Consider the following 56,616-nt stretch of genomic DNA (forward strand, 5'->3'; position numbering starts at 1 on the left):
GCCAGTACGGCTTCACCGACAATGCCGTTGAGAATGCTGATCGACGTGATGCCGATCTGCACGGTCGAGAGGAAACGGGTCGGGTCTTCGCCGAGCTTGAGTGCAATCTGTGCTGCACTGTCTCCCTCTGAAGCCAGCTTCATCAACCGGGCTTTCCGTGCTGTGACCAAGGCGATTTCGGACATGGCAAAGACGCCATTCAGCACAATGAGCCCGAGTAGTATCAGATATTCCATGCGGTTATTTTGTGATTGGAGGAATGTTGTGGATCAATATGATCGACGTTTGGTTCCAAAAAACAGCGCTTGCGGCCATGCAGTGTGATTGTAATGAGCATCGGTGCTGGGCAGCGTGCCGCTGCCCAGAACAGGCTCCGGCCCGGTGAACGGGCTGATTTCAACAACACGGCTCCATTGTTCATCTTCACCACGACCTGATCAAGTGCCGCCTGCGGGTCGTTCGCGCACTGTCACCATGATTGGCTGTGCATAGCCTTCTCCTGGTTGCTTCTTGCGGGTCACCAAGGTCAGCTCGGAGGGCTCGAACACGTTCACATTATGCGTGGTCGGGCTGGTGATCAAATACTGTGCTTGGGTGGATTTCAGGAAGCTGGCCACTTTGTCGATGTTGAAGATATCCAAATGGGCAAACGGCTCGTCGATGAACACAAAGCCACCGGGCCGGGCATCATCCATCATCATGCCGATCAACAGGATCAACGACTTCATTACCTGCTGGCCGCCTGATGCCTCGCCATCGTTGAGGCCCATCATGCCTTTGCGGTCGAAGTTGAACTGAACGGTCAGCCCAGCCTGCGCCAGTACGATGTCGTCGTTTTCCAGGTGTGGCATGTCGGCATGCACCTCAATGCCAGCCAGCTCGCCCAGGGCGCGGATATTCTTCGCATAGCGCCGCACCGTGTTGCGCAACACATTGATGTAGGCACCGCGTGCGTCATCACACAATTGGCCAGCCCGGTCGAATTCACGCTGCCGGGCCGCCGTTTGGAATTCCAGGGCATTGAAATCTGCCTGCAATTTGTCCCGGCGCTCGATCACGCTGTCGTCGGTCTCCCAGGCTTCCTGCTCGAAACGCCGATCGATCTCATCCATCCGCCGCCGCACGGCGCCCAGTGTTTCCCAGGTGGCTTTCAGCTGCTTCAATCCGTGGCGAGCCACCCACTCGGCGGGCAGGCGTGTGCGCATGGCGCGGATGGCCTCGTAACGCGCAACCTGTTCACGACGGTGGGCGACGCCCGCGCCGCGCAGGCGCTCGACTTCGACCCGCATCTGTTGGGCACGGTCGATCTGTTGACTCTGTCGTACCTCCAGCTTGCCACGGTGTGCCTGCGCCTGCTCGAAAGCCTGGTTGGCGGCAATCAGCTGGTCGCTGGCTTGCAGCGCCTTTTCTTTGTGGATCTGCAAGCTGTCATGCGCCAGTTTGAATTCATCGGCCCGTGCGGCCAGCATATTGGCCGCATCCACGCCAGCCACCTTGGCCTGCAGGATGCCGATGCGGTTGGCCAGTGGCTCCATGCGGTGTTCCAGCTGCTCGATTTGTGCATCGAGCCGCGCCCGTTCCTCCTCCAGCGCTGCTCGCCGTGATTTGCGGGCTGCCTCGCCAAAATGATACTCGTGCGCAGCCACCCCGATGAAGCGGCCCCCTCGGCGCTCGCGATGAAAGCCCTCACGGGTGATCCATTCGGTATCGTTACCCAGTCTGGCGCCCGCCGCAGCGTCTTCCACCCGCTGCACGCGGTTGAGTTGGCGCATCAGCCAGTCGGGCGCGTCGCTGTTGAATCGAACCACTTCCAGCACAGAGCCCCGCTCGGCACGGGGCGGGTGCTGGCGCTCAGCCACGACGAAATGGCGGTACTGCAGCTTCTCGCCAAGCGCCCAGGCACGGGCTTTGTCTTCCGGTCGTTTCAGCAGGACGACATGCTTGAACGGTGCCATCATGGCCTCCACGGCGCCTTGCCAGGTGGGGTCAGCGACTTCCACGATGTCGGCCAGCATCTCGTGGCGGATGCCAGCCTCATCCAAGGCCGCACGGAAACGGTCAACAAAGGCAAAGCTGGGTTGCTGGCCGCCTCGCAGGGCATTGGCGAGGGCCTGGGTGTCGTCGCGTTCTTTTTTCAGGCGTTTCAGATCAGCGTGCAAGGAGGCAAATTCAGTCCTTTTCTGACCCAGCTCATCGATTTCGGCGGTCAGGTCACCACCTTGCGCACGGGCCATTTCCTGGAGCTTGGTCTGTTCGCTGAGTTTGGCTTCGAAGCCACGGATTTCTTCCCGCAGCTTCATGAAGGTGTTGTTGGCTTCCGTTTGCGCCAGCTTGGCCTTGGTAAGGGCCGGGCCTGCATCATGCAGCTGTTGTTCGATGTCGTGCAGCTTTTGCTGACAGTCTTCCAGCGCATAGTGCCTCTCGCGCAGATTGCGCCGAGCGCCCAGATTCTGTTGTCGGGCGTTGAGCATGGCGACGATCAACTCATGCAACTCAAGCCGGGGGAGGGTTTCGGTCTGCAGCGATTCGCGCTCGGTCTGCAGATGTTGCCATTCCAGATAGCGATTGGCCTTGCCAGTAAGGCTTTCCAGCGTGGCACTGAGCTTGGCGAGGCGGCCATCGAGTTCTTCCAGCTCTCGCTCGGCCTGTTTTTGTTCCTGCTTGGCTTGTTGATAGTTGTCGAGCACTTCCTTTTCGCCAAACACCTGGAACACCAGATCCAGCAAAGCGCGCGGGGAGTATTCGCAGAGCTTGTCGGTATCGCCTTGCTCCAGCGCCAGCACTTCAGCAATGGCAGGGGTCAGGCCTGCGGATTCCAGACGACGACGATAGTCATTCACCCCCAGCCATTGCCCACGCGCTTCGATCTCTTCGATCGATACGTCGCCTTCGCAGATGGCATATTGGCGTGACCAGTCGCCCCCTTGTTTTTTGATACGGCAGGCGAGGGTGATTTGCTGATCCAGAAACGGGAAAAACGGGTAGCGCCCAGAAGCAGAGCGCTCGTTGTCTACGATGCCACGCAGCCAGGCAACAGGCTCTTTGGCATTGCGCACATAGCGCTTGTAGTCACGCTTGCCGGAACATTTCAGAGCCAGCAGGGTCCGAAAGCCGTCCAGCAGGGTGGTTTTACCTGAGCCATTGGGGCCGATGATGGTGATGATCTGGGCATCGAGCGGCAGCGAGAATCGCTGCCAGAAATCCCAGTGCATGACTTCAAGTTTGCGAAAATGGAACATGATCTCTATGGGCGTGAAGGGTGCGCTGTCGCACCACCATGCATGATTGAATGATCGTTATAGCAAGGAGACTTGACTGTCGGGCCGTTCCCGCATCCGCTTGACGACATCGCCCAGTGCGCCCTCGATGATGCGGGGGGCGAGTTTGGCGTAATCGATCAACAGATCGAGCATCGGCCCTTCGTAAATGACCTTGTTGCGCCGCGAAATGAAGCCCAGCTTGGAGAGCACGCCGAGATTGGTGCTGAAGCGCATGCGGCCCCCCAGCTGTTCGCCAAAGTCGGCATAGAGTGCGCTTTCCGGAATGCCGGATGATACGTCTGCCGTGGCGGGCAATGGCTTGGCCTCCGCAAACATGTCGGACTGCGCCGCCTGCTCCTTTTCACGCCGCGCAATCTGCCGCTCGCGCTTGGGCAGGATGATCAATGCCCAGATGATGACCAGCAAGGCGATGCCATCGCGCGGCAAGCCGATGTTGTTGGATAGCCAGGCATCGTGCGCGCCGAATACGGCTTCCTCCACCTCGGGCTTGACGCCCACGGCGATATGTTCGGCGTAGGGGTTCTCCAGCAATACCAGACCACAGGCGTGCAGACGTTCATCCAAGGCCTGCCGGAACATGTCGTCGGTCAGCGCACGCCGGGCCAGTTTGTCATTGCGGTCGATGTACCGATGCGCCATCAGGCGTGCGATCAGGGTTTGCAGTTCATTGTCCATGGGGTGGGTACTCAGTCGTGTTGCGGGCCTGCATGTGGCGACGGTATTTCACAAAGGCATATTTGCTGGTCGGGTCGAGCCCAACGGCACGGAACAGGGCATGGGCTGCGGTGCGTTGCTGGCCGCTGCTCAGCAGCATCTTCGAGCAATCCCGCGCTACGCAATGCGCCTCGATGGTCTGCATGAGCTGCCTGCCAACCCCCTGGCTGCGGTGGGTGATATCGACCACCAGGTTCTCGATCACCGCGAAGGGCTGTTGGCCGAACATCGCATCCTGGCAGTAATGGATGTGCGCGGTGCCGATCACCTTGCCCGACAGCTCTGCGACCAGTAAGGTCTGCTGCGTATCTGCGGCCAATCGGGCCAAGTGTTGCGGGCAGACTTGTATCTGCGGGCTGGCAGCCAGTTGCTGATAGAGTCCGGCCAGGGCATCTGCATCCGCTGGTGTGGCACGACGAAACAACAGGGTCATCGCGGCCCTTTCGGTTTGACGACGCCGCCACTCATCTGCGCCACGCCGTTTTTGTTGACCATGGCCAGCTCGGCCTGGATGTCGAGCCTGAGTGGCAGGCGGGCGATGTCGGCCACTGGACCATTCAAAGCTTGTGATTCGGGGTCGTTCAATAGTGCCAGTAGCGACATACGGTAGGCGGTCTGGGCGTAATTGGCGCCCAGTGCGACATCTGCAATCGGCTGTGGCTGGTCGAGCGTAGTCAGGCTGTCGCGGAAATCCTCAGCGAACAGCAGTCGTTCGATCTCGATGTGATCCGTGGTGGGCGCGTCCAGCGCGGATGGAATGATGGCGTCGCGCACCTGCTCTCGCTCCCGTTCCAGCAGCTCATATTCCGCAATGTCCAGCATCTCGCTTTCTGTGACGAACACAGGTTGCGGGTGGGCCTGCAGGCATCCATTCAGCAGTGGGGTGGCGTGTACGCCCTGCCGGCGCAGCCAGTCGGCAATGTCGGTCGAGGTCATCCCTGATTCGCCCAAGTGGACACGTTGTGACTGGATGTTGTTCAAGGTGCGCTGAAACACCGCTGTCATCCGAAGCATGCGGCTCTGGGCCTGGCCAATGGCCTGGGCGACGCGGTGGGTGGGGCCGTCCAGCTCATCGTCAGCGGTGATGGCGCGGATGATCTCGGTGCCTTTTTCAACCCAGTGCCAGACTGAGTCGAGCTTCTTTTGCGCAGCGCGAATCACGAATTCGGACGCAGACAGTACGGCTTGTTCAAACTCAGCTTGCAGCTCATTCAGCCGGCCCAGCAAATGCTGCAGCGCCTCTACCGACACCTTGCCGACAGATTGGCCTGCGGCGACCTGGGCGGTGATGAAGCCCAGCTCGGCATCATCATCTTCCGAGAACCCCAGCAGTGTGGCGATGGCGGCCAGCGCCATGCGTGCAGATGAGCTCAGTTGGTAGACGGATTCATCGTTGTCCCAAACCAGCAATTCGTTTTCACGCAAGCGATTGAGCACGGTGTTGAGTTTGGTCGGATCAAGATAGGCGAAGGTGGCTTTTAGCTCTTGCGGGCTCCAGCGAGGGGCCTCAGCACGGCCACCGATTTCCCGCAGGATCATCAGTCGGATGAGCACCTCGTCATCCCCCCCTCGGAACAGCGTGATGAAGGCATTCAGCGCTTCACGTGCACGCAGCAGGGGGAAGAGGGCGGGAAGGTCTGCCAGCTCGACGCTGGGCTTGAAGAAATCGGCGAGGGGGTTATCTTGCATGGGGCAATTGTAGCAGGCCCGGTGCCCAGTTCGTATGCGAGATCGCCGCTTGGGCCGGGCTGGCGGGGTTTCATGGCCCGTCAGCACAGCCTGGAGAGGGGCAAGGCAACCCATGACATGCCCACAGGGCATGTCATGGACTACATCAGGCCTGGTCGCTGGCAGGACTTGGCGTGGTCGGCGGCACCATGTCGTTCAGCTCGATCACACGAGCCCGCGCCGCTGCTTCCTGTTGCTCCGCAGCCTCTCGCGCCTTCATCACACGCAGGTTCACCAGATATTCCATGATGGATTGGCAGAGCAACTGGCAGCCTTCGCCTGTCAGTCCTGCAATCACGAAATAGCGTGGTTGATACGGGTCGAAGTCGGCCATTGAATCACTCGCCTGCCAGCCATATCGCTTCAGGAAATCCTCGATCCGTTGCTGGCGTTCATCATCTGCCACCATGTCCAGCTTGTTCAAAACCAGCCAACGTGGTTTGCGATACAGCTCCTCGTCGTATTTGCGCAGCTCCTCAACAATCGCCTGCGCTTCCTGCACCGGATCGACACTTTCATCAAACGGAGCCAGATCAACGAGATGCAACAGCAGCCCGGTGCGTTGCAGGTGCTTCAGGAAACGATGCCCCAATCCTGCGCCTTCCGCTGCCCCTTCAATCAAGCCAGGGATGTCGGCAATCACGAAACTGTGATTGTGATCAACCCGCACGACACCCAAGTTCGGGTGCAGGGTGGTAAAAGGATAATCAGCCACTTTGGGGCGGGCCGCCGAAACCGCACGGATGAAGGTCGATTTGCCTGCATTGGGCATCCCCAAGAGGCCCACATCGGCCAACACCTTCAACTCCAGCTTCAGCTCGCGACGCTCGCCTTCTTCACCGTGGGTGAATTGGCGTGGGGCACGGTTGGTCGATGATTTGAAATGGATATTGCCCAGGCCACCCTTGCCGCCTTTTGCCAGAACAGCCTCCTGACCATCATGGGTCAGATCGGCCACCACTTCACCGGTAATGGCATCGGTGATCAACGTACCTACCGGCATGCGCAGAGCGATGTCTTCCGCACCTTTGCCGTAACAATCCGCTCCTCGACCATTTTCACCATTACGCGCCTGGTAACGCTTCACGAAGCGATAGTCCACGAGGGTGTTGATATTGATATCGGCAATGGCAATCACGCTACCACCGCGTCCCCCATCGCCGCCATCCGGGCCGCCACGTGGGACAAATTTTTCACGACGCATACTGGCGGAACCATTACCGCCTTTGCCGCCGACTACTTCAATCTTGGCTTCATCAATGAATTTCATGGCGTCTGAATCGCCTTTCTTTCAACGCTCGGGCTGGCGTGCCGAGATGGGGAGCCAGCCTGTCTGTTACTGTGCAGATGCTTAATCATGGCCGATATCAGATCCGTCAGCACCGGGCTGCGGCGATGGTGGATCGGCGGGTGCGGCATGAAATACCTATGAACCTATCCCTATCTTGGCGAGGTGCCTGCATAAGCCGCAGGGGTCGCGCTGTCGATGGTATACGCCAGCCTTGCTACAGCACGCTGATGGCGGCTTCGCTGCAAGGTGGTCTCCCATGACAGAGATCGGGCGGGTTCCGGGGTGCTTCTCCATCCTATATTACCGTGTGGCCTTTTGCTGATCGATCTGATCTGCAGGATGGGATGGCGCATCCTATGATGCGGCTGCGACGCCCAGTGAAGGGTATGTCGCAGATCAGCAGGCATGCACAAATGAAAAAGCCCTATCCTGCGATAGGGCTTCTGCCGTCCGGTACGTGCCTTAAGCGAGCTCTTCGGTGTGCTCGAAAGGAACGACATTGATGATCTTGCGTTGTTGCGCGCCTTTGACGACGAACTCAACGGTGCCATCAACCTTGGCAAACAGCGTGTGATCCTTGCCCATGCCCACATTGTCGCCAGCGTGGAACTTGGTGCCGCGTTGACGGATGATGATGGAGCCAGCAGGAATCAATTCGCCGCCGTAAACTTTAGTGCCCAGTCGTTTGGAATGGGAGTCGCGGCCGTTACGTGAACTACCGCCTGCTTTCTTATGTGCCATGTTTCACGCTCCTCGATTACTTCTCGATTGCGTCGATGCGCAGCTCGGTGAAGTTCTGACGATGACCTTGACGCTTTTGGTAGTGCTTACGGCGACGCATCTTGAAAATGCGAACCTTTTCGCCACGACCGTGTGATACAACAGTAGCCTTGACTGCAGCACCGGACACAATAGGTGTGCCTAGTACGATATTATCACCATCGGCTACCATCAAAACCTGATCAATTACGATCTGGGAGTCGATGTCTGCCGGTATCTGTTCTACTTTGAGTTTTTCGCCAACGGCAACTTTATATTGTTTGCCGCCGGTTTTTATGACCGCATACATGCTAGGGCTCCTAACTGAATAAACATCCCCCGCTCGTTCCGCGAGGAATCGAGCATTATATTTAAGTGTTTGAAGGCAGTCAAATTTTCCGCGCATCACCAAATTCTGATATGATGCAGGCCGCTTTGCGTCTGATATGATCGGCGCCGTATCTAAAAGAATTCATCCATAAAACAGGTCTGCCCCCGTGTCCATCGAACAAGTCCGCGCCCTGATTGCCGACGACATGCATGCCGTCGATGACGCCATCCGTAGAAACCTCTTCTCTGACGTGGTGTTGGTACGCCAGATAGCTGAGTACATTATCAACAGCGGGGGGAAGCGTTTACGCCCTTCATTGGTGTTGTTGACGGCTGGCGCTTTTGGGTATCAAGGGCCACATCATTTTGATTTGGCTGCAGTTGTCGAATTCATTCATACCGCGACGTTGTTGCATGATGACGTGGTGGATGAATCGGATCTGCGGCGTGGCCGCCAGACTGCCAACCATCTATTTGGCAACGCGGCCAGTGTATTGGTTGGTGATTTCTTGTATTCCCGAGCCTTTCAGATGATGGTTCAGGTTGGCAGCATGCGCATTCAAGAGGTGCTGGCCGATGCCACGAATGTGATTGCAGAAGGTGAAGTGCTGCAGTTGATGAATATTCACAACGCAGACGTGGCGGAGGGTGACTATATGCAGGTCATCAAATTCAAGACCGCCAAGCTGTTCGAGGCTGCAACCCGCCTGGGTGCCATTTTGGGCGGGGCAACGGCTGAGCAAGAGGCCGCGATTGCCGAATACGGCATGTTGTTGGGTACCGCCTTCCAGATTGTTGATGATGTGCTGGACTATGAAGGGGATGCCGAGGAAATTGGCAAAAACCTGGGCGATGACTTGGCTGAGGGCAAGCCGACCTTGCCGCTGATCTATACCATGCTGAATGGCAAAGCCGATCAGGCGGCGCTGGTTCGCCGTGCCATCGAGCAAGGGGGGCGCGAAGAATTCCAGACCATTTTACAGGCGGTGCGGGATTGCGGTGCGCTGGAGTACGCACATGCGCGCGCCAAGGCTGTGGCCGAGGAAGCTGCCGCAAAATTAACGGTGTTGGCCCCTTCCCAATATAAGGATGCTTTGCTAGAATTGGCCTCCTTTGCGGTTAAGCGTCGTTCTTGAGTTTTGAACGACGTTCGAGGAAATTAACAGCAAATCGGGGTGTAGCTTAGCCTGGTAGAGCGCTACGTTCGGGACGTAGAGGCCGGAGGTTCGAATCCTCTCACCCCGACCAGAATCGATAAAGCCAAGTTCGTGATGCGAACTTGGCTTTTTTATTTTGCGCTGTCGATTGGATGTGATTGTCCTGGTTTCAGAGTGGGCTGTGAAACGTTGGCAATAGGCACTAGGCTGCCACCGGGATGCAACTTGAAGTTTTTCTGATTGTCCCTATCTGCCTCGGGCTGGCTACTGGTGTTGTGTGACACGTAGCGTACCTGTGTTGATTGCCGAGTTTGGAGATGCCATGAGAAATGTGGAAGCTACCCGTCGGGTTATTTGGAATTCTATCGGTAGGCTGATGCTGCTTATTGGGGCCCTGTGTGCACAACTGGTATCAGCGGCGCCTGTTGGGGTGAAGCCACGTGCGGTGACGCCGCGTGGTGAGTTGGCTGTCGATGAGCGAGCCACCATTGATCTATTTGAGCGATCACGCGCTTCGGTGGTATTCATTTCGACGCGTGAGCAGGTGCAGGACTTTTGGTCGCGGAATGTGTTTTCGGTCCCCAAAGGAACCGGGTCGGGGTTTGTTTGGGATGATCTTGGGCATGTGGTGACCAATTACCATGTGATAGAAGGGGCGAGTGAGGCCGTGGTCAAGTTGGCTGATGGCCGTGACTATAAAGCCAGCCTGGTTGGAGCCAGCCCAGGCCATGATATTGCCGTATTGAGGATCTCGGTGGCACAAAAGAGACCGCAGCCTGTACCGATTGGTACCAGTGGTGATTTGAAGGTTGGCCAGAAGGTGTTTGCCATTGGAAATCCTTTTGGGTTGGATTGGACGTTGACGAACGGTATCGTTTCAGCGTTGAACCGGTCGCTGAGTGGTGACAATGGCCCTGCCATCGACAATTTGATACAAACCGATGCGGCCATCAACCCAGGCAATTCCGGCGGGCCGTTGTTGGATTCAGCGGGACGGTTGATTGGTATCAACACGGCTATTTATAGTCCCAGCGGTGCCAGTGCAGGCATCGGTTTTGCTGTACCGGTCGATACTGTGAATAAGGTGGTACCGCAGTTGATCCGCTATGGAAAATACTTGCGCCCGACCATCGGTATTCATGTCGATGAGGCCTGGAACCAGCGGTTGAGCGCCATGTTGAATATTCGTGGTGTGGTGGTGTTGCGTGTTGCTCCTGGTGGTGCTGCAGAGCGAGCAGGGATGAAAGGCGTGATCTTGAACCGGAATGGTACGGTGGCAGCCGGAGATATCATCGTTGCCGTAGAGGGGAGGCCTGTGGATACGGTCAACAAATGGAATGCACGGCTGGATGATTATGAAATCGGTGATCGCGTCAAGTTGTCGGTCGTTCGGCAGGGCAAGGTTGTCGAGCTGTCGTTGATTTTACAATCAGGTGATCAGCGATAAAGATGGTGCGGGATGGGCTGGTAGGTATTGATCATGTGTAGAAGTGCATGCTTACGCCGTAACATGTTTGACTCCATATTTTGATGACGCAAACATCATCGATGACTGGCGGGATGCACTGTGGGGCAAGTTCTTCACGGCAGCGTCACAACCACAGCGTCAGTCCGTCGAGCATTACAACATGGTCAAGCGCGTTTGAGTGTGCTGGCAAAGCGCTACGGGATCAGTCAAAAAAACCGTTGCCAAGTGGAGGAAGCGTACCTCGACAGCTGATTTGGCAACAGGTGCAAGCTGCCTCGATCCTCTGCTTTGTCCATTGAAGCCGAGGCCGTTATCGTCGCCTAGTGCAGTCAAACACGGCTACCGCTTGATGATTGCCTTTATGCGCTGCAACCCGCTAGGCCACTGCCTGCGTGTTCTTCCGCCCTGCGATCTGCTCCGCCTTTTGCAGTATATGCAGGCGTGCCGTCATGATTTCACCCCAGCATGTGGAAACGGAATACGCCGTGCTCAGCCGGTATAAGCTGTTGAGCCAGTGATGCCGCCAGTGGCATGCCACGCTCGCTGTTGGTAAGCAGGACAAAGCCGTCCCCGGTCGTGGCAGACATCATGGCAAAGGCCCGGAACCCCGGATTGTTGCCCCACTGCCAAAGATAGGGGCCGTGCGCAGCGGTTTCGATACCCCAGCCCAGCCCCCAGCTCAGGCCAAGCTTGGTTTCTACCACAATAGGCAGGCTCAGCGTCCGTGTCAGCATGGCCTTGTCTGTGAACAGGGCCTGCATCAACCGGGCATAGTCCGCCGCCGTGGTATACAGTGAGGCTGCGGCCAGTGGCTGGGTGTAGGTCAACTGGCTCTCGTTACCAAGCCATGAAGTGCCTGTGACGCCCTGCATCTGGAGATCACCCGTCCAGCGCAACCGTGAATGTTGCATGCTCAGTGGCACAAACGCATGGCGGGACACACTACGCTCAAAATCCAGCCCGGTGACCGCGCAGATCAGCGCCTGCAGGAGCATGAAACCCTCCCCCGAGTATTGCCAGCGCGTGCCAGGCTGGAATGCAAGAGAGAGCGGTTCACGGCTCCAGTTGGGCAGGCCCGAGCTGTGATTCAGCAAGGTAAACACCGGGATGTGCGCCAGACTGGCCGCCGGGAGGATATCTGTATGCGCCAGCCTCGGTGGTGCCATTGGATTGGCCTGATGAACATATCCCTCAGGCAGGTAGTGCGAGACCGGGGCCGACAGGTCGAGCTTGCCTTCCGCCACCAGTTTCAAGGCGACGTATGCGGCAAGTGGCTTGGTCAGCGAGGCGGCTTGGAACACGGAAGTCTCATCCAGCGGGGGCTGCACTGAGCAGGGCGACACCAGCACGGTGGGGGCAGGCTGATCAGCCTTGAGCGCCACGTAACTGGCGGCGCATACCCGCAACCGGGCGGCCAACTGGTCAAACGGCTCCTCACGATAGGTGGCAAGATCGCTTGCGCACGAGGACAGCAAGGGCGCGATGGCACCCGCTGCCAGAAAGGTCCGGCGTGTAACAGGCATGGGGCTGCTTCGTAGTCAGGGCGACGATACTATAGCAGCTTCGCGCAGTGCATCCCCCTTACTCCGCCCGCACAGTGTCATCCGGTTGATGCTGAGTGCACGGGTGGAGCTTGCAGGTCGCCGTGGTGAGGGGTAATGATGGCTTTGATCGGGGGTTACGCCTTGGCACCTGTGCGCCGTTTCGATCAGATTCGCATCTCTATCAAAACGGGGAACCCCTCCTCTCAGCAGGGCTTGACTGCCAGATCTAGTCTGAACTTCAACACTTAATTGGCTTGGTCGTCAGTCTGCCGGGGTTTCTTTTTCTTGGCATTCGCCCGCAAGGCTACGCCATAGGCCGTCTGTGCCCAGTTCAGCAGCATTTCCCGATCTTCCATGACCTCCGCAGGTAGCGGGTAATAGGACATGCTGGCGGTGCTGCCATCTTTCTTGGCATAACTGAAAGGCCGCAGTTTGTGCTCTTCGAAATCCGGGCGGGTGTGATCATCCACTTTCACATAGAAGACATCATCATCAACAATGGCAAAACAGGTGCCCTCCAGATAAATACCATACCCACCAAACATGGCGCGTGAGGTGATGCTGCCCAATGGGGCCAGCTGTTCTTTCATGTGTTCGACGAACTCGTTGAATTTTGCCATGACCACTCCCTGGTTACAGTCCGAGCCGTTGCCAGATGGTGGAGACTGCGCCTGCGCCATTCAAGGTATAGAAATGCAGGCCCGGCGCCCCGGCAGTCAACAGACGGTCACATAGATCGGTCATCACATCCAGCCCCAGCGAGCGGATCGATGCGACATCATCACCATAGGCTTGCAGTTTGTTGCGCAACCATCTGGGGATCTCCGCACCGCAGGTGTCCGAGAATCGGGCCAATTGGCTGAAATTGTTGATGGGCATGATGCCGGGCACGATGGGGATATCCACGCCACGGAATTTCACCTCATCGACAAATGCAAAGTAGGCGTCAGGGTTGAAGAAATACTGAGTGATGGCTGAATTGGCGCCGGCCTTGCACTTACGGGCAAAGTTGTCCAGATCATCCAGCGCGGTACGAGCCTGCGGGTGGTATTCCGGGTAGGCTGCGACTTCAATATGAAACCAGTCGCCATGTTCCAGGCGGATGAATTCGACCAGCTCGTTGGCGTAACGGAATTCACCAACCTCTACCATCCCCGACGGAATATCGCCTCGCAATGCCACGATCCGCTTGATACCTTGCTCGCGATACAGGTTCAGCAAGGAGCGGATATTGTCACGTGTGCTGCCGATGCAGGACAGATGCGGTGCAGCCTGTTGGCCTTCTGATTGGATCTCCAGCACTGTGTCGATGGTGCCTTGCTGGGTTGTTCCGCCAGCACCAAAGGTGACGGAGAAGAAATTGGGGTTGAACTGCGCCAGTTGGCGCCGCGTATTGCGTAGTTTCTCCACCCCTTCGGTGGTCTTGGGGGGGAAGAATTCAAAGCTGAAAGTCTGATTCATGATGTGCAAATGACAAGGATCGTATTGGGCTTGATGTTACACCAAGCGGCGTATGCGGTAATTGAAAATTGGTGGTCGCTGATATGAAGCCCATTCATGCTGCAATCACGTCTGGGCACGTAATCGCGCTCACATCCAGCCAGTTTGGCTAGCCGCCGCCGTGTGGTCTGGTGAAGGGATGATAGGTGGGGGGAGTGCCAGGCACCACTGATGTCGTGCCAAACCCACCTGGGGTGAGGGATGGCGCTCCGCTGCCAGGCTAGTGCCCAGGCTTGAGTGGTATTTAGCAGATCAGAGTGATTGATATGAAACGGGTTTTCGTAAAATCTTATGTGTGAATATAATTACTTTTGGAAAATGTCGAGCAAGCCCTTTCTCATGCTGATCTGGTCAGCAAATGAAATATTTTAATCTTCATATTCATTGTTGGTTCAATGGTTTGTCCGTAAGGTGACATCAGTGTCACAACCTTGATAATTGCTGCAAAGCAACAGTTATATATGTAATTTCAATCTTAATTTCTGAGTTGACGCTGATCTAATCTGAATTCAGGTTGTTACTTGTTGCATATACATGTCGATTTTGACATGTATGGATTGCTGGTTGACGAGAGAAATGATACTGGTGAATGCCAGCGACTGATCACGCCAACACCACACGCGGTTTCAGGCTGTGTTGAAATGGTTTCATATCCACACTGTTTATTGCAAACCTATTGCATGGATCACTATGCGGTGGCTTGTGCTGTCGGGCCAACCCCCTGAAGCAGGTCAACGCAGGCTATGAAACCTGTCAACGGCGCCGTGTGTTGACTTGTCAGTCGGGAGGTTGCGCGATTGAGACGGTGTGTACTCTGTTTCATATTGGGCCTGTTCCCAGGGCTGCTGATTGCGGACACGGGCCCGTTGGAGATCGTGCTTGGTGCCGAGCCCACGCCGCCCTATGCCTTTGAGGAAAAAGGTGAGGTGCGGGGTTTCTATCGCGAGCTGTTGACTGAAGTCTTACGCGGCAGCGGTTATCAACTCCGTCTGCAGATCATCCCACCTCGGCGTAGCAAAGCAATGCTGCTCTCTGGGGAAATTGATGGTGTGGTTGGGGTGGAGCGTAACTTCCCAGGTGTCGAGCAGGCCGTCAATTCCCAACCGTTGCTCAATATCAATCTGCATGCCATCACCCGCTCGGACACCGGGCTATCCTATCAATCCATCAGTGACCTGGAAGGGCGCGTCATTGGCGCTGTGGCGGGGCTCGGGCTGGATTTACGTTTTCCGAACCTGCATTTCGAATTTGTATCGGATGCCGAGCTCAACCTGCGTAAGCTGATCTACAAACGCTTTGATGTGTTTCTGGAAGATCCAACCATTGTTCGCTATCTGGCTTCGAACAAAAGCCAAGAGTATGCAAACCGCTATCTGGTTCTCAATCCGCCGATCGATCGCCTGGATGTCGTGGTGGTCATGAATCGACTTGGGCGTTACACGCAGGCCAAATTGGATGCGTTGAATCGCGGGCTGCAGCAGTTCCGCAAACAGCCCAAGCTGGCCGAATTGAAGCAGCGCTGGGCGCTGGTGGAAGAGCCGACCCGGATTGCTCGGCAAGGCAGTCTGGCCGTGGTGGTGCATCCTTCCTCGGCAACCCACAAGCTGACTGAGGCGCAGGTGGCAGCGGTGTTTCTTGGTAAAGGGTTGAGTGGGGCATTTCAGCCCATCGATCTGCCGGATGAAGACCCGTTGCGGGAGCAGTTCTATCTGAAAATCGCCAATTTGAGTCCGCAACAGGTCAAAGCGCAGTGGGCCAGATTGGTGTTCTCTGGCATGGCGACGACGCAGCCCAAGGTGATCAAGAGCTCGGAAGAGGCATTGATGAAGGTGGCTGAGCGACCTGGCAGCATCGCCTATGTCGATGGCAGCCAAGTCAATGACCGGGTGAAAGTGGTCTATTGGGTACCATGAATAGGGGTGATGCGGCCATGAAAAAACGCACGACGACCTTGCTGATGATCACCCTGTCCAGCAGCACCTGGGCTGGGGAGGTCGACCACGACCCTGGACGGTTTGAGTGGACGCTCAATGGGTACTACAGCATTTCGGCCATCCGCACCAACCGTGAGGGCGAGTTCTATCGCTACATCCCCTATGGCGACCAGGACCGCCCAGCCAAACAGCGTGCAGTGGATTGGGGGCCGGACAGCAAATTCGGCCTGATGCTGGGTGGACGGTGGTCACCTGAATGGGCTGCCAAGGCGCAATGGCTGTTGCGCCGGGGGGCGAGTAAGGAGCCTGCCATCCGCACACGCTTGGCGTTTATCGAATACAAGCCACGGATGGATTGGTCGATCAAAGTGGGGCGAACCGTGCAAGGGTTGCTGATGCTGGAAGAAGCCATGTTCACCGACTATGCCAATCTGATGGTCAGAGTGCCCCATGAGCCTTACGCCTATGTGCCCAAGTCAGAACTGGATGGGCTGATGCTGCAGCATGATGTTGCGCTGGGCGATGCCTTGCTGAAAGTGCAATTGACAGCAGGGCAGTCCGATTACTATTCAGTCAATTTGAAACGCACATTGCGCAACTGTGTCGGGATCTCCCTGGCATTGAACCAGGGCAACGCCACCGGGCGGGTGGCCTTGCGTACCACCAAATTGGGGCTGTACGACCCGATTCTGGCAGACAGCACCGAGCTGATCCGCGTGGCGGCCCGTGCCGAGGGCAACGAGACGCTGGCTGGTGAGTACAATGAGAAATCCTTTCGGCTGGATCAACTGGCACTCGGGTTCGAGTGGCTGGACAGTCGCTGGACGATACGCAGTGAAATTTTTGCCTTTCATGGCGATTTTCGCCCGCTGCCCAAGCGCTCCGTTTCCGGCAGCGTGATGGCCGGGTATCGGATCGGGAAGTGGACTCCGTATGTGGGCTATGGCGAAATCCGAGAGTATGGCGATAAAACCGACACCGGGTTGCGCAGAGCCACACCACTGAGCCAAGACGCAGCTACTGTTGCCGAATTACTGGCCCGATCCATCGCCGGCGAGCAGCGCACCCTGTCACTGGGTGTCCGTTATGATCTGCCCAACCAGATGGCGATCAAATTTCAATGGGATCGGCTGTCACGTCGCGGTGGTGAGCAGGGCTATCTGTTGACCGAGCCCGGCGCACTATCGGTCGCTCCGCCCGACAACAACCATACCCATATCTGGACACTGTCGCTGCAAGGGGTGTTTTGAGTAGTCATTGGCTGAAAATGCCCATTTCCATATGTTTGTATTGAGCACCCAGTCATCACATTTTTTTGCTGGAACCCTTTTCTGTAGGCCATTTACACCAACCTGCCGCAGGATGCACCACTTCGCCCGATTTTGAGTGGGGGAACTATGGCTTGTCTGCTTGGTCAGTCAGTCTGTCTGGATTCAAGCGCGCAATAACATCAAGGTGCTGCACATGCTGGCTGCGCCATGATGGCGGTATCCATGAAATGTAGTGGCTGCAAACGATGTCATTTAAGTATTTGATCTGGCGAACCCTATCAAACATCTAGATATATCGATGGCATAATTATTTTGTCAATTTGTTTTTAAAAATTATAATTGGCGAGAACGACGAAATGGAACGGAATGTAAAGTGGACGGATGGCATGTTGCAGAGTACGTGGGCAGGCAGGCACAAGTACCGGTGCTGCCCGCACCATGGCGGTTGACGGGTACGGGCTACCTGCTGGCTATTCGCATGCCAGATGCAGTCTTGGACGAACAGGCTTTTCTGGATGATGCGTTGCGTCTCACGCGTGAGGGCAATCTGGCCTATGTCATGTTCGTCGATTACCACACGGCAGACTGCGGCCCATATCGGGAGCTGCTGTTCATGCCAGGGTCGTGTGATTTTTCCGGCCAACGCTGCCTGACCATCAGCAAGATCTATGTATCGAGCTTGAGCAGCATCGTCAACGGTGCGAGAAACTGGGGCATACCGAAGGAACATTGCGATTTTGATGTGCAATATGGCAAAGATGGTATTGATCGCATCCGTGCCCGCAAGAATGGCAAAGTATTCGTCGATCTGCACTTGACCCATAGTGGGCTGCGCCTGCCGGCCAAATCAAGCTGGATTCCCGAGCGGTTCAGGCGCCTGGGTCAGCTGCGGCACGGAATGCATTTCATCTACACCCCGAAGGGGAGAGGGAATTTCCGCCGGGCCGCCATGTTGTGTGCAGAGGTGGATGCCGCGTATTTCCCTGATTTCACGCAAGGCAAGCTACAGTTCGCTTGCCGGGTGACTGATTTCGAGATGATCTTTCCGGTGGCGGATATCCAGCCTACCCATATCGATTCTGATCTGGAATGACAAAGGGCACCTGGGTGCCCTTTGTTCATGATCTGTTGAGCCAGGTTATTGGAACACTTCATGCAGAAAGGTTTTCATGGCCTCGAATGAGCGGCGGTCTGCTGCTGCGTTATAGGCTGCGCCTTTGCTGATGTCGGTTCCGACATGGGGCTGCGTAAACGAATGGACGGCCCCGCTGTAGGCGATGAATTGATAATCCACATTGGCGGCATTCATCTCTTTCATGAATGCATCCACCTGTTCCGGTTTGACATAGGGATCGATGGCTCCGTGTAGAACCAGCACTTTCCCTTTGATCTGTTTGGCGGTTTCCGGTGTCGGGTTGCCAAGATTGCCATGAAAGCTGATGGCACCCGCCACAGGAGTGCCCATGCGGGCCAACTCCAGCGCGGCCATTCCACCAAAGCAATAGCCCATCCCCACGATCTTGTCCGGGTTCACTTCCTTGCGCTCCTTCAGCCAGTCGTAACCGGCGGCCAGGCGGGCGTGCAGCAGGTCGCGGTCTTTATAAAACTGGCCGGATACCTTGGCCGCCTCGGGGCCAAACGCAGGGCGGACACCCTTGCCATAGATGTCGGCTGCAAACGCCACATAGCCCAGGTCGGCCAGCTGCTTGGCACGGCCTTTGACATAATCGCCCACGCCGGTCCAGTCATGGAAAATCAAGACAGCCGGGCGTTTGCCCTCCATCTTGTCTGGCCAGGCAAGATAGCCTTCCAGCTCGGTATCCCCCTGTTTGTAGGTGACCACCTCGCCTTTGGCTGCCAGGGCCATCTGGGAGGTTGCACACAATACCACACTGCAGAACACGGCACGCCAAGTGATCGTTTTCATGGACAGACTCCTTGTGGATGATGGGGTGAGACTGGGGCCGCCCAGATGAGGCTGGTCGGCACAGGCCATGAAACAGTGTCAAACCTGGCGCAGGGCTGGGGTCAGCGTATACCAACCTGTCAGCGATGCCTGAGCAAGGGTGTGCGGTGCGATGGCCTCACGCACCTGAGTGGCTGTGAATCTGCCCTCTACGGGGCAACGTTCGATATCCAGCGCGTACAACGTAAAGATATAGCGATGCCTGATACTGTCATTCCAGGGTGGGCAAGGGCCATCGTAGCCATAGTAGTTGCCATGCATGGCGGCATCCCCGGCAAACCAGGCGGTGTAATCATTGACCCCATGACGTGTGCCCGCAAAGGATGCGGGGCCGGCTTTGCCGCGCGGGGTCACACCATCGCTGTATTGACCTGCCTGGATGCCTTGCTGGTTGGGGTTGATATCGACCATGACCCAGTGGAAGAAATCCACCCGTGGCAGATCCGCAGGCACGACACGATCCTCTTGATTTACATCATCGCCTCGGCTCGGCACGTCCGGATCATGGCAGATCAACACCAATGAGCGGGTGTCAGCAGGCAAATCGTGCCAAGCCAGATCCGGGTTGCGGTTCGGGGCCAGGGTGACATGCTGCGTCGGGTCGATTTGACCAAAACAGTATTCAACAGGGATGGCTTCGCCTTCGCGAAAGGCGTGTGAGGTGAGATACATGATTGCTCCTGGCAACTGAGGTGCTGATGATGCGGTTCAGAGGGTTGTCGGCCTACAGCGGCAGGCCTTTGTTCAGTGGCGACGACGAGCGGGCTGAGTGAGCCCCGCGACTTCAGCCGATTTGCAGATACAGCGGGTTCTCTGGGTCGATGGCGCGGCCCATGTCACAAATGGTGCGCCAGATGGGCAACCCTTTGACCAAGGTCTCGAACCGTTCGGCGTATTCCGCAAACTTCGCCCGATCATTGTCTCGCTGGAAAATCTCGAACAACATCAGCCAGATGTCAAGCTGGTAGGGGTTGCGCTGTACCTCCTCCGCCAACAGCGAGATCGCCTGATCGTGCCAACCCTGTTTGAGAAAGATCTGCGCCTCTTCGATTAGCCAGCGCTCGTGGTCATTGACGATGATGATATCGTCGTGTTCGATATTGACATCACGGCCTTCGGCATGAGCAGTGGCTGCCTTTTCTGCGGCCCGTTGCGCCAGGTCATCGCTTGCCTGGCTGGGTGGGGCTTGGTCTGTAGCATCCACATTGGTGGCCAGATCGCGATCCGCCAAATGGCGGGCACGATACAGATAGACGAGATAGGCCACGCCACCCATGCCGCCCAGCAATAGCATCCAGAGCAGATAATCGACCCACACCGGCCAATGGTTGTGCGGACTATCATGAGCGAGCTGTGGTGCAGAGGGATGGCGGCTCACCGTAGAGGGTGCAGACTTGGCATTGCCGGTGTCGAGCTGCTGGCGCAACGCTGATAGCTGCTTTTCCAGACTGGTGATCTGATTGTTCAGCCTGAGCATATCGGCAGTCGCATCATCGGCGGCCATGGTCTGCAACAGAACCTGCCGCCGCTTCCTTTCTGCTTCACTCAAGGGCGGACGATTCAGGAATTGTGGGTCCAGTGTTTCTGAAATCCGTAGTTGAAAACCCTGCGTCATCGGCGCTGAGTCCATCTGCAAGGTGGGTACCTCGGTTTGCGCAATTCTCAGCTGGGCAGTCTGGGCTGCTGCTTGTCGTGGCGGCATGGGGGGGCGCTGTTTGGCTGGTTTGGCCGACACACCCGGCTGCCTCACCACCGTTTCCCGGTTTGTGTTGATCGGCGCAGGGGTCTCATCCGGCTCATCAACAAGCTGCGCCAGCTCGGCGGGATCGATCAGCACTGTGTATTCACGGGTCAGCTGTCCACCACCACAATTCAACTGCACTGCAAACCGCAGCACAGGCTCAGTGATGCCTTGCAGTGTGGACAGGCGGATTCTGCCTTGGCCATTGCCACGGGATTCCACCTGGATGCGCGTGTTTGAAAAGGGCAGACTGGCAGTGCTCTGCTCGATGGGCAGTACCCTTACGCAGCTGCTATCGACCTGATCATCCGACTCAGCCTGAAAGGCGATCTGGGCGCGAAACGGTTGCCCCAGGTGGCTCTTGACCCGGATATCCTCCAGAATGACCGCATGGGCCAATTGTGAAAGCAGGCAACTTGCAGCCAGCAGACCGGCCCAGGCGGGCTTTTGCCGGACATGACGAACCTGTCGGCTGTGTAGGGCAGCCGACACAATCGTTTCAATCTGTCGTTGCAATGTGCGGCCTCGCTGTGTCCAAGAAGCAAGGGTGCATGGAATCGTTCTCGTAAACGGGTGGGGTGGAATGTCCCCGAGTATCAGAATCGGCATGTTATTGGTGTCTATGTTGACAGTTTGCACCGCTTTTTGAATTCATTCTAGCAAGCAATGTGCCGCTTGGTTGTGACTTGGGCTCTGCACTGGTCGTGAAATGACATCGACCAGCCTTGATCAGGTTATCTCACCTCTGCACTTCATGCCGTGGCGGATGAGGGCAATCGCCCTATGTGGTGAGCTTTTTGGCATAATACGGCCTTCGTTTTTTTCGATGTCGATGCTCGTGGGCGCCTACCACCCGTGCCGCAGGCGCGAGCGGCCTGTATCCCAGGTCGATCACCATGATGAGCATCCAAGAGCCAGAATTTGAAAACACGCCATCTGCACGACCCTTGGGTTTCATTTGCCCCTGCCCATCCGCGCCGTCTGCGCCCCTGGCTGAATGAGCGTGGTTCGCTGACCGCCAGGTTGATATCGCACAGCAAACAATTCTGTGTCGAAGTCATCGAGCAGCGCCTCAAGCCAGTTCAGCACGATGAAGCCCGACTGGTGAAGCTCAACGCTCGTCGCAAAGGGCTGGTGCGAGAAGTCGTGCTAAGGTGTAATGGGGTGCCTGCCGTATTTGGCCATACGGTCGTCTGTCCGCAGCATCTGCGCAGAACGTGGCGGTTTCTGGCCCGACTGGGCAATCGCTCGCTTGGCAGCGTCTTGTTCGCCAATCCGTTGGTGGTGCGACAGCCCCTCCATTTCCAGCGGATCGATCGCCGTCATCCGTTGTATCGTCGCATGGCGACGCTCTTTCCTGATCTGCCTCCCACTTTGTGGGCCAGGCGTTCAGTCTTTTTGTTGAAACACTCACCAATGCTGGTGACAGAAGTCTTTCTGCCCGCTGTGCTGGATTTGCCAAGAAATGAACTGGACTCAACTCAAACAACGCCTGGATGACTACGAAAAACTGATGCGGCTGGACAAGCCTATCGGCATTCTGCTGTTGCTGTGGCCCACGCTGTGGGGTTTGTGGATCGCGGCGTATGGTACGCCCGGCTGGATGCTGATCTGGATCTTTGTGTTCGGTACGGTGTTGATGCGTTCAGCAGGCTGTGTGATCAATGACTATGCCGATCGTGACATCGACCCCCATGTGGCGCGTACCAAACAACGGCCATTGGCTGCACGGCGTGTCACCACCAAGGAAACCTTGCTGCTGGCGGGTACCTTGTCGATCTGCGCATTCCTGTTGATCTGGCCTTTGAATGCGCTGACCAAGTGGTTGTCCGTGCCCGCTCTGCTGCTGGCGGCCAGCTACCCTTTCACCAAGCGGTTTCTCGCCATTCCACAGGCCTATCTGGGTATTGCCTTCAGCTTCGGCATTCCCATGACCTTTGCCGCTGCGCAGGATAGGGTGCCATTGCTGGCCTGGATGCTGGTGCTGGTGAACATTTTCTGGGTGATTGCCTATGATACGGCGTACGCCATGGTGGATCGTGAAGATGACCTGAAGATTGGCATCAAGACCTCTGCCATCACCTTCGGCAACAAGGATGTCGCGGCGATCGTCATCTGTCATCTGCTGTTCCTGGCCGGCATGGCAGTGATCGGCCATCTGATCCGGATGAGCTGGGTCTACTACACCTGCCTGGGCTTGGCGCTGGCGTTGGTGGGCTATCAATATTACCTGATCAAGGATCGCATTCCCGAGCGGTGCTTCCGTGCATTTCTCGACAACAACTGGATCGGCTTGACGATCTTTGTCGGCACTTTTCTACATTATCTGCTGATCAACAAACGCTTCTGGTGAGCGCCTGCCATCAAGCCCGCCGGTCGCTGGCAGGCGAGGGGCGCGCGGCCTCGCGCTGGCGAATCTGCGAGATCGCCCTGGCCTGCATCCCCCCGGTCATGCCATCTCTGCCAGGCGGCCAATCAACGGATGACATTCCGCCGCAAGCATGGCATCGTAGCGCCCCGGAGCCTATGCTGCGAGAGGGGGCAAATTTGTTGAGTGAGTCGGTATCGGATGGGGCTCGACGCCTTTGCCGCTGACCACAATCCCGATGCAACTTGGTTGCTGCTGAATGCTTAGGCCCCCTTTTTCGTTCATCGTCATCCACCAGAATGCAGTCATGAAATCATCGCCTGTACTTGCCCTCATCACCTTGACGGCCAGCCTGTTGGCAGGCTGCACCACTCCGACAATACCCCAGACCCCAGCCTCGATCGAAGGTGTGGGCACCGCACCCAAGCAGACACCTACTGATACCGGCCTCAAAACAGAAATCATCGTGGCGCCGGAAAGCGAATTGACCCAATTCATCACGGCGACCCAACTCAAGATCAAGCGTCACATCAAGATCCCGAAAAATATGAAAGGTAACCCCGAGGCCGTGTTCTTTGTGACGCTTTCCCCCGCCATGAAGGTATTGAAGGTCGAGCGCAAAAAGAGCAGCGGTAATGCGGCGTATGACAAATCAGTCCAGAACGCTATCCTTAAAGCCTCTCCATTTCCACCCTGGCCCGCCAGCGAGCCATTACCGTCTGGACTGATGCTGAAATTCCGCCCTGGGGCTTAGTCCTCATTGATCAGGAACAAGGCGATCCTGTGTGACAGGACTCAGCCGCCGAGTGGGGGGATCGATACCCGGCTTTTGCATGGCTGTCTGTTTCATCTGGTCGCTGGCTTGAGGCCAGCGACACAGTGGCAGGAAATAGGCAACCGCTATTTCTGGTTGACCCATTTCCCATAGCGGAATCCACCGTCAAAATAGATATCCTTTCCGCCAGGGTTGATGACAGCGGTGGTGGTAAAGGTTTCATCGAGCACGTTGTCTTTCGCCATCAGCTTGGGCACCTTCATGGCGGGCACGCCCTCTTTCAGCAAGGGGTGCGGGTTGTTGACGCGGAGACGGTATTTGAACGATAGGTAGCGTGTCGCCCCCAGTTGCATCGTGGGCAGGGCATCCACGACTTTGTCCAGCTGGGCATCTCCCAGGCAGATGCGAGGGCGTGGCTGGGGGATATTGGGCTCTTGGTCATCGCGGTAGGCAATTTTGCCGGCAGCGGTCAACACATACATCTCCCGCGCTGGGCCGCCATCTTCGCTGACTGGGGTGGATTCAATCAAACCTGCGTCCTTCAAGGCTGTACAGCCGATACAGGTGTTGATGGCGGCGGGGAAGGGGCCTGCATACACGCACAGGGGGCTGGTTTGGGCCAGGTCAAGTTTCAACTGGTTGAGAATCGGCTCCCGGTATTGCGTTTCGATGTTGCCGGTACGTTTTCCACCCCAGATGAAGTAATAGACTGCGAACAGAAATAAACTGGCGATCAGGCTATAGAACAAGTTTTTCATCATTGGTACTTTGTATGGTCAGGTTGGGTGAACATGATTTCATGATGTGCGTCGATCGGATAGGGGCACCTGTCGTGGCCCCCCGTCAATATAGCCTGCGACATGGCAGAAGTGGCGTCCGATTGGCCGGCCCTCTTCATGAGACCGCACCGGCGGGATCGGGTGGGGTCAGGGTTGCTTGGAGGATTCATGCTGCGATGCGGACGGATGTGGTTGGTATTGCGTTGCGAGCTGCTCCAGCAGGCCGCTTTGTTTCAGTTTCTGGAATGCGTGTTCGAGGCGCGTGGCCTCAAAAGGCAGTTGGCGCGAGATGGCACATTGCAGCTGGTTACGGCTCTCGACGCGGGTGGCCAGCCGATAAGCCTGCCTGCCAGGGTCATTTTTCAGCAGGTGTGTGATCTGGATGTCCTTGGCGAGTAGGGCATCGATGCGTCCAATGATCAGTTTGCGATAAGCCTGCTGAACGCTGTTGGAATCATCCCGCTGAAAGCGTCCTTGGGCGATGGCCGCTTCCAGCGTCGGGTAGCGGTAGCTTTTCATCATCCCGACCCGTAATGTGTCCAGATCGGTCAGGTTGATGATATCTGGCGCATCTTTATGAATCAGGTAGCGTTCTTCTTCCTGAATGACCGGGATCGACCACCGCACGGCTTGCGGGTTTTTGAACCAGATCGGAGAGGTCAGGCAATTGATATGGGCGAGACCTGTTTCGGTGTCTTTTTCGATGCGGGCCCGGGAAGTCATGTAGTAGCTGGGGGTGAGGCCTGCAGCCAGCGCCAGGGCATCACCCAGCGTTTTCATCAGCCCGCCTTTCAGCTCGTTACCCTGGATGATGGTATAGGGGTCGGAGCTGCCTGGTTCAAAAGCAAAGATCAGCTTGTCCGCATGGGCGATGTTGGCGGCCAGAAGTGCTGGCAGTAAGACGATGAGCTGGTGTCGGGTCATGACGTAATGAGTGGCGATTCGCGCATTGCTTCATGATAGCTCTGATCTCGTGATGTCACTGGCTTTGTACACCACATGACGGCCAGCCACTTGGCGGGGAGGTCTATCTGACGGGGCTACCGGTGATGGTCGGGTTCGTGGCATATGGCGCGATGTCGGCGCCAGCAGGCGATGCCCAGCGCGAAGCCCATACAGGGCAGCCAAACCCATCTGAACTCAGACCACAGTACGATCAAGCCACGCTCGGACAGGAAGCGTGACAGGCCGATCGGGGACACGCGAATCATCTGAACAGGCGCAAAGAAGCGCTGATCCGACCAGGGCCACAGCAGCGCAATGCCCAGGCCGCCGGTGGTCAAGGTATCCAGCAGGCCGTGTGAGGCCATCGAGAAAAAGATGAACAGGCTGGCAATCGGAAAGCGGGCGTGCAGCGGCTTACCGCATAGACCAGCCAGTAAACCCGCCAGGGCGGCAAAAGCCAGCGAGTGGGTCATGCCACGATGACCCATGGCATGGGCGTAGGGAATACCGAATTTGAAAGCAAGCACATCCAGGTCAGGCAGCATGGCGGCCAACATACCCAGGGCCACCAACCGGCGGGGCAAGATGGCGCGACCACAAGCCAGCCCGATGGCGCATGGGACAACGGCATGGGTGAGGATGGTGGGCATGGTGTCATACAAAATCACCATCCGCCAAGAGTTGGCAGATGGTGATTTGAGAAGCAATGTGTAAACGGGCCGGGTGGCGCTGGCACGGTATCAGCCAGTGCTTCCTCGTTGCATTGCATATCCAGCCCCGGCAGATCACCTCTTGCTTGCAGGGCCGCCCCTATTGGGCTCAGGACTGGTGGTAGCGGGTGACGACTTCCACTTCCCGCTTCGAGCCGAGGAACACCGCCACGCGCTCATGTAAGGCCGTCGGTTGCAGGTCGAGAATCCGTTGGTGCCCGTTAGTGGCGGCACCACCTGCCTGCTCGATGATGAAGGACATCGGATTGGCCTCATACATCAGGCGCAATTTGCCGGGCTTGTTCGGCTCACGTGCATCACGGGGGTAGGTGAAAATGCCACCACGGGTCAGGATGCGATGCACGTCGGCCACCATCGAGGCCACCCAGCGCATATTGTAATCCTTGCCGCGTGGGCCCTCCTTGCCGGCCAGCAATTCGTCGATATAGCGCTTCACCGGGGCTTCCCAATGGCGCATATTGGACATGTTGATGGCGAATTCCTTGGTCTCTTCCGGCACGGTCATATTGGGGTGGGTCAAGATCCAGCTACCGATCTCGGCATCCAGCGTGAAACCATGGACGCCATTGCCCAAGGTCAACACCAGCATGGTCTGCGGGCCATAGACGGTATAACCGGCGGCGACCTGCTGGGTGCCAGGTTGCAGAAAGACCTTCTCATCGGTGCCATCCACACCGTCCGGGCAGCGCAACAGCGAGAAGATGGTGCCGACTGAGATATTCACATCGATGTTGGATGAGCCATCCAGCGGGTCGAACAGCAGCAGATAGCCACCCTTCGGGTAGTCGGTGGGAATCGGGTGCGGATGTTCCATTTCCTCCGACGCGATGGCGGCCAAGTGCCCGCCCCATTCGTTGGCATCCAGCAAGACCTCGTTGGCGATCACATCCAGTTTTTTCTGTGCTTCGCCCTGAATGTTGCCGGTGCCGGCCTCGCCCAGTACGCCAGCCAGCGCACCCTTGCGGATGGCGTGGTTGATTGCCTTACAGGCACGGGCGACGACTTCGATTGACAGGCGCAATTCTGCATCGATGGCGTTGTTTTTACGTTGTTGTTCGATCAGAAAGCGGCTTAGCGAAATTCGACTCATGTCAGTCTCTCAATGGATGGGTGCGTCGTATTATACCGGGAGTGAGCGTCGTGCTGGCCTGCATGCCGCCTTTACTGCAGAATAACAGGTTCCTAGGGCTTTGCAGGGCGAAATACGGCATGGGTTTTTTCGAAAAGCTGCGTGAAAAACCGGCTCATCCACTCACCAGTCCGCAAGCGGCGGATGCATGGTGGAAAGCCAACGAGCAACGGGAAGCAGCGGCGATACTGGATGCCACCCGTCATGCCATCGGGCAGTTCCTCACTCAGAAAGCCAGCCCGAGCGTGTCGCGACTGGCTGCATTGATTCAACTCGATGGCCTGGTCAACCCCACCTTCGAAATGGCGTATCTGCAATACGTGCAGAACCCACGCATGCCCGAGCAGCTGGAGCGGGAGATCTGGCATCGTTCGGTGCAGTTTTGCGAGACTTTGCTGCGGGCCTATCTGGTTTTCATCAAGGATTCGTCATCGAACAACCAGCGGAGCGAGGCACAGCTGCCGTTGATGTTGGCACGGTCTTTGCGCTATCTCGGCGCCCTCAATCGCTTCCATTATTTTCACAACCAGGTGCCGGATAAAAAGATCTGGGCGACCGCGAACCAACTCTACAGTTTGGCCGAGGTGGAAAAACGCGAGTCCGACATCATCCGTATCTACCCTGGTGCGCAAAAGGCGGAAACCTCCTGTGCCGATGAATTCATCCGTCTATCCATGCTCGGCACGGTCATCGGCTGTGGGCTGACCGTTCGCCAGCTGGATCTGGTGGATACCTGGCTGGCGTGGTTGTCGCCACATGTGGTGTTCGAGCACCTGCCATCCACCACCAGTGGTCAGTTCTGGGTGGATCTGACCGGCTTTGTCGGCACGACCCGCTACAAAGGTGAGCCTCGGGCACCGCGTGGTCGCTATTGGGGCATGTCAGAGTGGCTCTGCACGCTGATGAATGCCCGGCAGCACAAAGCCAGGCTGCCTGCCGCGCTGGTGGAATCCCTGTCGGTGACGGGCGCATCGGATCTGATCCGGCAACTGGAGCGTTGGTGGAGTCCTGAATACGATCTGCAGGCGCTGCGAACCAGCGAAAGGGTGGCGGTGACCGGTGAAATGCAAGTGTTGATCGGCCTGGATGTCATCGCCAAAGGGCTGCCGCCGCCAGCGCAGACCCAGCTGGAAGCGGGCAGGGGAATCGGGGATCGGGCGATGCTGGATATGCAGCAGTATGGCTTTGTCACCGATCGCACCAAGCAAGCGACGGCGAAGGAAGGTAAGGTTGCAACAGGAGTGACCAGCCAAGCCGAATGCTGGATCATGACCGATCGTAGTGAGCGGGGGGTGGGCTTGCAGGCCGATGCCAAGACCAAGCCACTGCAGACAGGTACGTTGCTGGGGGTCAGCATCGATGGCCGGCTGTGGGAGATTGGCATCATCAGGCGGGTGATGAATGAACAGAGCGAATCGCATCAATTCATCGGCGTTGAGCTGCTGGGTGCGCGGGCAGAGCCGCTGATCGTGCGCGGTGGGGTGGCTTTGGCACCCAGCGCACGCGGCCAGACTGGGTTGTTGATCAGCGCATCGGATAACCAGGTTGCCGATCAGCTGGCCTTGATTGTGCCCTATTCAGCCTATTGCCAAGGGGCAGAGTTGACTGTCGAACTCGATCAGCGGCAAGTCCGGTTCCGGATGAAGGAGACGTTGATCAAAGGCGACCATTGGTTGATGGCAGCAGCCGACAGATTGGGATAAGTATTCATGAGCGAGACCAAGACCAAAACGGCGGATTCTGGGCTGCGGCGTTTTCTGCGGGCGGTGCTGCGCAAGACAGATGTCAATGTCCGGGTGACCGATCTGCGCAGCGCGACCGAGCTGATTGAAGAGTTGCGCGAGCAGGATGCCCTGCAGGCGTTGCGGGAAATACACAGCGCACTGGTTGACCTCAATGGCCTGGATTGGCTGGGCCTCAAGGAGCGCATCCGCACCACTCAATATCTGGATGACAAATCCCGCCCGTTGTCAGACGAAGTGATTGCTCGCTTGTTTGCACCTGGCGCGGCAGATGCCTACTTGCTGAAAGCCTTGCCGGTAGTGACGCAGTCATGGAGCGAGTTGAGCACCTCATACCAGCGTTGTCTGGCCCAATTCGAAAAGGATGGCGGACATGCCGAGCAGGTGCTGGTGGTCAGCTCCCGAGCCATGGCGCTGACCTGCTACATGCTCGAATGCATGTTGTACCGGCACTACGAGGTGGGCGAGTCAACTTGGCGGTTGCTGCATGGTGCTTACCGCTTGGCGGAAAAGCATCAGGTAGTGGGCAAGCGTGAGTCGGAAACCGCCTTGACCCCTGGCCAGTGGCTGATGGTTGCGCACCTATTGGCGCGTATTCCCTATGGCCGGATGCTGCCGCAAGAAGTCCGTGCGGTGGCGGAATGGCTGCGGCAGGCGGTGAGCATGTGTCAATTGACGACCGGGATCAATGTCAGACGCGATGCGCTGTGCGTTGATCTGCATTTGAATGAGATGGCGCAGGGTGCGCGGCGCATCCTACAAAGTGAAGGGCATCGTGGCCTGGTCACGGACAAGTTGATGCAGGCTTGGTTGAAAAGCCCACCCTTGTCAGGGCGCCCGGTGCAATGGAAGGAAATCGTGCTGGACATCGGTTTTGCATGGAGTGGCAAACCGCGAGCATTCCGGCGCCGGGCGCAGCGTGAAAAGATGCAACGTGAAGTGTTGTTGCGTCATGGTGTCAACGATGTGCTGGCATTGTTGAAAAGCCCGGATGCGGCCCTGATGGAAAAATCCAACCATGAGCGTTACTCCTTTGAAAGCTGGTTTGGTGAGGAAGGTGGCATGGATGCACCCGATCCACGTGAGAAAGCCCAGCCAGGTTCATTGCTGATCGACCAGAGTGCCATCGGCGTCGCGATCCGGTTCCCCCGGCAGGATCGCTACGATGTACCTGTGGGCGAGTTGGTCGGCATCTATTCGGCTGGAGATGCCGCACCACGGATCGGTCGGGTTGCCCGCATCAACCGGCGGCTGAGCGGTGACATCGAGGTCGGTATCGAGCTGTTGGCGCTGCATGCCATGCCGATCGTGGTGCAGGACCCACAGACCAAGGTACGATTCGAGGCCATCCATGTGGCGCAGTCTGCCAACCCACTGTTTTCGGGCTGCTTGTTGCTACCCGCGACCCGAACAGGTATTGATGGTGTCTTCCTGGTGACCTTGGGCAACGGGGTGTTCAAGGCGCGGGTTGCTGCCGATGCCACCGTCAGCAATGCACGATTTGTGGTCTGCAAGCTGGAGAAGCTGGGTATCGCCTGACAGCGTGGGGGCCAGCAATGCGGTGGTGCCTGGGGCGATCAACGGCTATTCCTCATCGTTGGCATGGTGTTGGTATTCATGGGCCAGCCGGGCCTGCACCTCGGTGGGCACAGCGTCATATTGGGCCAGCGCCATGACATAAGACCCTCTGCCTGCGGTCATCGATTTAAGCCGGGCTGGGTAGTTGCTCAGCTCCGACAAGGGCACCTGCCCCCAGATCGATGCCATGCCCTGTGCCTGGGATTGGGTACCCATCACATGGCCACGTCGGCTGGTCAGATCAGCAGTGATGTCGCCCAGATTCGCTTCCGGACAGGTGATCTCCACCCTGACCACTGGCTCCAGCACGATGGGGCGTGCCGCCTTGATGGCGTCGATCATGGCTTTGCGACCCGCCATTTGAAAGGCGATGTCTTTCGAATCGACGGAGTGGTGTTTGCCGTCATAGACAGTCACCTTGAGATCGACCACCGGACAGCCCGACAGCGGGCCGCCTTCGAGCACACTGCGCACGCCTTTTTCGACCGAGGGGATGAATTGCCCCGGAATCACGCCCCCTTTCACTTCATCGACAAAGACAAAGCCCTGCCCGCGCGGCTGTGGCTCGACACGTAACATCACCTCCCCAAACTGGCCGGCGCCTCCGGTCTGCTTCTTATGTCGATGATGGCCTTCGGCGGCTTGGGTGATGGTTTCGCAGTATGGGATGCGGGGTGGCTGGGTGGTGATCTCCAGGCGATGCTGCTGGGTCATTTTGTCGAGCACGACGCGCATGTGCAGCTCACCCAAGCCGCGAATCACAGTCTCATGCGTGTGGGCAAGCTGCTCGACCTGAAAGCATGGGTCCTCCTGTTGCAATTTGTGCAGTACCTCTGCGATGCGCTGTTCATCACCCCGGCGCTTGGGCTCGATGGCCAGGCCGAACATAGGGGCGGGGAAGGTCAGGGGCTGCAGGTGGATGTGGTCCTCGTCATGTGAGTCATGCAGCACCGCGTCGAACACCAGCTCCTCCACCTTGGCCACGGCGCCCAGCTCGCCGGGGATCAGCTGCTCGACTTCGACATAGTGTTTGCCCTGCACCTTGAACAGATGCCCGACTTTGAAAGGCTTGCGGCCATCACCAACGAACAGTTGGCTATCCTTGCTTATGGTGCCCTGATGGACGCGAAATACCCCCATCTTGCCAACAAATGGGTCCATGACCACCTTGAACACATGGGCCAGCACATGTCCACTGGGGTCAGCGGTGGCGCGAAACGGCTGGGCTGCGTTGCCTTCACCCTTCAGAAACAAAGGCGGGTTGCCCTCCCGAGGGTGGGGGGCGAGCCTGACCAGCACATCCAGCAAGGCGTCGATACCCACACCTGTGCGGCTGGATGTGAAACAGACCGGGATGATGTGACCCTCCCGCAATGCCTGTTCGAATGGGGCGTGCAGTTGCTCTGGTGCAATGTCACCCTGTTCGAGATAGGTCGCCATCAGTGCTTCATCCACCTCGACCACTTGATCGACCAGTGCGCGATGGGCCTCGGCCACCGAGGAGAAATCCGCATCCCCCGCCGGGTTGAAGAAACAATCCACCACAGCAGTTGCGGACTGGGCGGGCAGATTGATCGGCAGTACCTCTTTGCCAAAGGCGGCCTGTAGCTGTGCCAGCAAACCCGGCAGATCAACCCGCTCGGCGTCCATCTTGTTGATGATGATCATCCGGCATAGCTTCCGCTCAGCTGCCCAGGCCATCATGCGAGATGTATTCAGCTCGATGCCATTCACGGCATTGACGACGATGAGCGCCGTATCCACCGCTGCCAACGCGCAGATGGCATGCCCGATGAAGTCAGGGTAGCCGGGGGTGTCGATCATCTCGATGGCTGCCTGTTGATGGGTGAAATGCACCAGCGATGCCTGTAAAGAGTGCCGATACTCGCGCTCCATCGGATCGAAATCACAGACCGTGTCGCCTCGTTCCACGGTGCCGACCCCGCCAATGGCGCCCGCACGATGCAACAGCATCTCTGCCAGTGTGGTTTTGCCGACATCAAAGTGGCCGACCAGGGCCACACTACGAATCGCTTCCACATTGCGAGCCATGGTGACGCTTTCAAGGGGTGAGCATGGTTTCACTATAGCCGGACTCACGCACCAGCGCTGCTTGCGTGCTGATGTCGAAAGCCAACCCGCACAGATAGGTCGGTTGACGGGTTGGTTTTCCGCTATGATGCACGGCATTCCATGCGCCGCCGGTCGTCAACCCATCCGAGACTGGCAGGCGTTCGGCCAAACTGATGATAGCAAGGTGTGATGTTGTGTCTGATCTGATCGTACATGGCGGAACCCCACTCAATGGTCGCATTGAGCCTTCCGCCAACAAGAATGCTGTTCTACCCATTTTATGCGCCACGCTGTTGACGACTGAGCCGATCACATTGCATCGGCTGCCGAACATCACCGATGTGCGCAAAATTCTGGACGTCTTCCGCTCCATCGGCAGCCAGATCGATGGTGAGATCGAGTCCGGTACACTGACCATTTGCCATGCCCAGGCCCACTTTGATGAATCACGTCACCGATTGCCTGAGGAGATGCGCTCATCCATCATGCTAGTGCCGCCGTTGTTGCATCGATTCGGCGTGGCCCGTATCGAGAACGACGTGCAGGGCTGTACCCTGGGCGCTCGTGAAATCGATCCCCATGTCGAGGTGTTCAAGGGTTTTGGCGCAGCCATCGAGCAATCCCACGGCTCGCTGATCGCCCGTAGCCCGCAGCAGCTGGCTGCGCACCAGCACTGGCTTGACTATGCCTCGGTGACCACCAGCGAGAATTTTGCCATGTGCGCGGTGTTGGCCGATGGACAGTCCACGTTGGTCAATGCCGCTTGCGAGCCGCATGTACAGGAGTTCTGCGGCTTCCTGCAATTGATGGGGGCACAGATCGACGGGGTAGGCACCTCCAAGCTGGTCATCCAAGGGGTCGAGCAGTTGCGGGGCGTGGAATACACTTTCGTCGAGGACTATCACGAAGTGGTGACCTTCCTGGCACTGGGCGCGATCACCGGCGGCTCGGTGTCGGTCAGAAACACCGCCTATGAGCATTTTCCGTTGATCACGCGTACTTTCCGCAAGTTCGGGATCGAGCTGAGCCACCAAAATGGCTACACCACCAGCTTCGCCCCCAATGGGTTGATCGTTGAAGAACCCTTCACCAAGAATATCCTGCAGAAAGTCGAAGCCGCCCCCTGGCCTTATTTCCCAGTCGATCTGCTGCCCATCTTCATCGCCTTGGGCGCACGGGCATCGGGCAGCGCCTTGTTCTGGAACAAGGTCTATGACGGGGCATTGGGCTGGACCGCTGAGCTGGGTAAATTCGGCGCCCATGTCTTCCAGTCCGATCCGCATCGGGTGATCACCTTTGGCGGCAAGACATTGAGACCTGCTGAAGTCGAAAGCCCCTATATCATCCGTGTGGCCATCGCCTTGTTGATGTTGGCTGCCAGTATCGAAGGCCGATCCATCATCCGCAACGCATCACCAATCAGACGAGCCCATCCTGGCTTCGTGGAAAACCTGGTCAAGCTGGGTGCGAACATTGAATGGACTGAGTCGGACTGACCGGCGCCGTGCCTGATTCAGTGCTGACCCATCTCTGGCGCTGCCCATGGCGCGACTGCGGGATGGGTTGGCCGCCCAACGGATGGCCACCGCGCCTAGCCTGATTTGACGAAGCAATCGCGGCATATCCAATCAGACAGCAAATAGCTCTTCACCTGCTTATAGGTCGTGCGATTGCGATAGATGATCGCTTTGCCGCAGTTGCCACAGTGGGTATGCTCCCCCGCTGCCGTGCAATAGTGGCCGACCACCTTATGGATGGCTTTCACATCCAAGCCGAATTCATTGGCCAGCTGCTCGATGGCGTAGTGGAAGTGAGGTGGGTTGATCACCAGCCAGTATTTCTGGCACAGATCAACCGCGCCGGGCTCTTGGCTGTTGAATTTCAAGATGATGTCCGCTGCGGCTGACATCACTTGTGGATCGGCCCTGTCTGGCTCAAGGGCATCGGGTGGCGGGTGTCCAGTGTTCATGGGGATTCCTTGTCTGTGCCGTGGCCATGAAATCATGTCAACAGAGCCCAGCCAAAGTCTCGGTGGGCTTCGAAGCAAGGTATTGTTTCCAATCACTTATAGCGCCCACTATATCACGCACTGGTTGCCCCAGCCTGCCGGGTGTCGGGTGGGGCATTGATGCGGGGGCCGCCTGCTCCGGTGTTGTCGCTGGCATGGGCGGGAGCCTGCCTGGCCGCACATCACGGTAACGTAGTCGTTTTGCAATCCATGGATAAGCTGTTGCGGGATGCCCTCTGGCGGGATTCATGCCATGATGTGTCAAGGCAACATGAAGGAGATGGCGATGACGAATGCACGTTCCCCCGATCCCGCTTCCCTGGCCATGCAGTGGCAGGATGTCATGCAACGCAGCCAGCGGATGTTGGCCGACTTTCTGTCGCGGCAGGATCAAGAACAATTCAGTGTGCTCGACCCGACCATGGTCGGGCGACTGATGCAGGATTGGTCGCGCCAGTGGTTGGCCCACCCGCAGCAAGCGTGGCAACAGCAAATGGCATTCTGGCAGGATGCGGCAGCGCTCTGGCGACAGTCATTTGAGCATTGGGCGTTGCAAGCCAAAGTCGAGCCGGTGGTGGCACCTATGCAGGGCGACAAGCGCTTCAAGGATGAGACCTGGGCACAACATGCGGTGTTCGACTTCATCAAGCAATCCTATCTGTTGACTGCCAACCATGCGTTGGCTGCCGTGGAGCACACAGAGGGGCTGGATGGGCACACCCGTAAGCAGGTTGCGTTCTACATGCGGCAATTTGTCGATGCCATGTCGCCCACCAATTTTGCTGCCACCAATCCGCAAGTGATCAAGGAAACCCTGGAAACCAATGGTGAGAATCTGATCCAGGGTTTGCGTCATCTGCTGGATGACCTGGAACGGGGAAATGGCCGGCTGGCAACCCGGATGACTGACCTCTCGGCATTCAGGCTGGGTGAGAACATTGCCACCACCCCCGGCAAGGTTGTCTTCCAGAATGCGCTGATGCAGTTGATCCAATACGCCCCGAGTACGGAAAAGGTTTTTCAACGGCCTTTGTTGGTGATTCCACCTTGGATCAACAAGTACTACATTCTGGATCTGAAGCCCAAGAACTCACTGATCAAATGGGCGGTGGATCAGGGGCATACGGTATTTGTCATCAGCTGGGTCAACCCTGATGCCTCGCTACGGAACAAGCATTTCGAAGACTATATGCAAGAAGGGCCGTTGGCGGCATTGGATGCGATTCAGCAGGCAACGGGTGAAAAAGACGTCAAGGCGTTGGCATACTGTATCGGTGGGACGCTGCTGGCCTCAACGTTGGCCTATATGGCGGCCAGACGTGATAGCCGTATCAAATCCGCCACCTTCATGACCACCTTGATGGATTTCTCGGACATCGGTGAGCTGGAAGTCTTTGTCGATGAGGCACAGATTGCCCGTCTGGAAGCCTATATGGACAAGAAAGGCTATCTGGAAGGGCATCAGATGGCGGAGGTCTTCAATCTGTTGCGTGAAAATGACCTGATCTGGTCATTTGTCATCAACAACTACCTGATGGGCCGCGAGCCCATGGCGTTTGATCTGTTGTACTGGAATTCAGACTCCACCCGCATGCCAGCTGCCATGCATGGGTTCTACCTGCGCAATATGTACCTGTACAACCGCTTGCGTGAGCCGGCAGGTATCACGCTGGCTGGTGTGCCCATCGACCTGCGTAAGATCAAAACCCCTGCATATTGGATATCGACCCGCGAGGACCATATTGCCCCCTGGAAGACCACCTATCTCGGCACGCGCCTGCTGACCGGGCCCAAGCGCTTTGTCTTGGGGGGATCAGGCCACATCGCCGGCATTGTGAACCCACCCAGCGCCAATAAATATGGCTACATGACCAATGAGGTGATCTGCGAGACGGCAGAGGAATGGCTGCAAGATGCCCAGGCACATGAAGGCTCGTGGTGGCAGGACTGGGCGGAATGGGTCAAGCCCTTCAATGGCAAGCTGGTGGCGGCAAGAACCCCTGGTGCTGGTCAGCTGCCCGCACTGGACGATGCACCAGGCAGCTATGTCAAACTGCGTCTTTGACCGTCGATCCGACCCTGCCTAGCCAGCACCCGTCTCCGGCAGCCTTATCATTGGGGGAGTGGGATGAGGTGCGTCACCCGACCAGGATCTTGATCAGGCGCCCAAGGCTTTCAGAATCGCTTCGGCATCTTCGCTGCAGTGTGCCAAGACCGCTCGGATCTTGTTGTAAACCTGTGCGGCTTCTTGCGGGTGTTTGCCAAATGGCACCAGATTGTGATGTTTCCACCCGGCAGCGGCAATCACCCTTTTGTGGAAATCCGAGGCTGCAGTGCCGCCCCCGGCAATTTGCATCAGGGCGCGGTCGATCAATACATGGGGAAATGGGTTGCGGGAGATGGTGCCGAAATGCTCAGGTTTGACTTCATCGAATTCCATACCAAAATCTCCTGGTTGATGAATATATCAAAGCCTAGTTATCGACTTTTTTCCATCCTGATTTGTCGCATGTGTGAAAAAAACGGGAGGCAGGGAGCTGATCGTCATCCGGGCATTGCCCGGATCAGCTCAGCTCAACTCAACCGATCAGATATTGGCAAAATTGAGATAGATCATATTGGTGTCGCAATAGCTTGAACCATCGGCATTCAACACCTGCTGGTAGTGGAGATAATTGCCAGCAACCCCTGGGCTGTTGGTAAGGGTGACGACATCGATATTGTTGACCAGCGGGGTGCGATCTCCTGCCATATGTTGGTGCCACGCCATTCAAAGTGTAGCCCCGCTGGCAGCGGGCTGATGACGATCTTGTGGTAAAGCGTGGCAGGGTTGTTCAGGGGCACGGTGACAGGTATGGACAACGAATCGACGTGGATTGGGCAGAGTTGGTGGTACATCGTGTTTGTGTACACCGCACCAGTGAACGGCAAGGGAGCGATAGCTGCAGAAATGGCCAGTACAGAGGAATCAGCTTCATCGTTCACCGTCATGTAAAAAGTGAAATATGAGCTCACCCAGAAAAAGTAAGCTGGTTTTCGGGGGAATCAATATGGGCTGGCCAGTGCAAAGAAGGCTAACTGATTGAGTTGTATGTTGTAAACAATATTGGATATGTGGCAAGTAGACTGTTTTGATATGTAATTTAATTATTGTTTATCGATTTTTGTTAAACCATATTTTTTCATAAGCTTCCTGGTAACCGAGTTGAGCGTCGATGTCTCGGTTGCCGATTGCCTTCAACATGTCGCGCGTCACCAATATCGGGCTCGTCGTGTAGCCACTGGGGGGCTGGCCCGCAAATGCACGATTCAATTCATCCACCATCTGCCAGCCTTGGGCATTCAGTGGTTCGGCAACGGTTGCGATCTGTTGCGATAAGCCGCCGCGAATGCGGTTGATGGCTTTACTTGAGCCATCGCCCGCAGAGATATTTCGAATGTCCGGGCGGCGGATTTGCCGTAATGGAAAATTCATCTCGTCGAAATACACATCATTGATTGCCAAGGTGTGTGTCCATTGTTTACCGAATTGCTGATTGAGCTTATTGACCAAGGGGCCGATGGTTTCCGTCACCTCATTGATGGGGACATCTTCCACGGCCAGCACCTTGCAATGTCCGCATTGCTCAATGATTTTTTTCATGGCATCGGATTTGGCAACGGCGATTTCGAAACGGCGGTCGGTCAAGATCACAACGCCCATTGGCCTATTGGCCTGCTGAATAGCGTAATCTGCTGCCAGCTTGGCGACCGCCATGGCATCTGTGGTGACATTGACGTACAGTGATTTGCTTGGGCCTGCTTTGGCGCTTGCGTGCTAGCCGATCAGCTTGATTTGCTGGCGCTGAGCATAGGAAACCAGATCGGTCATGTAGGTGGGAGAGATGCCGCCCAGGACGATTGCATGTGGCTTTTGCTCGATGGTCTTGGCAAACGCCACACGCGTCATCTGCAGATCGCCTCGACCATCCATCGCCTGCACCTGCCAATCCAGCAGTGCCGCAGCAGCCGAAAATGCACGATAGCGACTGGTGATGCCACCGTTGCGATAGTCCTGTGCGATGAATACGATCTGTTGTTTGCCGAGTTGGGCAGGCGGGCCGCTGGTGGGGCCATCCCATGGCTGTAGTATGGTTGCCTGTGCGGCGATGGTCACCGCAATCATCCATACCATGCCGAATAGTAGGCCTGACGCCAGTCTGAGCTGCATCTATGCTCCTGAATTGTGTCAACATAACTCAGGTTTCTGCTTTATGTTGTTCGGATTCAAACAGGTGCTTGAGTTCCTCCTGCGCTTGTTGCGCAGACTGCATCAACAGGTGTTCGTCTTGATAGACCGCATGCTGCCGACGCAGTAGATCCAGATCTGCCTGTTCAAAGGTATCGACGCTTTGTCGGGCTTTTTGCTCATCCAGCCCCATTTCGCCAAGAACGGCTTGAGCCATGTCTAAACTTGACCCGAATGTTTCACGATAGATGGCTTTGGCACCCGCGTCCATCAGCTTGTATGCATGGTAGCGATTACGTGCCCGGGCATAGACAGGAACGTGGGGGAAGTGTCGTCGCATCAGCTCGGCAGTCTTGATCGAGGTATCGACATCGTCCAGCGCCAGCACAAAGAGCCGGGCCTTGCCTGTGCCGGCTGCTTCCAGCAGCTCCAGGCGGGAGGCATCGCCATAGTAGATCTGGTTGCCGAATTTTCTGACGAAATCCACCTGTTGTGTGCTTTTATCCAGTGCGGTGAATGGGATATGTTGCATGTGGAGGATACGCGCCACAATCTGTCCAAACCGGCCAAAGCCCGCGATGATGACGGGTTTGTCGTGATCTTCGATCTGGTCGAATTCACGTTCGGTTGTCCGTTCCAGCCAGGGCGCAATCAGCTTGTCGTAAGCAATGAAGAGGAAGGGAGCGATCAGCATCGACAGGGTGACTGCAACCACCAGCGTATCATTGAGGGCGGTGGAGATGATCTTTTCCGTTGTGGCCACACTGAACAATACGAACGCGAATTCGCCGCCCTGAGATAAGGTGATGCCCAGCTTCACGGCAGTGGCCCGGTCTGCTCCCGTGATCCGAGCCAGGATCAGCAGCACGAGTGTCTTGGCGGCAATCAAGCCCAATGTCAGTGCCAGCACCTTGAGTGGGTGCGCCAGCATGATTCCCAGGTTGGCTGTCATGCCGACGGCAATGAAGAACAGGCCCAGCAGCAAGCCCTTGAATGGATCAATGTTCGCTTCCAGCTCGTGTCGGTATTCCGAATCCGCCAGCATGACACCCGCCAGGAAAGCACCCAGCGACATGGACAGCCCGGCCCATTGCAGCAGGACTGCATTGCCGATGACCACCAACAGCGCGGCAGCGGTGAAGAGCTCCTTGGCGCCGCTGCGGGCAACGTAACGGAAGGCGGGGCGCAGCAGATAGTGTCCGGCACCGATCACGCCCAATACCGTTCCGATGGCGCGGGCTGCATCTCCCCAGTCCAGACCGCCTTCGCCTGAGCGAACCGGGGAAAGCAGCGGGATCAACGCCAGCAGCGGAATGACGGCAATGTCCTGAAACAGTAGGATGGAAAACGCATCCCGGCCATGGCGGGCGGTCAGCTCTTGCCGTTCCGCCAGAGTTTGCAACACAAAGGCAGTGGATGACATGGCCAGCCCCAGCCCGACGATCAGGGCGCTTTTCCAGGTCAGGCCTTGCCAGATGGCAAAACCACCCAGTACCAGACCACTCAGGATGACCTGTGCGCCACCCAGGCCGAATACGGGCCGACGTAATACCCATAACCGCGAGGGCTCCAGCTCCAGCCCGATCACGAACAAGAGCAGGATCACACCCAGCTCGGACACATGCAGAACCTGCTCGACGTTGTCGATCAGCTTCAAGCCCCAAGGGCCGATCACTACGCCCGCGATCAAGTACCCGAGCACCGCCCCGAGCCCCAGTTTGCGGAACAAGGGCACGATGGTGACCGCAACGGCCAGAAAGAGAATGGTTTGAGAGAGATAAGCCACAGCGGGTCAGGTTCCTTTCTTTCCATGCCAACACAATCCAGCCGCGTCATGCGATAAAGGATGAGTGGTTTGCAGACCCAGAGAATATCAACAGGAATGCAGGCCAGCCAGCGTCTGGGGCCGATGGGCGGGTCATACGAGGGGCATTTTGCCCCCTGTTGCCCACTTTAAGGCTGCCAACTGACGCCTGCCGCGATTGGATTACCGCTTGTCGTTGGGCTGCTTCGTCAAATGGGTAGGGCGCCTTTCAGCAGTTGTCGTAACGCAATCGACAACTCATTGAAGAAATCCGGGCGGGCATGCCTGAATTCTTCCTGCTCGACCAGGCAACGGACATTCTCCGGCCAATCCAGCACTTGCCATAAGCCGATGGTCAGCGCATAGGTGCGGCTGAGCAAGCGATGGCCATCGCCTGGGTTGAGGGCGGGCAGGGCTTGTTCCAGCCGAGCGCCGAGCTGGCCGAGCTGGCGTAGCAACTCTGCCTTGAATTGCAAGGCGATCTGCTGATCCAGGTTCTGCTCCAGCACGGCATTGGTCATCGCCGCCAGCCTGAGGAAATCAGGCTGATCCGCCACTTGCGCCACATAGCGGTTCACATAGGCATCCAATAAGGCCTGGGGCTGGGTGGCGTGCTCGGTCACGACCTGTTCGATTTCCCGCAGCACGCGGTGGAATCCCTCTTCCAGCAAGGCCAGGAAGATTTCCTCCTTGGTCTTGAAGTAGAGATAGACCGTGCCTTTGGCCAAACCACACGCTTCAGCGATCCGGCTTACCGAGGGCAATTCACGGGTGTTATCGTGGTAGAGGCGCAATGCCGCATCCAGAATGGATTGGCGCTTCAGTTTCTTTTCGTCATCATCAATGGCGCGAATGCGAGCCATGGTTCTTCCCTGTGGCTGAGATCAATGGCGGGCATCGTGCAGATTGACCGGTTCATCCGTCTCGGATGGCTTTGCCAAACACAAAATGGCTGCACGGTGGTTTGCCCGTTCGGGTGGCTTGGGTGCTGATCACTTGGCAGTGCGCTCCGCTCGGCAGCGCCAAGTACCCGACCATCCTGTTGCCAACACCAGACAAACGACAGATTACCCCAGATTCCTGTACGGGATTGGTTACGTTATAGCTCACCACACTTTAGGGCGTGATGCGCCGGCATCTTTGCCAGACAGCTGGTTTACAGGCGGATCATTCGATCCTTGGCGGGGCAGGTGTGCACTGTACGTGATGCAGGCTCTGTCAGCGCGGCCTCATGACAGGGCCGCCCAGCCATGCAGACAGCACCCGGCAAAGGGGAATGTGACTTGTAATTCTTAGGAGAGTTCGCGACAGAATGAAAAAACGCGCATGGATGGCTGAAAATCAAGCCAATTTGAGCCGGTGATCGCTTGAAATGCATCGTGTGAGGTGGGCCGGCCATGCGACCGAGCTTGCCAAGTCAGGCGTCGTCCTGAAGAATACGGGCGCAAACGACTCTACTAATCACATCAACCTTTAATATGTCCGGATTCAGATATGAAGCGCTGGATGCCGCCTCAGGCAAGACCCTGAAAGGCGTGCTGGAAGCCGACAATGCCCGCTTGGCCCGCCAGACCTTGCGCGAACAAGGTTTGATGGTCGTCGAGATCAGCGAAATCGTCACTGATGCCGACAAAGCGAGTGGCGGCAGCCGACGTGGCGGGGTGTCCATAGCACAGCTTGCGTTGATGACGCGCCAGCTGTCCACCTTGTTGGATGCCGGGCTGACCATCGAACAAGCGTTGAATGTGGTGATCGAACAATCGGAAGCCCCGCGCGAGCGCGAGGTACTGGCCGCCGTGCGGAGCGAGATTCTGGCGGGGATCAGCCTCAGCAATGCCTTGGGGCAGCACCCCAAGGTCTTCCCGGATCTGTACCGAACCCTGGTCGGCGCGGGCGAGGAGTCCGGCAAGCTGCCCGAGGTCATGCGGCGCCTGGCAGAATACATCGAGTCCCGCCATGCCCTGCGCTCCAAGGTCATGCTGGCCTTCATTTATCCAGCCATCATCACGGCGGTGTCGATTTTGGTGGTGACCGGCCTGCTGACCTATGTGGTGCCGCAGGTGGTCAATGTGTTCCAGAACACGCATCAGCAGCTACCGCTGCTCACCCGTGGCCTGCTGGCGGTGTCGGACGCCGTCAGGGTCGGGGGCCTGCCGTTCGCGGTGGTGCTGGCATTGGCTGTCTTTTTGTTCCTGCGGGCCTTGAAAAACGAAGCTGTGCGCCTGCGGTTTGACCGTGCCTTGCTGGCGATGCCCCTGCTTGGCCGCATGTCGCGTTCCATCGGCACTGCCCGCCTGGCGAGCACCTTGGCGATTCTGGTCGGCTCGGGTGTGCCCATGTTGAATGCGATGACCGCTGCGTCGGGTGTGGTGGATAATCGTGCCCTGCGCGAAGCGGTGAAGGAATCCACCAAACAGGTTCGCGAAGGGCTGAGCCTGTCGCGGGCGCTGGCGGTCAGCAAGCTCTTTCCTCCGGTCTTGATCCACCTGATTGCCAGCGGCGAAGCATCCGGGCGTCTGGAACATATGTTGGATCGCGCTGCCAAACAGCAGAGTGATGAGCTGGAGACCCGCGTTGCCACCATCACAGGTTTGATGGAACCCTTGCTGATTCTGTTGATGGGTGCAGTGGTGCTGGTGATCGTGCTGGCCATCTTGCTGCCTGTCTTCGAAATGAATCAATTGATCAAATAAGTGGCCATTGCTGGCCGACTGCAAAGGACCGAATATGCAACACAAACGTCAACAAGGTTTTACGCTGATCGAGATCATGGTGGTGATCGTGATCCTGGGTGTGCTGGCTGCCTTGGTGGTGCCCAAGGTGATGGAGCGTCCGGATCAGGCGCGGGTGGTGGCGGCAAAACATGATATCGGTGCCATCGTGCAGGCACTGAAACTCTACAAGCTGGATAACACCGCCTATCCGACCACTGAGCAGGGCTTGAAAGCCCTGGTGCAGAAACCGACCGTCCCCCCGATTCCCAATAATTGGAAAACCGGTGGTTATCTGGACAAATTGCCCCAAGACCCGTGGGGGCGGGACTACCAATACCTGAGCCCCGGCATTCATGGCGAAATCGACATTTTCAGCTACGGTGCTGATGGCGCTGCCGGTGGCGAAGGCTCTGATGCGGACATTGGGTCCTGGTAAGCCGATCATCCATGTCAGCATTACGTGCGGCTCGTGACAGCCGAGGGTTCACACTGATCGAAATCATCGTGGTGGTGCTGATCATCAGCATTGTCATCACGCTGGCGGCAGTTCGGCTCGATCCGGGGCAATCGCGTCAACTACGTGATGAAGCCGAGCGACTGGCGCTGCTGTTTGAGACGGCCCGTGACGAGGCGGTGGCCAGTGGCGAGCCGATCGGGTGGGCAACCGATGGGACGACCTATCGGTTCTACCGGCGCGAAAACAACGATTGGGTGGCGTTCGATGCCAAGTCTGATCTGCACGAGCGGACGCTGCCTGATGCCATGCACATCGACCAGATCCAGATGAGCCTGCAGCCTTTGCCCGCTGACGGTCGCCTGCTGTTCATGCCCTCGGGTGTCAACGAGCTGTTCGCCATGCGCTTTGCGCTGGGTGAAAAGCGACTCAAGCTGCGCACGGATGTGCTGGGCCGGGTCTTTTTGGAGGATCAGCCCGATGCCGTCAATTAGCACCAAATCGCCTGCAAACGGGTTCACGCTGATCGAGGTGCTGATAGCGTTGGTGATATTGGCCGTGGCGCTGGCTGCGGCAATGCGTGCGACATCCGGCCTGATCAGCTCGGTATCGGAAATGAAGACCCGCTTGGCTGCGGGCTGGGTTGCCCAGAACCGGCTGAATGAGCACAACGCCCTGCGGGATTTTCCTGAAGTGGGCTCGACCCATGGCAAAGCCGAGCAGGCAGGCATCAAATTCAGCTGGCGAGAGGACGTGAGCGGCACGCCCAACAAGGACTTTCGCCGCATTGAGATCAAAGTGTTCATGGGTGAGCAGACTGATTACGCTTCGGCACAATTGATTGGGTACCTGACGCGTGCCGGCAAATAACCCCCTATTCATGCGCCATCAGACCCAGCGCGGTTTCACGCTATTGGAGCTGCTGGTGGCATTGATCGTATTCGCCATCATGTCGGTGATCGCCTATGGCGGGCTGGACCGCATCATGGCAGTAAGGGCGCGGCTGGACGCCGAGAACCGGAAATGGCGGGAGTTGACGCTGATTCTCGGGCGCATGGAAGAGGACATCAGCTTGGCTGTCAATCGACCCTACCGTGATACCTTTGGCAACGTCAAAGACCCGGTGGCTGGCAACCCGCAGCTATTCAATGCCGACGACGCCAACCTGCATATCGTGCGGGTTGGCCCGGCCAACGGCAAAGGCGGCACCGGTGAGCCAATGCATGTCGGCTACCGGCTGCGAGAAGGGCGGCTGGAGATGGTGCGATGGGCCATGTTGGATCAACCCATGCGTGATACCCCGCAGGTCGATGTGTTGCTGCCGCAGGTCAAAGGGTTCGATGTCGGGTTCATGAATGATCAAGGTAGCTGGGATGCCCGATGGCCCCCAGCCGGGCAACAGGCAGTCATGCCCAGAGCCATCCGGATCGTGATCACCTTGAACAGTGGCGAGGTCATCGACCGCTTGTGGGCTTTGCCATGAGAAAACAACAAGGTGTAGCGATCATCACGGCTGTGCTGGTGGTGGCTATCGTGGCAGCCATTGTGTTCTTCATGGCCTGGCGGGAGCAGTTGTGGATTCGGGTGGTGGAAAACCAGCGTGATGCGGCTGAAGCCAAAGCCATCGCATTGGCCTCTTTGAATCTGGCACGGGTTTCGTTGCGCGGCGATGCCAGTGGCGGGCAGGCGTATGACCACCCTGGCGAGGCATGGGCTGTGCCGATTGCCAAAATGCCAGTTGAGCGGGGTGAGGCAGGGGGCGAGATTCGCGATCTGCAAGGCTTGTTCAACCTCAACAGCCTGACCAACGACAAAGGCGACCCCAACCCGCAGATCATCAAGGCTTATAAGCGGTTATTGCAACAACTGCAATTGCCGGAGGATCTCGCCCACAGCCTGCTGGATTGGTTGGATCAGAATCCCGATGTATCCATACCCGGCGGGGCCGAGGACATGGATTACCTGAACCTGCCCGTGCCATATCGCGCTGCCAACCGGCAGATGAGTGATCTGTCTGAGCTGCAGCGCGTCAAAGGATACACGGCGGAGGCGATTGAAAAGCTGCGGCCTTTTGTCACGGTGCTGCCAGTCGGTACAACGGAAGAGGGTGCCAAGATCAATGCCAACTTCGCCCCGGCAGAAGTGCTGGTGGCTGTCGTGGATGGCTTGGACCTGCCCACAGCACAGCAGTTGACGCGCCAGCGCAAGAGCACACCGTTCAAAAGCCTGGAAGAGGTCAAAACAAATTTGCCAGAGCCCTTGAAAGACAAGGTGACCTTGCTGACGGTGCAGACCATCTATTTCGAGGCGCGCATCACCGCCCGATTTGGCCGCGTTGCTTTGACCTATGTCGCGCTGCTCAAGCGGGAGGCTGGTAGCAGCAGTCTGCCCACCGTCCTGATGTTGAAGCGGCTTTGAAACCCTGCCCGCCGCAGCCGATATAACAGTGTTTGGTATTTCTGGCCGAGCACGTAAAATGCGGTGGCAGAACAGATTAAATGTATTGAAGCCGGTTATCGATGACTGAGGGGATGCCCTCACGCCATATCGTCAATCGATGAATTTTGGGCGGGTGATCTCACCTGCCTGCAACCCGCCGGGCAGCCGCCCGGCCTGAGAAGAAGAACAGCCAGCGTGCATCGTTTACGTCTTTCCATATCTCAAGGGCCAGGTCTGGACGAGCCCCAGATCGATTGGGTGGTTACCCAGGCAGATGGCCGTGTGCTTGAGCGGGGCCAGGGCGACCCTGGCCATTATCGGCAGAGTCGATTCGTCGAATTGATTGTGCCCGCCGCCCAGACTTTGCATACCGAAATCACTCTGCCGACTACATCCCGCAAGCAAGCCAGCAAAGTGGCGGCCTTTGCGCTGGAAGAGCGTCTGATGACGGCGCCCGAGCAGGCCCATATCGCGCTGGGTGCGCCGCAGGACAGGCGTTTCCCGGTTGTGGTCATGGGCAAGCCACTCCTGAAGCGGTGCCTGGATGCCCTGCAGCAGCTGGGATTGAAGCCAGTCGCGGCATACAGCATGGCGGCCATGTTACCGGCTGGAGATACCAGCTGGCATGGTGTGATCGACCAGCAACAAGGCTATCTGCGAACTGGCCCGAACGAAGGCGTCAGCTTTGACCCCAGCAGCAGCCAGCTGCCCGCCGAGATCGTGCTGGCCTTGAAGCATGCCAGCCAGCCACCGGAAAAACTGGTGTTCCATGTGGGTGAGGGCGGCGTGCCAGCCGGATGGCATGCAATCGGGGTGGCGATCGAATCCGCCCCGCTGCTGGATTGGGGGGCGGCTGGCGTGCATGATGGCGCGGTCAACTTGCTGCAGGGTGAGTTCGGCGGTGCACAGACCATCGAGGTGGATTGGAAACGCTTCAAGCCAACCCTGTGGCTGGCTGGGATTGCATTGGCAATCTATATGGGCGCCACCATCATGGATTGGGGCATGTTGTCGGCACAACGGAAAAGCCTCAACAAGCAGATGGAAGCCGAGCTGCGGAAGGTGATGCCCGTCGGGCCGATCATTGACCCCTTGGCACAAGCCAAACAATTGATCGTCAAAGCACCCGATGCCCGTGCGCCAGCGCCGGAGAGCCTGATTGGTCGCTTGCTGCCGCTGGGGCCGTTGTTGGGCGATGCGACCGCCATCCGGCTGGATTACGGCCCGGGTGGGTTGAAGCTGGACTGTAAAGTGGCCAGTCAAGCGGTGGCGGATGCCTTGCTGCAGCGCCTGAAGACCGCCAATCTGCCAGCCAAACTGGAATCGGTCACGGCGGCTGATAGTGGTGGCATGGTCGCTAAATTCACCATTGCGGGAAAAGCCCAATGAAAGCGCAATTACTTCAATTCTGGCAGCAGCGCGAGCCGCGTGAGCGCTTGATCCTGATGATCGGCGGCATATTTTTGCTGATTGCTTTGTTGTATGCCCTGATCTGGGACCCGATACTGGCCGAGCGCAAGCGATTGACCCGTATGGTGCCACGGATGCAGCAGGATCTGGTCGAGCTGAAAGGTATTGTCGAACAGGTCAAGGGCATGCCGGCCAAGGTCGGGAAGCAGCCTGTGCAGACCGCACTGGAAAACACACTGCGGGCCGCTGGAATCAATGACCTGCAGGTGAGTGGCAATGCCAGCCAGGCCAATGCCGATATCAAGCAGGCATCGTTTGCCGCGTTGACGACCGCCCTTGCCAGGCTGCACGACGAGCAAGGCATCGACGTGACCACGCTGCAGGTGGATGCATTGCAGGACCCTGGACAGGTGAAGGCGCAGTTGCAGGCGGTTCGTCCATGATCCGTAAGATCCTTGTGATCGCCCTGTTGTACCTGCTGTTCCTGGTGTCCACCGCCCCTGCCAGCTTGTTGCCAATGGTGTTGGATAAGGTGCTGCCTGGTCGGATCGGGCTGATCGGGTTGTCCGGTAGTATCTGGCAGGGACATGCTCAGCAACTGACATTGGATGGACAGGTGCTGGCTGACAAGCTGGACTGGTCACTCTCTGCCTGGCGCCTGCTGACAGGCCGATTGGGCATCGACCTGCAAGCCACGCAGGGCAAGGCAAAAGTGGTGGCCGATACTGATTCGATTTTACTGAAGGAGACGCAGCTGTCCCTGCCGTTGCCGCTGCTGGGTCAGGTAGTCAAACCCATTGGCCTGTACCAGCTGACAGGGCAAGGTGCGCTGAATACGCAGCAGTTCGAGTGGGATCGTGGCGTGGCCAGCGGTGAGCTGGTCATTGAGTGGCGCCAGGCGGCATCTGGTATGGTGTCGCTACCGACGCTGGGCGACTATCGACTGGAGGCCAAAGCAGGGCCGCGTGGTTTCAGTGGCAAAGTCAGCACTTTGTCCGGCGCCCTGAATGTCAGCGGTGATGGCACCTGGTCGCAGAAAGAAGGGCTGTCGGTTCACCTGCAGTTACGGCCTGATCCTGCACAGGCTGCGGTGTTGCGCCCTTTGCTCTCCGTCGCGGGCCAGCCTGCTGCCGACGGTACTTATTATCTGAACACCTCGTTGAAATAAATTGAACTAAGTCAGTTTGCCGTGGCCGAAGTATTCGCCTGTTGATATAGTGGTGGCTCGGGCCAGTCAACCCCTGTCAACTGAATCCAGGCAAATAACATCTTCCCAACGGTGGCTCACTGACATGAATCCTTCCTCACTTGATGCATTGCCCTATATCAAACAGACCGAGTCCGCAGATGGTCTACCCTTGATCGAGATCGATCACCCGATGTTTCAGGCATTGCTGACGAAGCAAGGTGCGCAGTTGTTGCAGTTTCAGCCACGCGGTGGCCAGCCATTGCTGTGGATGTCATCGAACGCCATTCTGAAGCCGGGCAAATCGGTCCGGGGCGGTATACCAGTCTGTTTCCCTTGGTTTGGCCCCCATCCCACGCAGCCGCAGTTGCCGCAGCACGGGTTCGCGAGAACGCTCCCCTGGCGGTTGGAGATGGCTCAGGCGGATGCGATGTCTATGCGCTTCTGCTTCATGTTGCAAGATGACGAGCAGACCCAGGCGCTGTGGCCGCATCGTTTTCAGGCTCGACTCACTTTTGCTTTCAGTGTCGAGTGCGAGCTGTATTTCGAGGTGGAGAATCTGGACACACAGCCATTTGAGCTGAGCTACGCCTTGCATAGCTACTTCCCGGTCAAACAGATTGATCAAGCGTCAATCAGCGGTCTGGATCAGCTCAATTATCTGGATAAGGTCTCGGGCTCACAGCGTAAGCTGCAAGCCGGGCCTGTTGTGTTCGCCGGAGAGGTTGACCGGATCTATCTCCACACCGAGCAACCCATGCAGATCCATGAGCAAGGGCGGCCTGCCATCAATATCGAGTCAGAGGGTTGCCGGAGCACGATCGTGTGGAACCCAGGTGCGGAAAAATGCGCCCAGATGGCGGATATGCCCGATGCCGGTTATCAGCAGATGGTGTGTGTAGAGTGTGGCAACGCAGCGGACAATACGCTACAGCTGGCTCCTGGCGAGCGGCATCGTGCCCGCATGGTCATCCGTGCTGCGGGCTGACCCCTGCCCGCTGCTCGATGTAGCAGGGCGGGTGCCGGTTGTCATTCACCGATATCCAGCAGCCTGCGGACAACCTGATTGAATGCGGGTATCCATTCCCGCCCGAATTGCCCATCGCATGCATTGATTTCGGTGATGGCGCGGATGATCGACCGTTTATGATATCGGTCGCCCCGTTCATGAGTCATCGCCTCAAAGGCATCGACAATGGCCAATAGCTGCGCCCCTGGGCTGATCTGCTCGCCTTTCAGCCCATTGGGGTAGCCCGTCCCATCGATGCGCTCATGGTGTTCCAGCACCATTTGCGCCGCTGCCTGCCAGCCTGCCATCCGCTTGAGCATTTCCGAGCCGATCACCGGATGTGTTCGCATCTCGCGCAGCTCCATATCAGTCAATTTGCCTTGTTTCGCCCAGATGTTTTCTGACAAAAAGACCATGCCTACATCGTGCATGTAGAGCGCGCCTTCCAGCTGCACAGGATCAACAGGGTGACCGGCTGCCGCGTTGGTGTCCAGCGCCAATGGCAATAGGCGGCTGGTGCGGCTGTCCCAGAAAGGGGAGCGACGGTCGGTCAGGACAGATAGTTGCCGAAAATACTGTAAATCGGCCTTGGCGGGGTGGTCGGCTTCGTTTGCCAGTATCGATATCGCGGAGACATGGGCTGGTGTGGGGGGCGCATTGGATGTGTCTGTTGGCGGGGTGACTTCGTGGCCACTCAGCAGATGGATCAGCCTGGCCGCCAGTTCATCCGCCTGTTGAGGCGGGGTTCTGGCCAGGGTGCGCAGACCATTGGCGATCTTGACCAAGTCCAGCCCGTCCAATGCGCGGTTGGCAGCGGCGGCGTCCGCCGCTTGTTTCAGGCGATCCACACCCAGCAGCAGCACCTCCGCGAGTGCCGGGGTGAAATTCAATGCACAAGCTCGCACCGAGCCCATGACATCTTCCAATGGATGGGCAAAATCGACCAGAAACTGCAATTGACACATGGCCGCATTGCTTTTCAGCGTGTGCAGACCACGGAACAGCGTATGAATATGACTATTATCATTGGGGTTGCGTAGCAGGAGATTGACATGGCGCTCAATCTCGTGCTGGGTTTCCTCAAAGGCATCTCGATAATCTTGCAATGCCTCGGGGTTCAGCTCCGCCAGCTGGGCTTTCAGATTCTGGTCGATCATGGCAGGCATCTCAAATTAGGTTCCGGTGATATGGCCTCATCACCTGTGTCAACCTGCGCGCTGGCTTGTGCTGGTGCAGCAAGCTAGGTGCATGGCTCACCATGCGGTGCGCTTTGCAACTAGGCCCAGGTCGCACTGGCCAGCGTTGGTCACAAAATCGTTTCAACAGAACCTAGTAGCTGCTTCAGTTTGGTATGCCGATGAGTGTTATGCAAATATCGAATGACGACCCTGTCGATAGCGGGGATGGATGAGGGTGTCCAATCTGCCCGCCAGGGAGGGGACTCCAGCGCTGGAGCCGGGCCGGCAACGACAGAATCTGCACGCGATGCCAGGCCCGTGGTGCTGCCTCATTCTGTACGTGGAGACGGGATGCCATTGAACGCTGAAGGCCGCTTGAGCAAGGTCGGATGCTCAACTGTAATCGTGCTGTGGGCCAGGGGCTCGATCACCGCCATATCCTTGCCATGTAGCTGGTAGCGTTCCCCGCATTTCAGCACGATATCTTTACCTGATTCCGTCAGCCAGACCATGCCACGTGTGCAGGTAATGACAGCTGCTTGGCCGTCATTCAGCTTCAATACAGTCTGCAACGCAAGTTGGAAGGTTTTCATGGTGTGGCTCCTCTCAGGTGATTGACCAGCTTCCAGCTGGTGAAACACATGGTAAGGTTTCAATGACAACAATATCAGCCGCAGACTGTTGTGTTTTTTGGGGGTACAGTGCAACCTCAATGCATACTGTTATGCTCAGGTAAACGGTGAACTGTTACTGGCTGGTTGCGTTGGTATTGAGGACACTGTGGGCAGGAGGGATGTCATGACTGTTGAAAAAAGCGGGTTGCTATATGAATCACTGGCCAGTGAAATCGCCGGTATGATCGCCAGTGGGGCAATGAAGTCGGGCGATAAATTGCCATCGATCCGCAAGCTGTCCAGCCAACGTGATGTCAGCTTGTCAACGGTGATCCAGGCCTTTCGCGTACTGGAGGATCGAGGGTTGATCGAGGCGCGTCCTCAGGCGGGTTTCTATGTGCGCCGCCCAGCGATCCATTGGCGAGAGCCCGCCATCACCCAGCCCGCAGCCACCCCTTGTGAGGTCGAGATCGATGAACTACGGTGGCAGATTCTGTACCTGTCGCAACGAGGCGAGGGGGCTGCGCTGGGGTGTGCGGCCATCGACCCGGACTTGTTCCCCAATCAGACATTGCAACGGATTCTGTCCTCTACCGCGCGCAGACATGCGCGCATGATCGGCTCGTACGCGTTTCCGCCTGGCAATGCCCAATTACGGCGTCAGATTGCACGACGTTCGTTCGAGTGGGGCGGCTTGTTGCGCCCGGACGATCTCGTCATCACCAATGGCTGCATCGAAGCGCTATATCTATGCCTGCAGGCGGTGACTCGTCCAGGCGACGTGGTGGCAATCGAGTCGCCTGCATATTTCGGCTTGTTGCAGCAATTGGAGAGCTTCAAGCTCAAGGCGTTGGAGATCCCGACTCATCCGGTGACCGGCATTTCGTTGGATGCACTGGAGATGGCGATGCGTACCAGCGATGTCAAGGCTGTAGTGGTGGTAGCAAACTTTTCCAACCCATTGGGAAGCCTGATGCCCGAAGAGAACAAGCGGAAATTGGTCGAGCTGCTGGCCGAGCGCGATATCCCATTGATTGAAGATGATATCTACGGCGACTTTCATTTCTCCGACCAGCGCCCTCGCCCCGCCAAGGCTTTTGATACCACGGGTAATGTGCTCTATTGTTCATCGTTCAACAAAGTGCTGGCGCCTGGGTTCCGGGTAGGGTGGGTAGCGCCGGGCCGATATTATGCAACGGTGCAGAATCTGAAAATGATCAGCTCCATGTCCACCCCCGAGTTGTTGCAGCTCACCCTCGCGCAATTTGTGGAAAGTGGTGGGTATGACCACCACCTCCGCAAGTTGCGACGTTCGGTGGAAGGACAGCTCCACAAATACGCTGACACCATCTTGCGTTACTTTCCAAGTGGTGCGCGGTTGACTGTTCCGCAAGGTGGGTACGTGCTGTGGATTGAATTCCCAAGGGGATTTGACAGCGTCGCCTTGCTGCGCCGATCCATTGTCGAAGACATCCCTTTCGCACCCGGCGTGTTGTTCTCAGCCAGCCAGGATGCGTATGGCCATTGCATGCGCATCAATTGTGGTCTGCGGTGGTCCGCCAAGGTCGAAGCGGCATTGCAACGATTGGGAGACTTGGCCAAGGAGCAGCTTGCCTTGCAGCAAATCCCACACTGATCTGTCGGCGGCTGATTCAGGGTGCGCTGTATTGTGCGGGGGCCTGGGCTGCAAGCAATGGGATGGATCCGCATGCGGTGTACCGTGTTTTGGGCTTACGGCTCACTAATGACCAACGGCAGCCATACGGATCATGCCAGTAGAGCAAGGGGGGCATACAGACCATCCACATCAGCGCCAGACATATTCAAACACCTGGTTGATGCCATGACTTGAGGGCTGCTTACCGGGTCCTCTCAAAACAAACCCTTGCACTGGAGCCCGGTCCTGGCTTGGTGGTGACAATAGCTTGTGTTGGATTCACATGCCGACGCTGTATAAGCCGCAGCCAACCCTGGAACGCAGGTGTAGGTCGAATTGCGAACCAAGCAACTCAATTGCATCAACCTATTGCATGGCTGGTGGCAACACACCGGTCTCCCGGTAGTCGATTGCGATGGCTCTCCCGTCTTTGAGGCCGCAGCGGATCTCCAGCGCAGCCCACTGCGTGCCTTGCTGACGTTTTCTGGCAATGGCCTTGAAGGTGACCAACTTATCGACCTTGCGTGGCTTGATGCGACTGAAGGATTGATTGAACGGGACAATGCTGGCAGATTGATAACTGGGGACATCTTTTTGATCGGAATCCACATAGCCAACACGATCATAGGGCTTGCTCTTGCTGATGACATCATCTACCACCGCCATACAGGTAGGCATGTATTCAGGCATGCCTTCCAAGGTCTGGTAATAGGCAACACGCTTCTCATAATTGTTGGCCTGGGCCAGGCTCGCAAGCGCCAGCAAGATCAATCCGCCTATTGTGAATTTCATTCATCCTCCAGATTCCGCAAGATTTTGAGGATGACATCATAGCCGAAGCCACGGCTCTGTAAAAATCGTACTTGCTTCGCTTTTTCCTTATCTGTTTGAGGCTGATGGCCAAATTTGCGCAGCCACAATGCTCGGGCAACCGCCAGATCATCCTGCTCGACGGCGGCCAGCTCGGCTTGAATCACCTCGCTGGCCACGCCTTTTTCCCGCAGTTCCTGACGAATCCGTCTCAGACCGACTTGCCCTTGCCGATGTCGCACCACTTGCTCTGCAAAGCGGGTGTCGGATAGCCACCCTTCGCCATGCAATTGTTCCAGCAGCGCATCTACTTCATCACGATTGTCAGTCAAACGGGCGAGTTTCGCGGCCAGCTCCGCACGTGAGTGTTCCCGACGGGCGAGCAGACGCATTGCCCGCTCACGCAGCGAGGCAGTCTGATCAGAACGCGGGCTCATCCTCTGAGCCATCTGCTGCGTCTACATTGGCAAAAGTTTTGTTGACGCCAGCGGCATCACGGATCTTGTTCTCGATTTCCTGCGCAATGGCAGGATTTTCGCGTAGATATTCGCGGGAATTGTCTTTGCCTTGGCCAATCTTGCTGCCGCCATAGGAGTACCAGGCTCCTGCCTTCTCGACGATCTTGTATTGAACGCCCAATTCGATGATTTCACCTTCGCGTGAAATTCCTTCTCCGTAGAGGATGTCGAACATGGCTTCGCGGAAGGGGGGGGATACCTTGTTTTTGACCACCTTGACACGGGTTTCGTTGCCGATGACTTCTTCGCCCTTCTTGATCGACCCGACCCGGCGGATGTCCAGGCGCACCGATGCATAGAATTTCAGCGCATTGCCGCCAGTGGTGGTTTCCGGGTTGCCGAACATCACGCCGATCTTCATCCGGATCTGGTTGATGAAGATCACCAAGGTGTTGGTGCGCTTGATGTTGGCGGTCAATTTGCGTAGGGCCTGGCTCATCAAGCGGGCTTGCAGGCCGACATGGCTGTCACCCATTTCACCTTCGATTTCCGCCTTCGGCACCAAGGCTGCTACGGAGTCGATCACGATGATGTCCACCCCGCCAGAGCGTACCAGCATGTCGGAGATTTCCAGTGCCTGCTCGCCTGTATCAGGCTGGGAGATCAACATTTCGGGCACATTCACACCCAATTTGGCTGCATAGGTCGGGTCAAGTGCATTTTCGGCGTCGATGTATGCTGCCACGCCACCCATTTTTTGCACTTCGGCCACTACTTGCAGGCACAGGGTGGTTTTGCCGGAGGATTCCGGACCATAGATTTCGATGATACGACCTTTGGGCAGGCCGCCCACACCCAAGGCCAGATCGAGGCCGAGCGAGCCGGTGGATACAACCTGCAAATCGTTTTCGATCTGGCTCTCGCCCATTTTCATGATCGAGCCCTTGCCGAACTGCTTCTCGATCTGCGCCAGAGCGGCGGCGAGCGCCTTGTTCTTGTTGTCGTCCATCTGCGTCATGTCCTATGAAAAGTCAATCAATTACGAGATAATCGCCATGGCGCATCCGGCGCCAGCAAAGGCTGTATATTTATACAGAAATTATACTGAACGTGCAAGTTGTTCCGTTTGCTTGCCCGTCGATTCAGTGATCACAATCCATCTGTAGGGCTGGGGCACGATCAATCCGATACAGTACGATCATGACCCCGATGGTGGCGGCCAGCAGATAGCCCGCACCGAATAGCCAGAATACGTAGGGGATCAGAAAGTAATAGCAGCGCATCCCCAGGCTGTAATAGCCACCCGCCCGGTTGATCAGCATGATGGCGCGGGGCAGGGCGGTTCGCGTTTTCTGGGCATCATGGAAGACAGCAATCACATATCCCAGATGATTGAAGATCCGAATGGCTGTTGTGAAGCAGAAAAAAGCTGAAATCAACAGCAGTACGATGATCATGACCTTGACCAACAGCAGGCTGTGCGCATCACCATAGCGGATACCAAACAGGTGGCTGTTCTCACTGTGCCCGGCTTGTGCTCCGAAGCTGAGTGTACCCAGTATCAACAAGACGGCGGTCGATGCCAGAAATGTCGCTGCCATCGTCGAATTCCGTAGTGTCTGAACCGCCAGGATGTCGTCACCCCCACGGGCGGCGAGCATGGTCAACCACTCTTTGCGGGCCTCGTTGCTCATGCCGAACAAGGAGTAATGTGGATTGTGTCGAGTCTTGAAGCGGAACAGCTGCTGATAGCCCAGCAGGAGTATGATCGATAATAGCAGGCAGGCGAAATCGATTGGATTGGCCAACAACACAGCTATCGCTTGTTCCACCTTGTCCCCCT

At 57.1% G+C, this 56,616-nt stretch carries 56 protein-coding genes, 1 tRNA gene and 1 pseudogene (1 of these 58 only partly in view); 25 read left to right on the forward strand and 33 right to left on the reverse strand.

Going from position 1 to position 56,616, the window contains the following annotated elements:
* The 8 genes from HNQ59_RS05445 to rplU all read right to left on the reverse strand — a co-directional run.
* On the reverse strand, positions 1–236 hold the beginning of the coding sequence (locus HNQ59_RS05445) for a hemolysin family protein (protein ID WP_184036212.1). It extends 1,084 nt beyond the left edge of the window; only the first 236 of its 1,320 coding nucleotides appear in the window; its start codon is at positions 234–236; its stop codon lies off the left edge, out of view.
* A gap of 201 nt (positions 237–437) precedes the next feature.
* Positions 438–3,239, reverse strand: a complete 2,802-nt coding sequence (locus tag HNQ59_RS05450; protein WP_184036215.1) for an ATP-binding protein — start codon at positions 3,237–3,239, stop codon at positions 438–440.
* A 57-nt stretch (positions 3,240–3,296) separates the two neighbouring features.
* Positions 3,297–3,956 (reverse strand): hypothetical protein, encoded by a 660-nt coding sequence (locus HNQ59_RS05455; protein ID WP_184036218.1) that lies wholly within the window; start codon positions 3,954–3,956, stop codon positions 3,297–3,299.
* Positions 3,946–4,428 (reverse strand): GNAT family N-acetyltransferase, encoded by a 483-nt coding sequence (locus tag HNQ59_RS05460; RefSeq protein WP_184036221.1) that lies wholly within the window; start codon positions 4,426–4,428, stop codon positions 3,946–3,948. The genes HNQ59_RS05455 and HNQ59_RS05460 overlap by 11 nt, the downstream gene beginning before the upstream one ends.
* Entirely contained in the window at positions 4,425–5,684 is a 1,260-nt protein-coding gene (locus HNQ59_RS05465) for a hypothetical protein (RefSeq protein ID WP_184036224.1), read from the reverse strand. Before HNQ59_RS05465 ends, HNQ59_RS05460 begins: the two co-directional genes overlap by 4 nt.
* A 145-nt stretch (positions 5,685–5,829) precedes the next feature.
* The gene (gene obgE / locus HNQ59_RS05470) at positions 5,830–6,993 is read right to left on the reverse strand and encodes a GTPase ObgE (protein ID WP_184036228.1); all 1,164 of its coding nucleotides are present in this window, start codon (positions 6,991–6,993) and stop codon (positions 5,830–5,832) included.
* Between the two features lie 483 nt (positions 6,994–7,476).
* On the reverse strand, positions 7,477–7,755 hold the full coding sequence (rpmA, locus tag HNQ59_RS05475) for a 50S ribosomal protein L27 (RefSeq protein WP_184036231.1): 279 nt from the start codon (positions 7,753–7,755) through the stop codon (positions 7,477–7,479).
* A 16-nt stretch (positions 7,756–7,771) separates the two neighbouring features.
* Positions 7,772–8,083, reverse strand: a complete 312-nt coding sequence (rplU, locus tag HNQ59_RS05480) for a 50S ribosomal protein L21 (RefSeq protein WP_184036234.1) — start codon at positions 8,081–8,083, stop codon at positions 7,772–7,774.
* Between the two features lie 187 nt (positions 8,084–8,270).
* Between rplU and ispB the strand changes: the two genes are divergently transcribed.
* The 4 genes and pseudogenes from ispB to HNQ59_RS19575 all read left to right on the forward strand — a co-directional run.
* Positions 8,271–9,239, forward strand: coding sequence for an octaprenyl diphosphate synthase (ispB, locus tag HNQ59_RS05485; protein WP_184036237.1), 969 nt, complete (start codon positions 8,271–8,273; stop codon positions 9,237–9,239).
* A 35-nt stretch (positions 9,240–9,274) separates the two neighbouring features.
* Positions 9,275–9,351 (forward strand) — tRNA-Pro (locus tag HNQ59_RS05490).
* 231 nt (positions 9,352–9,582) lie between these two features.
* Complete coding sequence (locus HNQ59_RS05495) at positions 9,583–10,707, forward strand: S1C family serine protease (protein ID WP_184036239.1); 1,125 nt, start codon at positions 9,583–9,585, stop codon at positions 10,705–10,707.
* A 120-nt stretch (positions 10,708–10,827) separates the two neighbouring features.
* Positions 10,828–11,112 (forward strand): annotated as a pseudogene (locus HNQ59_RS19575) (IS481 family transposase); the annotation flags it as partial.
* Positions 11,113–11,183: 71 nt separating this feature from the next.
* On the opposite strand, the gene HNQ59_RS05500 reads toward HNQ59_RS19575, so the two are convergent.
* From HNQ59_RS05500 to metF, 3 genes are all read right to left on the reverse strand, one after another.
* Complete coding sequence (locus HNQ59_RS05500) at positions 11,184–12,251, reverse strand: serine hydrolase domain-containing protein (protein WP_184036242.1); 1,068 nt, start codon at positions 12,249–12,251, stop codon at positions 11,184–11,186.
* Between the two features lie 266 nt (positions 12,252–12,517).
* Positions 12,518–12,892, reverse strand: a complete 375-nt coding sequence (locus tag HNQ59_RS05505) for a TfoX/Sxy family protein (protein ID WP_184036245.1) — start codon at positions 12,890–12,892, stop codon at positions 12,518–12,520.
* Between the two features lie 13 nt (positions 12,893–12,905).
* Entirely contained in the window at positions 12,906–13,733 is an 828-nt protein-coding gene (gene metF, locus HNQ59_RS05510; RefSeq protein ID WP_221320181.1) for a methylenetetrahydrofolate reductase [NAD(P)H], read from the reverse strand.
* 836 nt (positions 13,734–14,569) lie between these two features.
* Between metF and HNQ59_RS05515 the strand changes: the two genes are divergently transcribed.
* The 3 genes from HNQ59_RS05515 (at position 14,570) to HNQ59_RS05525 (ending at position 18,070) form a co-directional block, all read left to right on the forward strand.
* The gene (locus tag HNQ59_RS05515; RefSeq protein ID WP_184036248.1) at positions 14,570–15,685 is read left to right on the forward strand and encodes a transporter substrate-binding domain-containing protein; all 1,116 of its coding nucleotides are present in this window, start codon (positions 14,570–14,572) and stop codon (positions 15,683–15,685) included.
* A 17-nt stretch (positions 15,686–15,702) separates the two neighbouring features.
* Positions 15,703–16,956 carry a hypothetical protein gene (locus tag HNQ59_RS05520; protein WP_184036251.1) on the forward strand — a complete coding sequence of 418 codons (1,254 nt, stop codon included), beginning with the start codon at positions 15,703–15,705 and terminating at the stop codon, positions 16,954–16,956.
* A 394-nt stretch (positions 16,957–17,350) separates the two neighbouring features.
* A complete protein-coding gene (locus HNQ59_RS05525) occupies positions 17,351–18,070 on the forward strand; it encodes an acetoacetate decarboxylase family protein (protein ID WP_184036255.1) in 720 nt (239 codons plus the stop codon).
* A 45-nt stretch (positions 18,071–18,115) separates the two neighbouring features.
* Here the strand turns inward: HNQ59_RS05525 and HNQ59_RS05530 are convergent, their stop codons facing one another.
* The 3 genes from HNQ59_RS05530 to HNQ59_RS05540 form a co-directional block, all read right to left on the reverse strand.
* Positions 18,116–18,904: a dienelactone hydrolase family protein gene (locus HNQ59_RS05530; RefSeq protein ID WP_184036257.1), complete on the reverse strand. Its 789-nt coding sequence runs from the start codon at positions 18,902–18,904 to the stop codon at positions 18,116–18,118.
* Positions 18,905–18,982: 78 nt separating this feature from the next.
* Positions 18,983–19,615 (reverse strand): YbhB/YbcL family Raf kinase inhibitor-like protein, encoded by a 633-nt coding sequence (locus HNQ59_RS05535; protein ID WP_184036259.1) that lies wholly within the window; start codon positions 19,613–19,615, stop codon positions 18,983–18,985.
* A 112-nt stretch (positions 19,616–19,727) separates the two neighbouring features.
* Positions 19,728–21,200 (reverse strand): type IV pilus assembly protein FimV, encoded by a 1,473-nt coding sequence (locus tag HNQ59_RS05540; RefSeq protein WP_184036261.1) that lies wholly within the window; start codon positions 21,198–21,200, stop codon positions 19,728–19,730.
* A gap of 405 nt (positions 21,201–21,605) precedes the next feature.
* Here HNQ59_RS05540 and HNQ59_RS05545 point away from each other — a divergent pair, with 405 nt between their 5' ends.
* From HNQ59_RS05545 to HNQ59_RS05555, 3 genes are all read left to right on the forward strand, one after another.
* A complete protein-coding gene (locus tag HNQ59_RS05545) occupies positions 21,606–22,184 on the forward strand; it encodes a chorismate--pyruvate lyase family protein (RefSeq protein WP_246490860.1) in 579 nt (192 codons plus the stop codon).
* Positions 22,150–23,037: a 4-hydroxybenzoate octaprenyltransferase gene (ubiA, locus tag HNQ59_RS05550; protein WP_184036263.1), complete on the forward strand. Its 888-nt coding sequence runs from the start codon at positions 22,150–22,152 to the stop codon at positions 23,035–23,037. The genes HNQ59_RS05545 and ubiA overlap by 35 nt, the downstream gene beginning before the upstream one ends.
* A 322-nt stretch (positions 23,038–23,359) precedes the next feature.
* A complete protein-coding gene (locus HNQ59_RS05555) occupies positions 23,360–23,806 on the forward strand; it encodes an energy transducer TonB (RefSeq protein ID WP_184036266.1) in 447 nt (148 codons plus the stop codon).
* Positions 23,807–23,952: 146 nt separating this feature from the next.
* On the opposite strand, the gene HNQ59_RS05560 is transcribed toward HNQ59_RS05555, so the two are convergent.
* From HNQ59_RS05560 to HNQ59_RS05575, 4 genes are all read right to left on the reverse strand, one after another.
* Positions 23,953–24,588, reverse strand: coding sequence for a helix-turn-helix domain-containing protein (locus HNQ59_RS05560; RefSeq protein ID WP_221320182.1), 636 nt, complete (start codon positions 24,586–24,588; stop codon positions 23,953–23,955).
* 165 nt (positions 24,589–24,753) lie between these two features.
* Positions 24,754–25,530, reverse strand: a complete 777-nt coding sequence (locus tag HNQ59_RS05565) for a substrate-binding periplasmic protein (protein WP_184036270.1) — start codon at positions 25,528–25,530, stop codon at positions 24,754–24,756.
* Between the two features lie 116 nt (positions 25,531–25,646).
* Complete coding sequence (locus HNQ59_RS05570) at positions 25,647–26,201, reverse strand: metal-dependent hydrolase (protein ID WP_184036272.1); 555 nt, start codon at positions 26,199–26,201, stop codon at positions 25,647–25,649.
* Positions 26,202–26,370: 169 nt separating this feature from the next.
* The gene (locus tag HNQ59_RS05575; protein ID WP_184036274.1) at positions 26,371–27,372 is read right to left on the reverse strand and encodes a class 1 fructose-bisphosphatase; all 1,002 of its coding nucleotides are present in this window, start codon (positions 27,370–27,372) and stop codon (positions 26,371–26,373) included.
* A 119-nt stretch (positions 27,373–27,491) separates the two neighbouring features.
* Here HNQ59_RS05575 and HNQ59_RS05580 point away from each other — a divergent pair, with 119 nt between their 5' ends.
* Both HNQ59_RS05580 and HNQ59_RS05585 read left to right on the forward strand, forming a co-directional pair.
* Positions 27,492–29,114 carry a hypothetical protein gene (locus tag HNQ59_RS05580; protein ID WP_184036277.1) on the forward strand — a complete coding sequence of 541 codons (1,623 nt, stop codon included), beginning with the start codon at positions 27,492–27,494 and terminating at the stop codon, positions 29,112–29,114.
* Between the two features lie 6 nt (positions 29,115–29,120).
* The gene (locus HNQ59_RS05585; RefSeq protein ID WP_184036279.1) at positions 29,121–30,692 is read left to right on the forward strand and encodes a hypothetical protein; all 1,572 of its coding nucleotides are present in this window, start codon (positions 29,121–29,123) and stop codon (positions 30,690–30,692) included.
* A 45-nt stretch (positions 30,693–30,737) separates the two neighbouring features.
* On the opposite strand, the gene fusA is transcribed toward HNQ59_RS05585, so the two are convergent.
* Both fusA and HNQ59_RS05595 read right to left on the reverse strand, forming a co-directional pair.
* Positions 30,738–32,783 (reverse strand): elongation factor G, encoded by a 2,046-nt coding sequence (fusA, locus tag HNQ59_RS05590; RefSeq protein ID WP_184036282.1) that lies wholly within the window; start codon positions 32,781–32,783, stop codon positions 30,738–30,740.
* A 10-nt stretch (positions 32,784–32,793) separates the two neighbouring features.
* Positions 32,794–32,973, reverse strand: coding sequence for a hypothetical protein (locus HNQ59_RS05595; protein ID WP_184036285.1), 180 nt, complete (start codon positions 32,971–32,973; stop codon positions 32,794–32,796).
* Positions 32,974–32,998: 25 nt separating this feature from the next.
* Here HNQ59_RS05595 and HNQ59_RS05600 point away from each other — a divergent pair, with 25 nt between their 5' ends.
* Positions 32,999–34,300 carry a UDP-N-acetylglucosamine 1-carboxyvinyltransferase gene (locus HNQ59_RS05600; protein ID WP_184036288.1) on the forward strand — a complete coding sequence of 434 codons (1,302 nt, stop codon included), beginning with the start codon at positions 32,999–33,001 and terminating at the stop codon, positions 34,298–34,300.
* A gap of 95 nt (positions 34,301–34,395) precedes the next feature.
* Here the strand turns inward: HNQ59_RS05600 and HNQ59_RS05605 are convergent, their stop codons facing one another.
* The gene (locus tag HNQ59_RS05605) at positions 34,396–34,773 is read right to left on the reverse strand and encodes a hypothetical protein (protein WP_184036291.1); all 378 of its coding nucleotides are present in this window, start codon (positions 34,771–34,773) and stop codon (positions 34,396–34,398) included.
* Between the two features lie 325 nt (positions 34,774–35,098).
* Between HNQ59_RS05605 and HNQ59_RS05610 the strand changes: the two genes are divergently transcribed.
* Positions 35,099–36,877: a PHA/PHB synthase family protein gene (locus HNQ59_RS05610; protein WP_246490861.1), complete on the forward strand. Its 1,779-nt coding sequence runs from the start codon at positions 35,099–35,101 to the stop codon at positions 36,875–36,877.
* A gap of 93 nt (positions 36,878–36,970) precedes the next feature.
* Here the strand turns inward: HNQ59_RS05610 and HNQ59_RS05615 are convergent, their stop codons facing one another.
* The 6 genes from HNQ59_RS05615 to HNQ59_RS05640 form a co-directional block, all read right to left on the reverse strand.
* Positions 36,971–37,252 carry a hypothetical protein gene (locus tag HNQ59_RS05615; protein WP_184036294.1) on the reverse strand — a complete coding sequence of 94 codons (282 nt, stop codon included), beginning with the start codon at positions 37,250–37,252 and terminating at the stop codon, positions 36,971–36,973.
* Between the two features lie 147 nt (positions 37,253–37,399).
* Complete coding sequence (locus tag HNQ59_RS05620) at positions 37,400–37,564, reverse strand: hypothetical protein (protein WP_184036297.1); 165 nt, start codon at positions 37,562–37,564, stop codon at positions 37,400–37,402.
* Positions 37,565–37,966: 402 nt separating this feature from the next.
* Complete coding sequence (locus tag HNQ59_RS05625; RefSeq protein ID WP_184036300.1) at positions 37,967–38,569, reverse strand: type 1 periplasmic-binding domain-containing protein; 603 nt, start codon at positions 38,567–38,569, stop codon at positions 37,967–37,969.
* Between the two features lie 60 nt (positions 38,570–38,629).
* Entirely contained in the window at positions 38,630–39,022 is a 393-nt protein-coding gene (locus HNQ59_RS05630) for a type 1 periplasmic-binding domain-containing protein (protein WP_184036303.1), read from the reverse strand.
* 28 nt (positions 39,023–39,050) lie between these two features.
* On the reverse strand, positions 39,051–40,826 hold the full coding sequence (locus tag HNQ59_RS05635; RefSeq protein ID WP_184036306.1) for a monovalent cation:proton antiporter-2 (CPA2) family protein: 1,776 nt from the start codon (positions 40,824–40,826) through the stop codon (positions 39,051–39,053).
* 227 nt (positions 40,827–41,053) lie between these two features.
* On the reverse strand, positions 41,054–41,707 hold the full coding sequence (locus HNQ59_RS05640; RefSeq protein WP_184036309.1) for a TetR/AcrR family transcriptional regulator: 654 nt from the start codon (positions 41,705–41,707) through the stop codon (positions 41,054–41,056).
* A 615-nt stretch (positions 41,708–42,322) separates the two neighbouring features.
* Between HNQ59_RS05640 and gspF the strand changes: the two genes are divergently transcribed.
* The 10 genes from gspF to HNQ59_RS05690 all read left to right on the forward strand — a co-directional run bounded on the left by gspF (position 42,323) and on the right by HNQ59_RS05690 (position 50,035).
* Positions 42,323–43,537, forward strand: a complete 1,215-nt coding sequence (gene gspF, locus HNQ59_RS05645; RefSeq protein WP_184036312.1) for a type II secretion system inner membrane protein GspF — start codon at positions 42,323–42,325, stop codon at positions 43,535–43,537.
* A 34-nt stretch (positions 43,538–43,571) separates the two neighbouring features.
* Entirely contained in the window at positions 43,572–43,994 is a 423-nt protein-coding gene (gene gspG / locus HNQ59_RS05650) for a type II secretion system major pseudopilin GspG (RefSeq protein ID WP_184036315.1), read from the forward strand.
* 11 nt (positions 43,995–44,005) lie between these two features.
* A complete protein-coding gene (locus tag HNQ59_RS05655) occupies positions 44,006–44,506 on the forward strand; it encodes a GspH/FimT family pseudopilin (RefSeq protein WP_184036318.1) in 501 nt (166 codons plus the stop codon).
* The gene (gene gspI / locus HNQ59_RS05660; RefSeq protein ID WP_184036321.1) at positions 44,493–44,882 is read left to right on the forward strand and encodes a type II secretion system minor pseudopilin GspI; all 390 of its coding nucleotides are present in this window, start codon (positions 44,493–44,495) and stop codon (positions 44,880–44,882) included. Before HNQ59_RS05655 ends, gspI begins: the two co-directional genes overlap by 14 nt.
* Positions 44,883–44,892: 10 nt before the next feature.
* Positions 44,893–45,495: a type II secretion system minor pseudopilin GspJ gene (gene gspJ / locus HNQ59_RS05665; RefSeq protein ID WP_184036324.1), complete on the forward strand. Its 603-nt coding sequence runs from the start codon at positions 44,893–44,895 to the stop codon at positions 45,493–45,495.
* Positions 45,492–46,430, forward strand: coding sequence for a type II secretion system minor pseudopilin GspK (gene gspK, locus HNQ59_RS05670; RefSeq protein WP_184036327.1), 939 nt, complete (start codon positions 45,492–45,494; stop codon positions 46,428–46,430). The genes gspJ and gspK overlap by 4 nt, the downstream gene beginning before the upstream one ends.
* 216 nt (positions 46,431–46,646) lie before the next feature.
* Entirely contained in the window at positions 46,647–47,840 is a 1,194-nt protein-coding gene (gspL, locus tag HNQ59_RS05675; protein ID WP_184036330.1) for a type II secretion system protein GspL, read from the forward strand.
* Positions 47,837–48,304 carry a type II secretion system protein GspM gene (gspM, locus tag HNQ59_RS05680; protein WP_184036333.1) on the forward strand — a complete coding sequence of 156 codons (468 nt, stop codon included), beginning with the start codon at positions 47,837–47,839 and terminating at the stop codon, positions 48,302–48,304. The genes gspL and gspM overlap by 4 nt, the downstream gene beginning before the upstream one ends.
* Positions 48,301–49,029, forward strand: a complete 729-nt coding sequence (locus HNQ59_RS05685; protein WP_184036336.1) for a type II secretion system protein N — start codon at positions 48,301–48,303, stop codon at positions 49,027–49,029. Before gspM ends, HNQ59_RS05685 begins: the two co-directional genes overlap by 4 nt.
* Before the next feature lie 124 nt (positions 49,030–49,153).
* Positions 49,154–50,035, forward strand: a complete 882-nt coding sequence (locus HNQ59_RS05690) for a D-hexose-6-phosphate mutarotase (protein WP_184036337.1) — start codon at positions 49,154–49,156, stop codon at positions 50,033–50,035.
* A gap of 41 nt (positions 50,036–50,076) precedes the next feature.
* Here the strand turns inward: HNQ59_RS05690 and HNQ59_RS05695 are convergent, their stop codons facing one another.
* The gene (locus HNQ59_RS05695; protein WP_184036340.1) at positions 50,077–51,213 is read right to left on the reverse strand and encodes an HD domain-containing phosphohydrolase; all 1,137 of its coding nucleotides are present in this window, start codon (positions 51,211–51,213) and stop codon (positions 50,077–50,079) included.
* 350 nt (positions 51,214–51,563) lie between these two features.
* The gene (locus HNQ59_RS05700; protein ID WP_184036343.1) at positions 51,564–51,827 is read right to left on the reverse strand and encodes a DUF2917 domain-containing protein; all 264 of its coding nucleotides are present in this window, start codon (positions 51,825–51,827) and stop codon (positions 51,564–51,566) included.
* A gap of 205 nt (positions 51,828–52,032) precedes the next feature.
* Here HNQ59_RS05700 and HNQ59_RS05705 point away from each other — a divergent pair, with 205 nt between their 5' ends.
* A complete protein-coding gene (locus HNQ59_RS05705) occupies positions 52,033–53,484 on the forward strand; it encodes an aminotransferase-like domain-containing protein (RefSeq protein ID WP_184036345.1) in 1,452 nt (483 codons plus the stop codon).
* Positions 53,485–53,871: 387 nt separating this feature from the next.
* On the opposite strand, the gene HNQ59_RS05710 is transcribed toward HNQ59_RS05705, so the two are convergent.
* The 4 genes from HNQ59_RS05710 to HNQ59_RS05725 form a co-directional block, all read right to left on the reverse strand.
* Positions 53,872–54,297: a BspC domain-containing protein gene (locus tag HNQ59_RS05710; protein ID WP_184036347.1), complete on the reverse strand. Its 426-nt coding sequence runs from the start codon at positions 54,295–54,297 to the stop codon at positions 53,872–53,874.
* Positions 54,294–54,752: a recombination regulator RecX gene (gene recX, locus HNQ59_RS05715; RefSeq protein ID WP_184036349.1), complete on the reverse strand. Its 459-nt coding sequence runs from the start codon at positions 54,750–54,752 to the stop codon at positions 54,294–54,296. The genes HNQ59_RS05710 and recX overlap by 4 nt, the downstream gene beginning before the upstream one ends.
* The gene (gene recA / locus HNQ59_RS05720) at positions 54,736–55,782 is read right to left on the reverse strand and encodes a recombinase RecA (RefSeq protein ID WP_184036351.1); all 1,047 of its coding nucleotides are present in this window, start codon (positions 55,780–55,782) and stop codon (positions 54,736–54,738) included. Before recA ends, recX begins: the two co-directional genes overlap by 17 nt.
* Before the next feature lie 133 nt (positions 55,783–55,915).
* Positions 55,916–56,605: a DUF599 family protein gene (locus HNQ59_RS05725; RefSeq protein WP_184036353.1), complete on the reverse strand. Its 690-nt coding sequence runs from the start codon at positions 56,603–56,605 to the stop codon at positions 55,916–55,918.
* Positions 56,606–56,616: the final 11 nt, after the last annotated feature.

This window comes from Chitinivorax tropicus (assembly GCF_014202905.1).
Classification (GTDB): Bacteria; Pseudomonadota; Gammaproteobacteria; order Burkholderiales; family SCOH01; genus Chitinivorax; species Chitinivorax tropicus.

What these genes read in the sequence shown, in the direction of transcription:
- HNQ59_RS05615 (WP_184036294.1), bottom strand. Translation starts at nt 37,252, where the DNA reads ATGGAATTCGATGAAGTCAAACCTGAGCATTTCGGCACCATCTCCCGC.
- HNQ59_RS05690 (WP_184036337.1), top strand. Translation starts at nt 49,154, where the DNA reads ATGAATCCTTCCTCACTTGATGCATTGCCCTATATCAAACAGACCGAG.
- HNQ59_RS05520 (WP_184036251.1), top strand. Translation starts at nt 15,703, where the DNA reads ATGAAAAAACGCACGACGACCTTGCTGATGATCACCCTGTCCAGCAGC.
- gspK (WP_184036327.1), top strand. Translation starts at nt 45,492, where the DNA reads ATGAGAAAACAACAAGGTGTAGCGATCATCACGGCTGTGCTGGTGGTG.
- ubiA (WP_184036263.1), top strand. Translation starts at nt 22,150, where the DNA reads ATGAACTGGACTCAACTCAAACAACGCCTGGATGACTACGAAAAACTG.
- recA (WP_184036351.1), bottom strand. Translation starts at nt 55,782, where the DNA reads ATGGACGACAACAAGAACAAGGCGCTCGCCGCCGCTCTGGCGCAGATC.
- HNQ59_RS05530 (WP_184036257.1), bottom strand. Translation starts at nt 18,904, where the DNA reads ATGAAAACGATCACTTGGCGTGCCGTGTTCTGCAGTGTGGTATTGTGT.
- HNQ59_RS05570 (WP_184036272.1), bottom strand. Translation starts at nt 26,201, where the DNA reads ATGCCCACCATCCTCACCCATGCCGTTGTCCCATGCGCCATCGGGCTG.
- HNQ59_RS05575 (WP_184036274.1), bottom strand. Translation starts at nt 27,372, where the DNA reads ATGAGTCGAATTTCGCTAAGCCGCTTTCTGATCGAACAACAACGTAAA.
- HNQ59_RS05625 (WP_184036300.1), bottom strand. Translation starts at nt 38,569, where the DNA reads ATGGCGGTCGCCAAGCTGGCAGCAGATTACGCTATTCAGCAGGCCAAT.
- gspM (WP_184036333.1), top strand. Translation starts at nt 47,837, where the DNA reads ATGAAAGCGCAATTACTTCAATTCTGGCAGCAGCGCGAGCCGCGTGAG.
- HNQ59_RS05700 (WP_184036343.1), bottom strand. Translation starts at nt 51,827, where the DNA reads ATGAAAACCTTCCAACTTGCGTTGCAGACTGTATTGAAGCTGAATGAC.
- HNQ59_RS05455 (WP_184036218.1), bottom strand. Translation starts at nt 3,956, where the DNA reads ATGGACAATGAACTGCAAACCCTGATCGCACGCCTGATGGCGCATCGG.
- HNQ59_RS05685 (WP_184036336.1), top strand. Translation starts at nt 48,301, where the DNA reads ATGATCCGTAAGATCCTTGTGATCGCCCTGTTGTACCTGCTGTTCCTG.
- HNQ59_RS05655 (WP_184036318.1), top strand. Translation starts at nt 44,006, where the DNA reads ATGTCAGCATTACGTGCGGCTCGTGACAGCCGAGGGTTCACACTGATC.
- HNQ59_RS05610 (WP_246490861.1), top strand. Translation starts at nt 35,099, where the DNA reads ATGACGAATGCACGTTCCCCCGATCCCGCTTCCCTGGCCATGCAGTGG.
- HNQ59_RS05555 (WP_184036266.1), top strand. Translation starts at nt 23,360, where the DNA reads ATGAAATCATCGCCTGTACTTGCCCTCATCACCTTGACGGCCAGCCTG.
- HNQ59_RS05695 (WP_184036340.1), bottom strand. Translation starts at nt 51,213, where the DNA reads ATGATCGACCAGAATCTGAAAGCCCAGCTGGCGGAGCTGAACCCCGAG.
- metF (WP_221320181.1), bottom strand. Translation starts at nt 13,733, where the DNA reads ATGAATCAGACTTTCAGCTTTGAATTCTTCCCCCCCAAGACCACCGAA.
- gspJ (WP_184036324.1), top strand. Translation starts at nt 44,893, where the DNA reads ATGCGCCATCAGACCCAGCGCGGTTTCACGCTATTGGAGCTGCTGGTG.
- HNQ59_RS05500 (WP_184036242.1), bottom strand. Translation starts at nt 12,251, where the DNA reads ATGCCTGTTACACGCCGGACCTTTCTGGCAGCGGGTGCCATCGCGCCC.
- HNQ59_RS05450 (WP_184036215.1), bottom strand. Translation starts at nt 3,239, where the DNA reads ATGTTCCATTTTCGCAAACTTGAAGTCATGCACTGGGATTTCTGGCAG.
- recX (WP_184036349.1), bottom strand. Translation starts at nt 54,752, where the DNA reads ATGAGCCCGCGTTCTGATCAGACTGCCTCGCTGCGTGAGCGGGCAATG.
- gspG (WP_184036315.1), top strand. Translation starts at nt 43,572, where the DNA reads ATGCAACACAAACGTCAACAAGGTTTTACGCTGATCGAGATCATGGTG.
- HNQ59_RS05640 (WP_184036309.1), bottom strand. Translation starts at nt 41,707, where the DNA reads ATGGCTCGCATTCGCGCCATTGATGATGACGAAAAGAAACTGAAGCGC.
- HNQ59_RS05505 (WP_184036245.1), bottom strand. Translation starts at nt 12,892, where the DNA reads ATGGCAAAATTCAACGAGTTCGTCGAACACATGAAAGAACAGCTGGCC.
- HNQ59_RS05535 (WP_184036259.1), bottom strand. Translation starts at nt 19,615, where the DNA reads ATGTATCTCACCTCACACGCCTTTCGCGAAGGCGAAGCCATCCCTGTT.
- HNQ59_RS05620 (WP_184036297.1), bottom strand. Translation starts at nt 37,564, where the DNA reads ATGGCAGGAGATCGCACCCCGCTGGTCAACAATATCGATGTCGTCACC.
- gspI (WP_184036321.1), top strand. Translation starts at nt 44,493, where the DNA reads ATGCCGTCAATTAGCACCAAATCGCCTGCAAACGGGTTCACGCTGATC.
- fusA (WP_184036282.1), bottom strand. Translation starts at nt 32,783, where the DNA reads ATGGCTCGCAATGTGGAAGCGATTCGTAGTGTGGCCCTGGTCGGCCAC.
- HNQ59_RS05460 (WP_184036221.1), bottom strand. Translation starts at nt 4,428, where the DNA reads ATGACCCTGTTGTTTCGTCGTGCCACACCAGCGGATGCAGATGCCCTG.
- rplU (WP_184036234.1), bottom strand. Translation starts at nt 8,083, where the DNA reads ATGTATGCGGTCATAAAAACCGGCGGCAAACAATATAAAGTTGCCGTT.
- rpmA (WP_184036231.1), bottom strand. Translation starts at nt 7,755, where the DNA reads ATGGCACATAAGAAAGCAGGCGGTAGTTCACGTAACGGCCGCGACTCC.
- HNQ59_RS05605 (WP_184036291.1), bottom strand. Translation starts at nt 34,773, where the DNA reads ATGAACACTGGACACCCGCCACCCGATGCCCTTGAGCCAGACAGGGCC.
- HNQ59_RS05710 (WP_184036347.1), bottom strand. Translation starts at nt 54,297, where the DNA reads ATGAAATTCACAATAGGCGGATTGATCTTGCTGGCGCTTGCGAGCCTG.
- HNQ59_RS05560 (WP_221320182.1), bottom strand. Translation starts at nt 24,588, where the DNA reads ATGATGAAAAACTTGTTCTATAGCCTGATCGCCAGTTTATTTCTGTTC.
- gspF (WP_184036312.1), top strand. Translation starts at nt 42,323, where the DNA reads ATGTCCGGATTCAGATATGAAGCGCTGGATGCCGCCTCAGGCAAGACC.
- obgE (WP_184036228.1), bottom strand. Translation starts at nt 6,993, where the DNA reads ATGAAATTCATTGATGAAGCCAAGATTGAAGTAGTCGGCGGCAAAGGC.
- HNQ59_RS05585 (WP_184036279.1), top strand. Translation starts at nt 29,121, where the DNA reads ATGAGCGAGACCAAGACCAAAACGGCGGATTCTGGGCTGCGGCGTTTT.
- HNQ59_RS05705 (WP_184036345.1), top strand. Translation starts at nt 52,033, where the DNA reads ATGACTGTTGAAAAAAGCGGGTTGCTATATGAATCACTGGCCAGTGAA.
- HNQ59_RS05565 (WP_184036270.1), bottom strand. Translation starts at nt 25,530, where the DNA reads ATGACCCGACACCAGCTCATCGTCTTACTGCCAGCACTTCTGGCCGCC.
- HNQ59_RS05465 (WP_184036224.1), bottom strand. Translation starts at nt 5,684, where the DNA reads ATGCAAGATAACCCCCTCGCCGATTTCTTCAAGCCCAGCGTCGAGCTG.
- HNQ59_RS05495 (WP_184036239.1), top strand. Translation starts at nt 9,583, where the DNA reads ATGAGAAATGTGGAAGCTACCCGTCGGGTTATTTGGAATTCTATCGGT.
- HNQ59_RS05630 (WP_184036303.1), bottom strand. Translation starts at nt 39,022, where the DNA reads ATGCAGCTCAGACTGGCGTCAGGCCTACTATTCGGCATGGTATGGATG.
- HNQ59_RS05580 (WP_184036277.1), top strand. Translation starts at nt 27,492, where the DNA reads ATGGGTTTTTTCGAAAAGCTGCGTGAAAAACCGGCTCATCCACTCACC.